This is a genomic window from Mesorhizobium sp. WSM4829, from assembly GCF_055811475.1.
The window spans coordinates 1-41090 of the sequence record NZ_JBVVQJ010000048.1 but is presented as its reverse complement, the minus strand read 5'-3'; the positions used below and the strand labels follow the sequence as shown (position 1 = coordinate 41090).

Here is a 41090-nt window from a genome sequence, read left to right as displayed (position 1 = left end):
CCGCGCCCCGCGCCCCTCCGCTCCCCCCGCGTTCCCCCCCCTCCGATTCTGCTAAGCCTGCCCCCCCCCCCCCCCCCGGGGGGGGCCCCCCCCCCCCCCCGGGGGGCGGTTGGCGACCTGACGCGGGCGGAACTCGACGGCTTCTTCATCCATCTCGACGCCGATTGTCTCGACGACGCGATCATGCCGGCGGTCGATTTCCGCGTACCGGGCGGGCTGTCTTGGGACGAACTGTCGGCGGCACTCCGCATCATCCTGGCGAGCGGCAAGGCGGTCGGGATCGAGGTCACCATCTACAATCCGCGCCTCGACGAGGACGGCAGCGCCGGCCGTGGCCTCGCTGATGTCCTGGCCGCAGCTCTCGGCACAGCCGCGCCCGCTTGAGCGGACGGGAGCAATCTAGACCGTTGTGCTTCGACTTCGCCGCCACACGCAACGACCTGTCCCCTCCCCAACGAGAATCCCGCGCCTTACCCGCCGCCCGGATGATGGCAAGCAACCAGGCGACCGTCGCCCGTGCTCTGCAGCAGCGGACGTTCGTTGCGGCACATGGAAGTGGCAGCCGGGCAGCGGGTGTGAAACCGGCAGCCGGAGGGTGGGTTCATCGGGCTCGGCAAGTCACCCTTCAGGACAAGCCGCTCGCGTCGTGCCTGATCGATACTGGGTATCGGCACCGCGGAACGGAGTGCCGTGGTGTAGTGGTGCCTGGGCGCCGCAAAGACCAGATCGGTCGGCCCGCTCTCCACGACCGATCCCAGATACATGACGGCCACGCGCGTCGAAATCTGGCGCACCACGGATAGATCATGGGCGATGAATACATAGGTCAGGTTGAACTCCTCGCGCAGATCGGCGAGCAGATTGACGATCTGGGCCTGGATCGAAACGTCGAGCGCCGAGACCGGCTCGTCGGCCACGATCAGCCTTGGCCGGAGCGCCAGCGCGCGAGCAATGCCGATCCGCTGGCGCTGGCCGCCCGAGAATTCGTGGGGATAGCGCGACGCGTGTTCGGGGGACAATTCGACCCGGCGCAGAAGCTCGGCGACGCGGTCCGTCATTTCCGATGCCGAGAGGCGCTCATGGATGCGGAACGGATCGGCCAAAAGATCGCCGACCCGCCGACGTGGATTGAGCGAGGCGCTCGGATCCTGAAAGACCATCTGCATCTGTCGCCGCAACGGACGGAGCTGACGCTGAGACGCGTCGGTAATGTCGCGGCCCTCGAACTCCAGAGAACCGGAGGTGATATCGGTCAGGCGCACCAGGCAGCGGCCAAGGGTGGATTTGCCGCAACCTGACTCCCCGACGATGCCTAGCGTTTCCCCGGGCCAGATGTCGAGCGATACCGTGTCGACCGCCTGGACCGTCCGGCGCTGCGCCGGGAAAATCGAGCGGCCGACGTGATAATGCTTCGAAAGATCTCCGGCGCGAAGTAGCGGGCGCTCGCGTGGCGCAGCACTCATCGTTGCATTTCCACGCCGACAGCCTTGTGGATGTTGAATTGCTTGCGTCTGGCTTCCGGTAATACGCAGGCGGCGCGATGGCCGTCGCCACGCATTGTCGGGAGCTGGACCAGGCAGGCATCGTGGCGAAAGGCACAGCGCGGACCGAAGGCGCAGCCTTTCGGCAGGTTGGAGAGGGAAGGCGGAGCTCCCGGAATCGCGGCGAGCCGTGCCGGACGCTCACCATCCATCGGCGGGATCGAGCCGAACAGGCCCCACGTGTAAGGATGCAGCGGCGTTCGGAACACGCTGCTCTTGCGGCCCTCCTCGACGAAGCGTCCGCCATACATGACCAAGACCCGATCCGCGACCTGGGCGACGACGCCAAGATCGTGTGTGACCAGGATCACCGCCGAGCCGAACTGATCGCGCAGCCGTGCGATCAGTTCGAGGATCTGCGCCTGCACGGTCACGTCCAGGGCCGTGGTCGGTTCATCCGCGACGAGCAGCGCCGGATTGCACGAGAGCGCCATCGCAATCACCGCACGCTGGCGCATGCCACCGGAGAGCTGGTGCGGATAGCCGTCGACGACCCGATCAGGATTGGCAATGCCGACCGCATCCAGCAACTGCACCGCCCTCGCCCGTGCCGCCCGCGCCGACACTTTCTCATGCGCACGCACCTGCTCGCCGATCTGGTTGCCGATCGTGTGCACCGGGGTGAGCGCCGACATCGGATCCTGGAAGATCATCGCGATCTGGCGGCCGCGAATGGCATCGAGCGCACGCCGGTTGAGCCCGACGAGCTCCTGCCCCAAAAAACGGATTGAACCGGAGACGACGGCATTGGGGCTGTCGATCAGCCCCATGATGGCCAGCAAGGTCTGGCTTTTGCCAGAACCGGACTCACCGACGACACCGACGATCTCCCGCTGCTCGACGGCAAACGAGACGCCTGCCACAGCCCGCACCAGCCCCGCGTCGCTGCGGAAGGATACGGTGAGACCCTCGACGACGAGAAGGGGAGCGTTAACGGACATCGCGAGCCCTCGGGTCGATAAAGACGAAGACGACGTCGACGACGAAGTTTGCCATCACCACGAAAAACGAGGCGTAGATCACCGTGGCAAGGATCATCGGCAGGTCGAGGGTCTGCAGTGCCTCATAGGTCAATTTCCCGACGCCCTGCAGCCCGAAGACCACTTCGGTCAACAGCGCGCCGCCGCCGACCAAGGCACCGAAATCGAGACCGAACATGGTGACGAATGCCACCAGTGACGTCCTGAGGCCGTGATGCAGCAAAACCCGCCGCTCGCCGATCCCCTTGGCCCGCGCGGTGCGGATAAAATCCTCCTGCATCATCTCGATCAGACTTGCCCTCAGCACCCGTCCGTAAAGGCCGACATAAAGCGTCGCCAGCGTGAACCACGGAATGACGAGCGCCTTGAACCAGCCCCAGGGGTCCTGTGTCAGGGGCATGTAGCCGAGCGGAGGAACCCAAGAAAACAGCCAGGTGTCATGCCAGCGGCTCTGTGTCAGCAGATTAGCGACCTCGCCGAGCCAGAAGACCGGAACGGACACTCCAATCAGGCTCAGGATCATCAGCGCCCGGTCGATGAATGTGCCGCGCGTCGCGCCGGCGATCACCCCGACGATCAGTCCGCCGAGCACCCACAGCACCGCCGCGCCGCCGACCAGCGACAGCGTAACCGGAATGGCGCCTGTCACCGCAGGAATCACGCGCTGCCCGCGATTGACGAAGGAGGTGAGGTCGCGGCTGACGAAAAGCCGATTCATCATCAGCCCGTATTGCACCGGCAATGGCCGATCGAGACCGAAATCGTGGCGGACCTGGACCAATGTCTCCTGGGACGCGTTGCGGCCGGCAATGCGCGCCGAGGGATCGGCACCGGGCGTGGCGAAGAAGATCAGGAAAGCGACGACGCTGATGCCGAACATGACCAGCATCATCTGGCCGAGCCGAAAACTCATGGCGGCAAGCACTAGATGCCCCTCGGCGAGGATTTCGGATCGAGCGCATCGCGCACGCCGTCGCCGAGAATGTTGAGAGCCAGCACAGTGATGACAATGGCAAGCCCGGGCGCCAGCGCCACGATCGGCCTGGAATAGAGCAGGCCCTGACCGTCCTGGATGATCGTGCCCCAGCTGGCGTCCGGCGGTTGCACGCCGATCGACAGAAACGACAGCGAGGATTCGGTCATCATGTTGAGTGCCAGGATCAACGGCACGAAAACGATGATGCGCGTCACCACATTTGGCATGATGTCGCGCAGCAGGATGCGCCAGGGCGACGCGCCAAGCCCGATCGCCGCGGTGACGAATTCGGCCTGCATCAAGGTCAGGACATGGCCACGGATCGGCCGTGCCACATAGGGCACATAGACGATGCCGATGATGAAGATCGGCAGCCACAGGCTGCCGGAGCGAATTTCGAACGGACCGATCTGGATGCTCTGCGCGATCAGCACGATCGACAGCGAAATCGCCAGCAGGAAAACCGGGAACGCCCAGAGCACGTCGAGAATACGCGACAGGCCGACGTCGACAATGCCGCCGAAGAACCCGGAAACAACCCCCAGAAAGGTCGCCAGGACGAGGCACAGCACAGCCGCAGCGCCCGAGATCAACAGCGAATCCCGCCCGCCGTAAAGCAGCCGCGCCGCGACGTCTCGGCCCTGATTGTCGGCGCCGAGCAGATACGGGCCGATCCGCCAGGTCGGCCCAATCGGCGTCATGCCGAGGCCAAGGCCTTCGGTGGAAGCCTGCAGTACCGGCTGGGTCACCCCATCGATGACGATCTCGCCGTTGAGATTGGTTACGAAAGGATCCGTGTGGGCGATGTATTGCGCATAAAGCGGCGCCGCCAGCGAAGCGATGACGATGACGACGAGCACACCGAACGCCGCTATTGCCGAACGATCGGCTTTAAGCTTGCGCCATGCCGTGCGCCATGGGCCAGCGGCGGCCTGGCGGACCGGGGCGTCAGGCTGGTCCGCAATGACATTGACCATGAACGGGGGACCATAAACAGGATTGCCTGGCAAAAATCTCGACCTGGAAGATGCGCTGATCCGGCGGAAAAGGAAATGCGATGGAGCGCCGGTGGCACTCCGTCGCATTGGCTCGAGGGGATCATTCGACCCAGGACTGGCTGACGATCCAGTAGAATTGCGGGCTGAAGGTGAAGTTCTTCAGCCTGGAAGAGACGACATCGACCCGCTTGGGTGTGAACAAAACAGCGACCGGGGCCTTGTCCGTCACCGCCTTGTCGATGGCCGTCCACAGCGTTGCGCCCTTGGCTGGGTCGGCGATGGTGGCTGTCTCTGCTTCGGCCATCGACGCGTCGATCGATTTGTCGCAGAACCCGGAAATGTTGACCGAGGCGTCCGAGCCCGGCGTGAATGAGGCACAGCTGAACAGCACTTCCAGAAAATTGGATGGCGCCGGGTAATCCTGGAACCATTGCGAGACCGAGATCTGCACCTTGTTGTTGGTGTTCTGGATGTAGGTAAACTGGATGTTCTGCGAGATCGGCTTGACCGATGTCTTGTAGCCGAGTTGGTTGAGCACGTCCTGCAGATAGACCCCGATCGACTTCGAGACGCTGCTGTCCTCGGTGATGATCGTCACCTCCTGACCAGCAGTTCCCGATTCAGCAACCAGTTGTTTGGCCTTGTCCATATCCGGCGCCGACCACTTTTCGCCCGGATTGGCGGTGAATGGGCAATAAGGCGCGAATGACGGGAACCCCGGCGGCAGCATCTGGCAAGCCGGCTGCGCCAGATTGCTGCCGCCAAAGAGCTTGATGATCGCGGCGCGGTCGATGGCGAAGTTCACCGCCTGGCGAACACGGATGTCGTTGAACGGCGCCAGATTGTTATTCATCGGCGCATACCACATCGCCATCAGCGGATGCACGGTGACCTGCTTGGCATATTTGGTGCCGAGTTCGCCGAGACGGTCCGCCGGCGGCGGATCGAACATCCAGTCCGCCTGCCCGTTCTCGACCGCCGTCACCGCCGCTTCGTCGGTGAGGCCGAATTCATAGTCGATCTCGTCGGGATACCCTGCCGGCTGGGCTTCCTTGCTCCATTCCTTGAAGTGAGGATTGCGCACCATTTTCATCAGCTTGTTCGGGTCATAGCTCGCGATCATGTAGGGCCCAGTGCCCGGGATCGGATCAGTGCCGGCATCCTTGAGCGGCGCGCCCGCCGGCAGGATCGCCGCGTGCGGAATGGCGATCTTCTGCAGGAACTCGGCATCCGGCTGGACCAGGTTGAAGGTGATCGTTCCGGCTGCGTCGTCAACCGACAGGCCGCCATCGAGGGTGCATGTCGCCGGGGTTTTCAAACACGCATCGGCGCCGACGATGCCGTTGTAGAAGGTCCCGGCCGTCGGCCCGCTGATCTTGAAGATGCGCTGGAACGAAGCCACCACATCCTTGCTGGTGACGTCCGAGCCGTCGGCGAACTTGATGCCTTTGCGCAGCTTGAAGACGTAGGTCTTGCCGCTGTTTTCGACCTTCGGCAGGGTTTCAGCGAGGTCCGCGACCACCTCGAAGCCGGTCTTGTCCCCGGCCTTTTTGTAGGTCACCAGACCATCGTAGAGAATATAGTTCATCTGGAAAAACTGCAGCGTGTAATTGATATGCGGATCGGCGGTGCCGGCAGCGGCGTTGGCCAGCAAGCGGAGCGTGCCGCCAAGCTTGCCTTCCGCGGCCAAGGCACTGCTCGGCGGCGACACGATCGTCATGCCGAGCAGAGCCAGGCCGGGTATCAATGCTGCAAGTGCCTTCTGGGGTCGCATGGCTGTGTTTCCTCGTGGAAAGCGTGTCGACTGGCCACGCTATACGCAATCGACGACCGCGGCGTGGCTGGAAATGATCTGGGTCGCGGGTGGTCTCCGCACCTTCGCCCAATTGGAAAAGACTACGACCAGCGAAGCCGAGCAGGATAGCTATTAAGATAGATAGGTCGGAGAGGCCAGCCTTAAGCCTATTTATTGGGCACGCGGGTGACATGGCTATTTGACAAGCAATGGCCAGCGGGTAAGCTTGTCGCATGCAGGGCTTTTCAGGCGATCTAGAGAGCCGGTTCCGAACGGGAATGAGCATCGACGCCGCCATGGCGGTGGCGACCGATGTGCTGGAGCCCGTCGGTTTCACCTCATTCATCTATGACTATACGCCCGTGCCGGTCAGCCATGAGGGCGACCTGATCACCCCGTCGCTGATGGCTCTGCACAACGTGCCGCGCGACATGCAGGATCTCTGGTGCAAAGGCGGCTATTATCAGCTTGACCCGGTGCAGGAAGCCGCGCTCGCCGTATCGAGGCCGTTCCTCTGGTCGCACAAGGGCGTTCAGAGCACCGTCATGCAGCATGTGCTTCGGTCCAGGCATGATCCGGTGATCAGCTATCTGCTCGATACCAGGATGACCTGCGGCGTCACCGTGCCCATCCGTCTTGCCGGTGGGGATCTGGCCACCTTCACCGCGATCCGCGCCGACCCAGAGCCAGGGTTCGAGGCCGAAGCAAGGCAGTTAATCGCCGAAATCGGCGATCTGGGCCATCTCTTGCACGACTCCGTCTACGCCGGTTTCGATGCCGGCATCCGCACCTGCCCATACGTCCACCTGACGTCGCGCGAGCGCCAGTGCCTGCGCCTCGCCGCCGCCGGACTGACGGCCAAGCAGGTCGCGCGCGAGATTGGCCGCGCGGTGCCGACAGCAACGCTGCATCTCAACGCGGCGACACGCAAGCTTGGCGCGCGCAACCGCTTCCACGCCATCGCGCTGGCTGCCCACTACCGGCTGCTCGAGCCGGAGCATTGAGGCGCTCCGCCTGAGGGCTCCTCCCGCCAGGGCAAACCTATAAATAGTGCTAGCTGTAAATGCGCCGGGCCGCTTAGTACCGTCGGCCGCAAACAAGGCTTGGGAGGGTCCGTCACTTTGGTTCCTGCCAGCCAGGACCCGGAGCTTGGAACTGTGACGGCACATGTGACCACCGAAGGATTCAGCGATTACAGGGGCTACCGCACCTGGTATCGCGTGATCGGAGATCTCAACTCGGGCAAGCTGCCATTGGTCATCGCTCACGGCGGGCCGGGCTGCACCCACGACTATGTCGATTCATTCAGGGAGCTTGCCGATACCGGGCGGGCCGTCATCCACTACGATCAGATCGGCAACGGCAAGTCGACCCATCTGCCCGACAAGGGCGGCGACTTCTGGACCGTCGATTTCTTTTTGGGCGAACTCGATGCGCTGCTCGCTCACATCGGCATTGCCGAGCGTTACGCCCTGCTCGGCCAGTCCTGGGGCGGCATACTTTCGGCCGAACATGCCGTGCGACGCCCTGCAGGGCTCAAGGCATTGATCCTGGCCAATTCGCTGGCCTCAATGGCGCTATGGGTGGAAGGCGCGCTGCAATTGCGGGCCGGGCTGCCGGCCGATGTGCAACTCGCGCTTGACCGGCACGAGGCAGCCGGGACCACCGATCACCCGGATTATGTTGCGGCAACCAAAGCCTTCTATGACCGCCACGTCTGCCGTGTCCTTCCAACGCCGCGGGAGGTCGCCCGGACATTCGCGGCAATCGACGCGGATCCGACGGTTTATCACACCATGAACGGACCCAATGAATTCCACGTCATCGGCACGATGCGGAACTGGACCATCGTCGAGCGCCTGCATCTGATCGAGGCGCCGACGCTGGCGTTCCGCGGATTTTACGACGAAGCGACCGAAGCCTGCGTCCAGCCCTTTCTCGATCATATTCCCGACGTCGAAGGCATGGTCTTCCCAAATTCCAGCCATATGCCGCATGTCGAGGAGAAGGACGACTGCCTCGCCGCCGTCGGACGCTTTGTCGCCAAATACGATTGAGGCCCATGCCCCACAGCGGCCTGTCTTTGCGCAAGCTGATTGTGCTGGGCTTAGAGCCCGCCCGATTTGCTCATAATCTCTCCACGATCAGCCGCGATGGCCTCGTTGCATCGAGGAAAACCGTGTTGCGCGCCACTTGCCGGCTACGGCCGAGCCCCGCCGGCGCACCGGTGTTCGGATTGACGTCGAACTTCGGAAAATTGCTCGAAGAGATGTCCAGCCGCAGCCGATGGCCGGCACGGAACAGATTGGCAGTCGCAAATAGCTCGATGCGAAGCCGCATGATCTCTCCAGGCTTCACGAGTTCGGCTCTTTCGAATGAACGCCGGAAGCGGCAGCGGAAAATCCCGTCGGTCAGGTTCAGGGCAAAGCCCGTCGGATAGTCGGCGCTCGGTGGATAGACGTCGATCAGTTTCGCCGTGAAGTCGGTGTCGGGTGCATCGGTCGCCGCCCAGAGCTCCACCTCTACCCGTCCGAGCACGGTCAAATCGTCGGCAAGCGGCTCGGTCTCAAAGGAGAGGACATCGAGACGGGCGGAAAGCGGCAAGCCGAAATTGCGGCAGCCGAAGAACCTCTTGTCCTCTCTCTGGTCGAAGCCGCCGCCGGCGAAGATCGGCTGACCGCTGGTCAGCGCGCCGCCGATGGTCGGGACCGGATCGGCGGGATCGAAATCATAGCTCAGCGCGACGGCGTCGGGCGCAGGAAAGGCCTCCGAGAGCCTGCCGTTGGGGTGCAGATAATAGCTTTGCTCCGTCACGTTCGGCAGCGGCCACCGCTTGCCTTTGATCCAGCGCCCGCCGTGATCGAGACGGCCCGTTTCATTTTTCGTGCCCTTTCCCCCGCCCATGACAAAAAGACGGATCGGCTCCTCGTCGAGATCGTCCTCCAACCCGCTCTTCAGCCAGCGATCGAACCAACGGCGACGAAACTCCAGCCAGCTTGCCGCCACATTGCCGCCGAGCGGAGCGTTCGGTCCGAAATCGACGTCGCCGGCAAAGGTCAGATTGCGGTCGCCGTGCAAGCCCGGACCCATGATCAAGGCGAGCGGCCGTTTCGCGTTTCGGGCAAGGCCAGCCAAATTCTCGAACGTCGTCGGGACATAGACGTCGAACCAGCTCGAGATCAGGGCGATCGGAATGTGGGGAATGGCGTCGTAGAAGCCCGCTGCATGAATGCCGACCTGCTTCCAGAAGCCGTCGAAAGTCTCGTGCCGCCACTGCTCCAGCAGGTAAGCCTCGTAGTCCGGAGCCCAGCGGAGCGGGGAACGGCCCTCAGACCAGGGCATTTTGCCGAACCAGCGATGCAGGTTTTCCGCTTCGAGCGCCTTTCGGGCCAACTCGTCGCCGGCGGCGACGGCGCTCTCGCGGGCTTCCCGGTAGGCCCAGGTCGCCTGTTTCAGCTCGAACGCGCCGCCTTGGCGGATGCCGCAGGTGAAGGCGTTAGAGAATCCGCCGGAATCGAGGATCATGGTTACAAGAGCCGGCGGCGCAAGGCACGCCGCCGCCATTTGGGTATGCGCAGCATAGGAAAGGCCCATGGTGCCGATCCGGCCATTGCACCAGGGCTGGGCTGCGATCCATGCAAGCGTGTCGTAGCCGTCCGGACCTTCGGAGCGATATTTGACGAACTCGCCTTCCGAGCCGTAGCGGCCGCGGCAGTCCTGGTAGACGACGATGTAGCCATGGCGCACGAAATGCTCGGCGACCGTCGCGCGATCCATCGGTTCGGTCATGCTGACCTCGAGTTCGGCGCGCGATGCCATCGCCTTGCCATAAGGCGTCCGCTCAACGATGACGGGAGCTGGCCGGTCCAGCGCGCGGCCTCCCCTTGCCGGTCGGTAGATGTCGGTCGCCAGTCTTACCCCATCGCGCATCGTCACCATGATATCGCGGCAGAGGGCCATGTCGTCGGTCACGGACTGGAACGCCTGGAGGTCGGTCATCTCAAAAAATTCCAAGGCGTTCAGGCGGCGGCGTCATTGAGGTGGCATGCGCTCTTGTGTCCGGCAGCAACCACCTTCAGTCGGGGCGCTTCGGTGCGGCAACGAGGCATCGCGTGCGGGCAGCGCGGGTGGAAATGACATCCGCTCGGCGGCGAGAGCGGGCTCGGCAATTCACCCTTGATCGCGGCAAAGCCGCGTTTGGTGGTTTCGATCCGCGGCACCTCGGCGAGAAGCGCCTGCGTGTAGGGATGGTTGGCCCGTGCAAAGATCTCCTCGGCCGGAGCCTCTTCGACAATGCGGCCGAGATACATGATCGCCACCCGATCGGAGATGTGCTCGACCACCCCGAGATCGTGGCTGATGAACAAGTAAGTGAGGTTCAGCCTCTCGCGCAGGTCCATGAAGAGATTGAGTATTTGCGCCTGGATCGAGACGTCCAAAGCGGCAACGGCCTCATCGCAGACGAGAAATTCCGGCTGCACGGCGAGCGCGCGCGCAATGCCGATCCGCTGGCGCTGGCCGCCGCTGAACTGATGCGGAAAGCGGTGTTTTAGCGCCGGATCGAGACCGGCACGCCGGAACTGTTGATCGACAAAGGTACCGAGATCGCCCTCAACCAGCCCGTGTACGCGCGGCGCCTCGCTGACGATATCGGCCGCTTTGCGGCGCGGATTGAGCGAGGCGTAGGGATTCTGGAATATCATCTGCACGCGCAGCTTGGCCTCACGCCGTTCGAGCGGCGGAAGCGCCTTCAAGTCCTTGCCGCGCCATGATACCGATCCCTTGCTGGGCGCCACGATGCCGGCGACGATCCGCCCCAGTGTGGACTTGCCGCATCCCGACTCCCCAACGAGGCCCAGAACCTCGCCCCTGCGAACGGCGAGGCTGACACCGTCGATCGCCTGCACGCTTGCCGTCGGTTTGGCGAGTTTGAACGAGATCGCCAAACGGGCCGCGAGATCCGGCCGCGTGCCGAAGCTGTGAGAAATCTCGTTCAGCTCGATCAGCGGCGCCATCCCGCTAGAACCCGCTGAGGAGCTTTGAATGTCTGCCGCAACCGGAGTGGAGGGGATCATACGCGGAACTCCGGCAAGGGATGAACACAGCGGTGCTCGCGCGGGCCAGCAGTGAGCAGAGGCACCGCCTGGGCACACGCCGCGTCGGCGCGCGCGCAGCGCGGGGCGAAAGCGCATCCGGCCGGCAGCCGCGCAACACTGGGCGCCATTCCAGGGATCTGCCGAAGCCGCTCGCCACGCCGGTTGCGGCTGGGAACGGAGTCGATCAGACCGGCGGTATAAGGGTGCAACGGACGGACGAGAACGTCCGACACCGGGCCGGATTCGACGATGCGGCCCGCATACATCACGGCGATCCGGTCGGCGAGCCGCGAGACGACGGCGAGATCATGCGTGATCCAGATCAGCGACGTGTTGTTCTGCGCCACGAGCTTTTGCATCTCGGCGAGAATCTGTGCCTGGATCGTCACATCGAGCGCGGTGGTCGGCTCGTCGGCGATGATGAAGTCCGGGCGGTGCAGCAGCGCAATAGCGATAACGACGCGCTGGCGCATGCCGCCGGAAAACTGATGCGGATAGGCCTGCAGCCGCTCATCCGGACTCGGGATCCCGACCATGCCGAGCGCGTCGCGCGCCCGCGCCCTGGCATCCATGCGCGAGACGTTTTCATGCGCCTGCACCGCCTCGATCATCTGCGTGTCGATGCGCAGGACCGGGTTCAGCGTCATCATGGGATCTTGGAAGATCATCGCCATGCGGCGCCCGCGCAGCGCTCGCATCTCCTCGCGGCTGGAGCGGGTGATGTCGCGGCCGTCGAAGACGATCTGGCCGCCGACGATCGTGCCTGGCGGATCGACAAGGCCGATGATGGAAAAGCCGGTGACCGATTTGCCGGACCCGCTTTCACCGACGAGACCCAGAACCTCGCCTCGCGCGACGCTGAACGAGACGCCGTCAACGGCTTTTGCTTGTCCGAAATGGGTCCTGAGATCGCGGACTTCGAGCACGGTCGCGTTCATTCGCGCCCCCGCGGGTTGAGCACGTCGCGGAGCCGATCACCGACGAGGTTGATCGCAACCACGGTAATCAGCAGCGCCACGCCGGGATAGAAACTGATCCACGTCATGCCGGAGAGCATGTACTGATAGCCGTTGGCGACCAGCAGGCCGAGACTGGGCTCGGTGATCGGCACACCGAGGCCAAGAAAGGACAAGGTCGCCTCCAGCGAAATGGCGCGCGCCACCTGCACCGTTGCGATCACGATCAGCGGCGGCAGGCAGTTGGGCAGAAGATGGACGAACAGAATGCGCCATCGCGGAATGGCGAGCGACTCTGCCGCCTCCATGTATTCCTTGCGCCGCTCCACCAGCGCCGTGCCGCGCGCGGCACGTGCATAAGTCGCCCATTCGACGATCACCAGCGCGAGTACGACGTTGAGGATTCCCTTGCCGAGAAAGGCAAGGATCATCAGTGCAACGAGAATGGAGGGGAAGGAGAGTTGCAGATCGACGATGCGCATGATCGCCGTCTCGGTCCGACCGCCGACATAGGCGGCGAGCAGGCCTAAAGAAGCGCCGAACAGCGCGGCGAAAAGTGCCGAGCTGACGCCGACGCCGAGCGATATGCGCAGACCGTAGATGATGCCGGAAAGCATGTCACGGCCCTGGTCGTCGGTGCCGAGCCAGAAAATCATGCCCGTCATCGATTGCGAGCCGGGCGGCAGGCGGCTGTCCATGATGTCGAGCTGGTTGAGGTCGTAGGGATTTTGCGGCGCTATAAGTGGCGCGAGCAGCGCCAGCCCGATGATCGCGCTCAGCAGCACGAAGCCGGCAATGGCGGCAGGCGAGCGGAAGAATGCCCGCACGAGCACTCGAAACGGCGCCTCTTCACCCTTCTCGGCCTCGGTAGGCATCGGTGGCGGCAAGGTGTCGACGCTCATGTCACGGTCCCTCGCCCTGGAGCCGCACCCGCGGGTCGAGTGCCGTATAGGTCAGGTCGACGACGAGATTGATGATGACGAAGAAGGCGACGATCGCCATCAGGTATGCGGTGATGATCGGACGGTCGAGCACGTTGATGCTGTCGATGATCAACTTGCCCATGCCAGGCCAGCTGAACACGCTTTCGGTGACGACCGAGAAGGCGACGATAGAGCCGAATTCCAGGCCGATGATGGTCACCACCGGGATCATGATGTTCTTCGAGACGTGGACGCCGATCACGCGCGTTTCCCTGAGGCCCTTGGCCCGCGCGAACTTGACGAAATCGAGCGGCAGGACTTCGGCGACGCCGGCGCGCGTCAGGCGCAGAATGAGGCAGGCGTCAAACAAGGCGAGGTTCACCGCCGGCAGGATCAGGTGGGCAAGGCCGTCTTTGGTCAGGAACGCCCATTGGACACCGAACAGTTCGGCGGTCTGGCCGCGCCCGCCGCTCGGCAACCAGCCGAGCTGCACGCCGAAAAACATGATCAGCACCAGCCCGACCCAGAAGGTCGGCAACGAGAAGCCGAGGATGCTGACGGTCATGATGACGCGGCTCAAGATGCCATCCGGCCGCAGTCCGGCATAAAGCCCGAGCGGCACGCCGACGACGATGGCAATGAGGATGGCAGAGACGGCCAGTTCGAGTGTTGCCGGCAGTCGCTGCAGGATCACCCTGATCGCCGGCTCGTTGTAGACGTAACTCTCGCCAAGGTCGCCATGCAGCGCTGCCCAGAGGAAGCGGAGGTACTGCTGCCAAAGCGGCAGGTCGAGCCCGAGTGCCTGGACGACGCGCGCGCGCTCGATCTGATCGGCGTCGGGCGAGATCAAAATGTCGACGGGGTCGCCGATGACGTTGATCGCGATGAAGACGATAACCGTCATGGCGAACATGACCATCACGGCCTGGAGCAGCCGGCGCGCGACGGCTGCGGTCATGGCATCGCTCCACAGCCTGATTGCCGGAAAGGGTCGCCGGTCGTCTGTGCGCGGCACATCACGCCGGCACCGCCATCGCCATGCCGTCGCGCTGCGGATCGGCGCCGCCGCGGCAAATTCCGTCTTCGATCTGGATGCCGTGGAGGGCGGCAAAAGCGTAACTTTGCCAGGAGCGCTTCACCTCGTAGCCCCGGCCCTCGATTTCTTCAGTGACATAGCGCGGAATGCGATTGGAGACGTCGATTGTGTTCGACACCGCCACGATCCTCGGGGCGGCCACCGCTTCCGACATGCTCATATCGAAATCAATGAGATTCATCAGCCCCTGCGCCATGGACGGCGCGATATAGCTGCCGCCGGGCGCTCCCATGACGATCACCGGCCGGTCGTCCTTGAATACGATTGTGGGCGCCGCAGAGCTGGCCCGCCGCTTGCCGGGAGCCAGCGATCCGGCCCGGCCCGGCCTTGGGTCGAAGCGGCTCATCGTTCCGTTGTACATGAATCCCAGGCCATCGGTGATCGCCCCCGAGGGACTGCCCAGCGTGTGGGTCAAGGCGACGGCATTGCCCTCACGGTCGACCACCGAAATATGGGTCGTGTCGCGCGGCGACCGGTCATCGACGCGCTCGATCCTGGCGCGCAGCCCGGCCTTGATCTCGGCGGCGAGCCCGCTGCAATAGTCGCGGGACAGCAGCCGCGCGACCGGCACGTCGACATAGGCAGGATCGCCGAGATGGCGGTCCTTGTCGATGGTCATGCGCTTCATCGCCTCCGCCAGCAGGACGATGTGCTCGGCACCGTCATGCTCCATGGCTCCGACATCAAAATGCTCGAGGATGTGGAGCAATTGCAGCATGGATATGCCGCTGGCGGGCGGCGGGCTGGTCGCGATATCATAGCCACGATACTCGCCCCAGAGCGGTTGCGCGGTGGATAGCTCATAGCGCGCCAGATCATCCTTCCCGATAAGGCCGCCGTTGGCGGCCATGTCGGCGGCGATTTCTTCGGCGATCTCGCCCTTGTAGAAAATGTCCGAACCGGCGGCCGCGATCCGCTCGAGCGTTTGGGCGAGGTCGGTGTTGACGACGACGTCGCCTGGCAGCTTGACCGCGCCGTCCGGGCGAAAATAGATGGCGCGCCCCGTGTTGCTGAAGCGCAGCTTGTCAAGGGTGCGCACTTCGCCGGTATCTACGCCGTCCTGGGCCCAGTACCAATGGACATGCGGGCGGACCATAAAGCCGCGCCTCGCCTGCTTGGCGGCGGGTGCGACGACGTCGGCCCATTCAAAAGTGCCGTATCTCGCCAGCGCCTCGGCATAGCCCTTGACACTGCCCGGCGTGCAGACGGCGAGATAGCCGATCTCGCTGATGCCGCCTTCCAGCAGAAAGGCGAAGCCGTCGCGCGACTGGCCGACCAGAAAGTCGCTCCACATTTCAGGCGACGCTTTGAGCGGCGCCCTGGCGTAGAATTCTAGCACCTCGTGCACGCCGCGTCGCGGCATATAGACCTGCATCGAGCCAAAGCCCCCGATGCCGGCCATTTGAGGGTCGACGACGCCTTGCATGAAAGCGCAGGCGATCGCCGCATCGACGGCGTTGCCGCCGCGTTTGAGCACCAGAGCGCCCGCCTCGACCGCCTCCGGCTGCGGCGCAACGATCATTGCATTCATCTTGATGCGTTCCGTCGTTGCTTGAGCGCCTGGGCCAGGAAATCCTTGACCGGATCGAGAACCGCGTCGCGTTCGTGGGCTACCCCGGGCAGCAAATCAAAGCGTACGCGCACACCCGCTTCCTCGAACGATCGACACAACGTCCTGAGGCGCTCCGGCCTCGTTTGTCCTGCATCGTTGGCGCCCGGCATCCAATGGGTGCTGCCCTGGGCGTGCGTGATTTCCCAGGTCTCCAGGTCGGCATCGCCGACGATCATCTGGACAGGCACTTTTGCCAGCGCGGCGGCGTCGAAGGTGATGCCGAACTTCTCCGGCAGGTCGCGAATCCCCACCCACCAGTCCCGCGTGGGATCGAGCAGGGTCACCGATCCCGGTGCGCCGATCGACGCCGCCCATAGCCTGTCGGGATGAAGGATGGCGAAGCGATGGGTGAAATGCCCGCCGCCGGAAAATCCGAACATAGCGAAGCGGGTCCAGTCCTGACGGTATTTCGCGACGACTTCCTCGACTATCGCGAGCAGCACCTGATCGTAGCGGATGTCGCCCTCGATCATGTATTTGTATCCGCTGCGGGCATCGTCGCCGAGAACGCCCATTGGAAACACCGGGCACAAAATGGCGCAGTCGTTCCAGCGTCCGAACTCGGCGAACGCATCACGGAAACCCAGGAACGAGGTGCGGCCGGTACCATGGACGGCCACCAGCAGGTCGACTTGGGCGCCTTCCCCAACCGCGGGCGGTACATACAGGCAATAGTGGAAGCGTGGGTCCGATTTGGAAGCAAAGATGGCGGTCGCGCCAAGATCGTATGTAGCGCGACCGCGATCCGCAACAGATCCCGTGGCGATGCTCGTCAAGTCTACACCTCCTCAGACAATCTTGGCGTTCATGGCCAGCGTATACTGGTCGGCCCGCGTCGTGAACTGAAGGTCCTTTCGGGCAGCCACGACGAGAACCTCATGGTGCAGCGGAATCAGGGCGACGTCGTTGAAGACGATGTCGCTGAGCTCCGAGAGCATCATTTCGCGTTTGGTGTCGTCCAGCGTCCGCTTCGCCACAGCCAGTTTGGCATCGAGATCGGGATTGGAGTAGCGGCCCGAATTGGCGATGCCCATACCGGCGTCTGGATTCTGCGTCGCGACCAGAGCTGTCATCGGGTTCGAGGTTTCGCCTGTGTTGACGCCCCAGGAGTCCAGATTGACGCTGAACTCATGGGCATCCGCCTTGTCGGCGTAAACCGACCAGGGCATGACCTCGACGCTGACTTCCAGGCCGATGCGAGAGAACATCTGGGCCACGGCCTGCACGATCTTCGAATCGTTGACGATACGATCATTGGGCCCGTGGATCGTCAGGCGGAAGCCATTGGGGTAGCCGGCCTCGGCAAGCAGGGCCGTGGCTTTTGCAGCGTCGAATGGAACGGGTTTGATAGCAGCCGAGGTGCCCGGGGCGCCGGCGGGCAGAAACTGTGAAGCGACAATAGCATTGCCCTGCATCAAGCGCTCGACAATGGCGCTGCGGTCGATCGCCATGGACAGCGCCTGCCGCACACGCAGATCCTTCAGCGGGTTGCGGTCGAGCGGCTTGCCATCCTTGCCGCTGATGAAGGGCGTCACGTCCCTGAACGTGTCCAGAGAGAAGAAGACCACCCGGCTCGATACGCCGCGGATGATGTGAAAGCGCTCGTCTTGTTCGACGCGGGCAACACCCTCGTAGGGCACCTGTTCGACGAGATCGAGATCGCCGGCGAGCAGGTTGGCAAGCCGCGCGCCGGCATCGGTGACGATGCGGAGCTCGACGTCCGGCAAAGCAGGCCTCGGTCCCCAGTAGTTGGGATTGGCGGAAAGCGCGACACGGTTGCCGGAAACATATTCCTTCAGCACATAGGGGCCAGTTCCGATCGCCGCGGTGCCGTTGTTGAACTGATCGCTCGGGGTATCCTTGAACTTGGCGCGGATGATGCGAATGCGACTGAGCGAATTGGGCAGAAGCGGCTCCGGCTGCTTGGTTTCGATGAGAAGCTTGCCGGTTTGGGGCGAGGTGATCGACTTGATGTTGCGCGTGTAGGTCCGGAACGACGCCGTGCTGTCGATGGTGTTGGCCCGGTCGAATGAGACGACGATGTCGTCTACGGTGAGCGGCTCACCGTCGCTGAAGCGCACGTCTGGGCGCAGGTCGAACTCCCAATGGGTGTCGTCGACCGCGCGCCAGGCCGTCGCCAGCCCCGGTCTGGAGATCGACTTTTCGTCGTTGATGACAAGCGTGTCGTAGATATGGGTGGCAAGCGCGTTGTTGGGCGCATTGCTCTTCAGATGCGGGTCTAGCGTCGTCGGCGGAGCAGCCATGCCGATCCGCAATTGGCCGGTTGCCGCTGCCTGGGCCAGCCCCGTCCAGCCAATGCCTTGCAAGACGGCGGCACCGCCGAGCGCCCATTGCATCAGCGCACGGCGCGATATTGTCCGGTTCATCATTGGTTTTCTCCGTGTCCACTCTGGATAGTTCCATCGGAGGAGTTCTTTTTCCGCTGCCGCTTGCCATGATCGAGCCCAGCTTGGGATCCGCTGATGGTGCCGGCCTCCTTCCTGACAGCGAGTGAAACGAAAGCTTCACTATTTGTCAACACAGATAAACCATTGTTTCACTAGACGATACAAATTTTCTCGTTTAACCTCCTGCACGAGACGCTTTGGCGAGGAAGTGAGAAATGACCGATCAAGCAGATACCCGGTACACGGTCGATTCCGTCGATCGCGCGATCAGGTTGTTGCAGACTGTGGCCGGCGAGGCAGATCTTGGCGTTTCCGAAATCGCGCGGCGTTCCGGCGACAGCAAGGCGCGCGCTTTCCGGCTTTTGCAGACGCTGGTGCGGCGCGGCTTGCTGGCGCGATCATCGGATGGAAAAGGCTATCGCCTCGGCCTCGCTGCATTGATGCTGGGCCACGCCGCCAGCGAACAGATGGACCTGATCCGCATAGCAAACCCTGTTCTGGAAGAACTCGGTCAGAAGATCGGCGAAACCACCCAGTTGCGGATCCGCGATGACCAGGAAAGCCTTTGCGTCGCCAAATGGGAGCCGAAGCGGGACCTTCGCGTCAATGCGATTGTCGGCCGGCGGCGTCCGCTACATGCCGGTTCGAGCAAGGCGTTCCTGGCCCATATGGGTGATGAGGAGCGCGAGGCCATTCTTTCCGGCTCGTTGAAGCGCTTCACCAAGAAAACGGTGACCGATCCTCGGCTTCTTAGGGGCGGGCTCGAGCAAATCCGCAAGGCGAAGTTTTTCGTCAGTCGCGGCGAGATCAACGACGATCTGATTTCGATCACCGCACCGGTGTTCGTGGCGCCGGGTAAGATAATCGCGGCGCTGAACATCGCTGCCCCGGAAAACCGGGTGCCGGAAGAGCGTATAAGCGAACTGGGCGACATGGTGGCCCGGGCCGCCCATCGTATTTCCGCCGCCCTTGGCTTCCGCTCGCCGGCTGCCAATGACATAGCGAGTTGAACTGGTGCCAAGCATCACACTGCCTCGGCAGATTGCGACGAGGGGTGTATCTCCGGAACGGTGAAAACCGGCACCTCACCCTTGAAGCCTTGGAGTTCGAAGGCACCCGCCTGGACAACCGGCATCGATGCTCCTTGGGCAAATCCGGGACCAAGCACCAGGGGGATGCTCAGCTTTTTGGTCGTTGACTCGAGCCGTGCCGTGCGGTTCACCGGCGAGCCGATCGCGGTGTAATCGAAGCGCCGTTCGGAGCCGAAATTCCCGACGGAGCAGATGCCAGTCTCGATGGCGACGCCGATTTCGATAGGGGGGTGCCCGCGCGCGGTGAGCGCGGCGTTTTCGCGCTTCACCCGTTCGATCAGGGCGAGCCCGGCTTCGAGCGCGCGCTCGCGATGATCTGGCTGATCAAGCGGCGCGTTCCAGAAAGCTAGCACGGCATCGCCCATGAACTTATCGATGGTCCCGTCGCGCTTGAGTATCTCATCGGTCGCAAGGCCGAGGAAGTGATTGACCACCTTTCCGATTTCCTGGGCATCGAGTTGTTCGCTCATCGCCGTGAAGCCGCGTATATCACTCAGCAGGATTGTGATCTCGCGCTTCTCTCCGGACAGGATCGCTTCGGTATCCGAATTTGCCAGGCGCTGCACCACAGAGGGCGACAGATATTGGGAAAACTGCCGCGCCAGGGTGGACCGGCGCTGCTCGCTGCGCCTGTAGAGGGCATAGCCTTCGAAGCCAGCTACGAGGATTGTCGCAAGCGCCGGCTGCAGTGGGTCATAGAGCGCACCCTGCAGGCTGTATTCGAGAGCGCCAAACACGAAGGGAGTGGCAGCCAGGAGCGCCAGAGCGAGGGCGCCAAGCATGACACGCTGGGCGAGAACTCCCGAAAGTCCGATGAAAACGATGCCACTGAGGGCCAACCACATCCGCTCCAGCGTACGCGCTTGCGTTGGCTCTACAAGATAACGCGCGGCAAGCATCTGGCCGATTGCATCTGCGTGGATGTCGACGCCTGGTCGCGCCGGACGCGCCGGGGTGGGCAGATACTGCGTCAATCCCACGGCTGACAGATCAACAATGGCGATTGCGTTCCGCAGCAGCGGATCGCCGCGACCCGAAAGGATATTAGTGGCAGATATGCGCGGCGTGTTGGTGTCGGTTTCCCAAAGGCGGATGCTGCCCTGCGGCTCAAGTGGCACAATGGTCCCGGCCATCCTGAGCGCGTCAAACCCGGCGACATTCATCCGAGCTACGTAGCCGTTCTCTCCGGCGTAGAGGCGCAGGAGTTCGAGCGCGAACGACGGCCAGAGCTGCACGCCTTGAGCCGTATTTCGGAGCCAGAGCAGCGGCACATGGCGTAGTACGCCGTCGGGATCGGGCAAAGTGCGAATTACGCCGAGGCCTGCAGCGGCGCTCGAGAAATCAGGAAGGGAGCCTGTCAGACCGGTGAAGCCAGGAAGCGTCTCGGGTACCTGCCCGACGATCGACCAGCCGGCTTTGGGCTCTGCTTCTGAAACCGTCACCTCGTTGCCCAGGCTGACGGCGAGCGCCGTTCGATTTTTCGCCAGTGCACTGGCGAGGCGCTTGTCTCCAGCGATGCCATCAGGAGAGGTATCAGCCTCGGGCAGCACCAGCGCAAGCCCGATCACCGCGGCACCGGACTCGGCGACACCATCGACCAGATCGGCCAAAAGGCCACGGTTCCAAGGCCATCGCCCATGTGCCTTAAGGCTCGCGTCGTCTATCGAGACAATGACAACAGGATTGCCCGTCGCCTGGCGCGGGGCGAGGGACTGGTAGAGGTCGTACGTGCGCTCGCGCAGGCGCGACAGCGGCCCGTCGAAAGCAAAATGGCAAGCGAGCAGCAAGAGTACGACCGCAAGACCTGGTATTTTCCGCCTGGCAGCCCGCCGCCAATCAAGCGAGGGGCTCATGCCGCTCGGCCAGCCTTACCGGCAGTCGGGAAAGCAGTCATCATCCTCATCATCCACCCCACTGCCTACAGGGGGCGTTGGGCTGTCAGGGAACTCCATGGCCACGCCGGGCAATGCGCCGTCGGTGGACTTGCAGGCTTTGAGCGAATTGCCGAGTGCTGACGCACAAATCGCGCTTACGTTCAGCCCCGGACCCGGTTCGCCTGGCAGGCCGGTGCCGGCTATTCGATCGATGCTGTCCAAAATCGGGAACGCGTCGATACCGCCGTAGCCGGTCAGCAGTTTGTCATTGTCCGACGTGCAGGCGTGGCCCGGGTTTGTGATCACGAGCTTGCGACCATTCATCATGCAGGTCATGCGGCCGGCGCGCAGTATGCCGACGGTCTGACCAGCAATCACAAGCACCTCAATGATGCCACCTCTGGCTCCGAGCACCATGTGTGGCGTCGCAACTTGCATGTCGCCGCCTTTCGAAACCTGGCCGCCGTAGAAACGGGCCAGGCCGCTGTTCATCCTGATGTCGATCTTTCCTGATCGGGACCCCGGATTGTAGACGAATTCATCGATCGTCAGGCTGGTGTTCGGACCAATCTTGGCGCTCGACTCGTCCCGGAACACGAGCATTCCGAGACCGGTGATATTGCTGCGCAGCTGGTCGCCGAGTTCGACGCCAGCGCCGACGTTCATCGCCTCGCCGTGATTGCGGATGATGTTGGTCTGGTAGGCCGTCATGGACCCAACCGTTTCAGCGCCAGATGGTGCCGCAAAGGCAAGGCAGGCGATACAAGTGGCTATCTGACGATACAGGGTCCTCATCGCGGCCTCTTTCAGTTGAGTGTCAACGTGTAGCTCACGAGCAATTCGAATGAATCTCGGTCGCCGCTGGCGATCTCGAAGTCGGTTTCACGATAGGCGAGATCGACACTGACCTTCTGCCATTCAGTGAGCTGAAAATCGCTTTCCGAGGCAATGCGCCAGAAGTCGCTCTGGATGTTCGTGCCGATGCCGACGGACAAGTCGGGAGTGTCGCTGTGGCCGGCCGAGACGGCGACCTGGTGAGACCATGCGAAAAGGTCCGGTACTTCCATCACCACGCCGCCGTAGCGGACCTCTCCCATGTAGCTGCGGCCGATTTCGCCAGCTCCGGAGGCGAAGTCAGTCGAGCCGACTAGGCGCAGTCCGAGCGCCTGGCCATTGCGGAAGCGGTAGCTGCCGCCTGCCTCATAGAAAACCCTGCTATCGGCGAAGATGCCTTTCGAGCTGCTTAGATCGATGTAGCCGGCACCTGCAAAAAGCGTCGTCTCGACGGTGGGGCGCACGAGGAAGCGCCCACTTAGACCGACGCCGGTCTCGTGAACGTCGCTGTCGAAGCGATCTGTGACGGCGAACGCGGAAAGTAGCAGCCGTAGCGAATCGATCCCGCTGTTGGGCAGTCCCTTGTCGAAGGTAATGGCAGCGTTCCCGTGGATAAAAGTCTCCTCGACACCGGGAACCGACAGGTCTTTGGTGAAAAAGCGCTCTGTCGCTGCCAGCGAGCCCGAGAGGACAAGTGCATCAGCACTTGGCGTCCCGAGATCCCATCGGATAAAGCCTTCCGCCCGCCCATAGGGCGAGACCAAGGTGCGGTCGTCTTCGGCCCCGCCCGGCTCAAAATCGGTGGATGCGCTGAACATGCCGCCAGTCAGAGCGATTTCCCAAGTGACGCCACGTAACGCGCGCTCGATGCGGGCGAGCAGGCGAACGGCTTCCTGCTGCTCATCCGCGGACAGGTCCCCGACCTCGAGGCCGTACTGCGCCTGCCGCCGGGCCAATTCATAGGAGCCGACATGATAATACAACCGGCTGGCCGAGAGCCGGGCGCGCGCATCGCGAGGATGTTTGATGAGATACTGCTCGATCGACGAGATCGCCTGATCGTACTGCCCTGCGTTGACGGCAACTGTGACGAATTGAGCTAGCGCTCCGTTGTCGGTCGGATTGGCAATGCGGGCCGAAAACGCATCGTCATAGGCCGGATAGAGACCTTGTGCGCCGGCCGGCAATATGCCGGTACAAAGCAGCGCCGCGGCGAAGCCGAGGATCATTGAAAACGAGGAATGCATGCCGAGAACCCACCCCAACCCGACTAGTGCAGCGGATCTAGCACGCCTGCACGAAAAAAAGCGACAGAACTGTCAGGAAACCTCCGAGTCTTCAGCAGCTGTTGCAGCTGCGCAACAAACTATCGCGTTCATTCGCATTTCGCCTACGCTGGTTGGTCAAACATCTTCTCAGCGTTGCTTGGCTTCCAGCAAGTATTCGCTACAAACGGCAACTAATCAAAATCATAATCAGCGGTGGATTGCGCAGCCGACAAGATCAATATTGTTTGCGCGATTCTCCACGTATCTGGTCGCCGCACGACGCATCAGGGTCACATGGAGCTCATCCGAAGGTCTTCCGCCGCGGTGCGCAAGCGCTCGGAGAGCTGGCGGGCGATGCTTCTCAGGACGGCCTGCGCGATGTGCGGCTTAGCCTTTGTTATCTTGTTGAACGCCGACGAGGTCACTTCATAGGCAACAACGTCCTCGTCCGCGATCACGTCCGTCGAGCGTGCCTACAGCACAAGCATGGTGGCCAGTCCCAGCATCAAGCCCATGCCTACAATATCGGTCACCGTCGTGAGGAAGATCGCGGAAGCCACGGCCGGATCGGCGCCGACCCGCCGCAGGCCCAACGGGATCAGCACGCCGGAGATCCCGGACATGAGGCACGATCCGGACATGGCGAGCAGGATCACAAGCGCCAGCATGGGCGCCTGGGATGCCGACTCCGGCTGCCGTGAAGCGTAGAACCACATGGCCGCAGCCGCCACCAGACCGACGAGCAAGCCGTTGGCGATCCCGAGCGCTCCCTCCCTCAGCACCAAGTGCAGCTTCGGTCGTTTGTCCACATCCCCTAAGGCGAGGCCACGCAGCGTGATAGCCAGCGCCTGACAGCCGGTGTTTCCGCTCTGTCCGGCCAACACCGGGAGGAACGCCGCCAACGCGACGATCTTCTCGATCGTGCCTGTGAACGAGCCGACCACGAAAGCGGCTATGAAGGCCGTCAGCAGGTTGAGCTGCAGCCACGGATGACGTTTCAAGAAGGCTGAAAACAGCGGAGTGAAAGAACGCTCCTCCTTCTGGACACCCACCATCTGGCCAGGCTGGGCAGAAATCTCGATGATTTGCTGCTCGAACAGCCGCCAGCCGCGAACCTGCCCGAGCAGCCGGTTCTCCGCGTCCACCACGGGATAGACTGGGTAGTGACGGCGTACCGCCGCCTTGCAGGCTTCGCTCAAAGGCATATCGACGTGAAGGGCGAACGGACTTGCCAGCATAATCTGATCCACCGTCGCGTCGGCCCCGCTCAGCATCAGATCGCGCAAGACCACTAGGCCAACCAGTCTATCGCCCTCGTCCGTGATGTAGAGGTAAGTCAACTCGGTCGGCACCTGCGCGCGCCTGACGGCCTCGACAGCGGCGGCTACCGTCGTCCCGACAGCAACGCTGGCGGGGATCGGATCCATCAGCTCAACGATGGCCTCGGGGATCGCGAGATCCTTGCCGTCGGTATGATATTTGATGGGCCTCCTTTGCGATGGCAAATACTCCGCCACCTTATGGGCGTGCCTATCCGGTAACAACTTTAGTGCGTCGCGGATTAACTCGGGAGACTCTCGGGCTAGCAATTCAGCCGCGTCGTCAGGTGCTCGAGCACGCAGCGTGCGCACCAACTTCTGAATGTCGTTCTCTTCCCTCATCTGTTCCCCCAACTTCTAATGTAGCGCCTCTGAGCTTATAGACCGGACCGTTTCGCTCTGCCCAGGCGCACGGTGGCCCAAGCGCCTCGATCCGGAATCTTCGCCTTCTCAGGGCGCCGAGTAGACCGACCCAGACAAATCTGAGCCATTGCGTGGGTGCATACAGGCGGGCTGTAACGTCAGCGTGTCGCCAAGAGAATCGACGTGTTGCCGAACTTCACCGTCGATTCCTGAGCTCTGCGAGCACGTCGCAACTCATCAACGAAGTAAGGTCGGCAAATGGGCCGTCGCGGCCCTGCTCATTGGGGTGTGCTCAGCCCAACAATTCGCCATGTGAACGTGTCGCGATTCAACCTGGGAAGATGGTGAAGCCGCCATCGACGCGAATGACCTGCCCGTTGATGAAACGCGCGCGCGGACCGGCGAGGAAGGCCACCGCCTCGGCGATCTCTTCAGGCTCGGCATAGCGGTTCAGCGATTTCTTGGTCGAATCCATGCGCTCCGGATCGACGACGCGGCTCGCCTGGAACCGTGCCGTCTTGGTGGCGCCGGGGCTCACCGCATTGATGCGCACGCCATCGTCGATCAGTTCCTTGGCGAGGCAACGCGTATAATGCACGACGGCCGCCTTGAGCGTGGAGTAGACCACCTCCGGCGAGCATCCGATATGCGCTGCCGCTGAGGCAATGTTGATCACCGAGCCTGAGCCGCGTTTGACCATGGGCGGAATGAACGCCTGGCAGACCAGCATCGTGCCGATGAGATTGTTCTCGGTCAGCACCTTGATGTCTTCATAGTCGATGTCGAGCGCGTTGTTGGGACTGGGCTTTACCCCCTTGGCGCCGATATCGCCGCCGGCGCAGTTGACCAGAACGTGCACATCGCCGAGCTCCGCTTCGATCTTCCTCTTCATTTCGGCAACGGCTTGCCTGTCACCGATGTTGCCCGTAACCGCGGTTACCCGTGTCCCATGCTTTTCCAAACCCCTGGCGGATTCGCCGAGGTCCGCGAATTCGCCATACTGCGATGGCCGGGTCCAATCGAGATCGTGGATCGCGACGTTTGCGCCAAGTTCGGCCAGGCGTTCGGCCATGACGCGACCAAGGCCGCGTCCCGAGCCGGTCACGAAGGCGGTCAGGCCGCTGAGTTCTCGGGCAGTCATGCTGATTTCTCCATTGCAATGAAATCGAACTTCTTCATGTTGGCGGCGCTTCGCCGGATCATGTCGAGCTCATACGAAACCAGCGCGCCGTCATCGTCGCGCTCCCACGGCGTCCGGTAGTCGGCGTCGTCAGCAAGGCGGTTTACGCGCGCAGCACTCAGGCAGGCGGCGAACTCGCGCGCAGTCTTCGGCGCATACCCGTTCCACCAGTCGTCGCTGAGACAGCGAACGTGGCGGGCTTCCAGCGCGCCCGGCTCGAGCACGGCGGTCAGCGTGTCGTGATGCTCGGCGAGGATGGCTGCCAGTCCGGCGAAGGGCACGGCGCCGTCGCCGATCGCGCAGCGGACCAGACGATAGCCCTCATCGGTGAACTGCACGCGATAGTCCTTGAGGTGGACATGGCGGACGTGCGGTGCGATGCGCCGCGTGAAGGCAAGCGGCGCCTCGCCGACAGGGAAGGTGTTGCCGGTGTCGTAGGTGATGCCGACGCCCGGCCCACCGAGTTCGCAGAACGCGACCAGTTCGTCGCTGCCGAAGTCCTGATGGTTTTCGATGCCGAGCACCCGGCCCTCAGCCGCCGCACGCGGCCCCCATTCCGTCAAGGCAGCGCGGATCGTCGCGTCGAACTCGCTCCATTTCGGGCCCCATAGGTTGCGGTCGCCGCACAGGACGGGGGTCAGTGCGATACGGATCGTTGTCGCCTCGAGCAGGCGCGCCGCCCGAAACGCGCTGTCCAACGGACCGGCCACCAGAAGTCCGCCACTGACCACCGGGACGATGTCGAGCGCGGCCAGACGCCTGCGCAGCTCGACGATTTCGGCGTCCGGCAAGTCGGTCAGCCATGGTTCGTAGATCTCGAGCGTGCGTGCGCCCAGTTCCTGCGCAAGCGCTATGAAGCCTCCCAGCCCCGTCCCGTCCGGATTATGCCGCGGCGTGCCGCGTCCCTGTAGGCCGAGAGTGTAGGTCAGTCCGTATGGGTTGAGGCCGAGACGAAACATCAGCTTGGCAGTTCCGTTGAAGGATTTGGAAGCGATCGCATCAGCGCAGACCGGCATCGACGGCGATGGACTGCTTCGTGATCATGCGGCTGTCATCGGCGGCAAGGAAGAGCACGGTCCGCGCAATCTCTTCGCCCAGCAGGACGCGGCGGATCAATTGCCGTTGCACCGTCTGGTCGATTGCGTCCTGGGTCCTGAACCACAGCTGGCGCTGCCGCTCGGTGATGACGGCGCCGGGTTCGACTGCATTGACGCGGATGTTGTCGGATCCGAACGACCGCGCCAATGCGCGCGTCAGCGCCACCACAGCCCCCTTGGCGGTGGCATAGGCCACCATTTGGTCCGCGCCGAAACGCCAGGCGATGGAAGAGAAGTTTATGATCGAGCCGAAGCCGAGTTCCTTCATATGCGGATGCACCGCCTGCGCAGCGAAGAAGTGATGCCGGAGATTGACGTCGAAGCTGCGGTCCCAATATTCGGCTGTCACCGCGTCAACGGGTTGGCGCTGATCATCGGCAGCGTTGTTCACCAGAACGGCGACCGGACCGAGCTTAGCGCGCACGTCTTCTACCGAAGCCTGCAGCGCATCAACGTCCGTCACATCGCAATGGAGGTACAGGGGGGCCTGTTTGGCGACGCCACCGAGCTTGCGCACCAGCGCCTCCGCGGGTCCATCCTGCACATCGAGAAAGCATACGCGGGCGCCATTCGCCACGAAAGCGCGAACCATATCGGCGCCGATCCCGGAGGCGCCGCCGGAGATCAGCACGACGCGATCGGTCAAGCTCGGGTAACTCGCGAATTGCACGGACATCAGATCACAGAAGCGCCCTGGTTGCTGGATCGAACAGACAGGCGCGCGACATGTCGATGCCGAGCGTTATCGTCTCGCCCATGACGGGAGCGTCATCCGGCTCGAAACGGCCGGTGATCTCCAGGTCGCCTAGCCTGAGGACGGCAAGCGTCTCGGCGCCGGTCGGTTCGACCAGTTCTACCGGTGCCTGCAAGGGCTGCACAGCAGGTTTGCGCGACTTCAGGTCCGTCGTGAAGCGGTAGATGTGTTCGGGCCGAACACCGAGCACCACGTCCTTTGGCGCACCGGCGGACAGCGGCATGGCAAGGGCAAGAGTGGCGTCGCTGCCGTCAGCGGCGCGTACCGAGATGCTAGTCGATCCCGCAAGCCGGGCGGGGATGAAATTCATCGCCGGCGATCCCATGAAACCGGCCACGAACATGTTGGTCGGCCGGTCATAGATCCGCTTCGGCGTGTCGAACTGCTGCACCGAGCCCTGGTTCATCACCGCAATGCGGGACGCAAGCGTCATCGCCTCGACCTGATCGTGGGTGACGTACACCGTCGTCTTGCCGACGCGATGGTGCAGCTTCTTGATTTCCGTGCGCATGTCGACGCGCAGCTTGGCGTCGAGATTGGACAGCGGCTCGTCGAACAAAAACAATTTTGGGTCGCGTACCAGGGCGCGCCCCATAGCAACGCGCTGCCGCTGGCCACCCGACAATTGCCCGGGCTTGCGGTTGAGCAGCTGCTCGATCTGCAGCAGTGCGGCAACCCGCTTTACGGCTTCCGCCTGCTCCGCCTTGGGCACGCCCCGGCTCTCCATGCCGAAGGTGATGTTCTGGCGCACCGTCATGGTCGGATAGAGGGCATAGGACTGGAACACCATCGCTATGTCGCGGTCCTTGGGCGGCACGGAGTTCACCAGCCGGTCGCCGATCCAGATCTCGCCCGAGGTGACGGTTTCCAGGCCGGCGATCATGGCGAGCAAGGTTGACTTGCCGCATCCCGACGGGCCGACGAGGGCGACAAACTCCCCGGTTCGCGCCTCGAGATTGATGCCGGCCAGAATCTCGAGCCCGCCATAGCTCTTGTGAAGGTCGCGGATCATCAGCGCGGACATGGGCGATGCCTCATTTGATGGCGCCCTGTGTCAGGCCGCGCACGAAGTATTTTCCACCGAACAGGTAGATCAGCAGCGGCGGCAGCGCGCCGATCAGCACGGCTGCGCTCATCACATCGTAAGCGCGGGCGGTCGTGCCGCCAGCAGTGAGCGCGACCAATGCCGCCGTAATCGGCTGCTGCTGGCCGGAAGTGAAGACGACGCCGAACAGATACTCGTTCCAGATACCGGTGAATTGCCAGATGACGGTGACGATCAAAATCGGCGGCGACAGCGGCAGGATGATCTTGCGAAAAATCCGCCAGAAGCCGGCGCCGTCGATGCGTGCCGCCTTGATAAGGTCGTCCGGTATGCTGACGTAGAAGTTGCGGCAGAACAGGGTGGTGAACGAGATGCCCTGGACGACGTGTATTAGTACCAGCCCGTATGTCGAATTGGTCAGGCCGAGCTTGCCGAGCAGGAACGCCCACGGCATCAGCGAGATCTGGCCTGGCATGAAGACGCCGAGCAGCATCAGATTGAACAGAATTTCCGAGCCCTTGAAACGCCATTTCGACAGCACATAGCCGTTCATGGCGCCGAGGAGCGTGGAGATGAGCGTTGCTGGGATCGTCATCCAGAGCGAATTGAAGAAATTGCGCTTCATGCCTTCGCAGGTGCCGCTGACGCAATAAGTGCCCCAAGCCTGCGCCCACGCGTCGAGGCGGAAGCTGCGCGGCAGCGAGATGAGGCCGTTGCGGGCAATGTCGGACTGCTCCCGCAACGAGTTGAAGACGACGACCAGCAGCGGTGCAAGGTAGATGACGGCGAAAAGCGTCAGCACCGCATAGACAAGGAAGCGACCCCAGAAATATCGCCGCGTAGCCGCGGCCGCTTCGGGATCATGCCGGGCGTCGGCGGCGATTTCAGCCATTACGGCCCTCCGCCCGCCTGCGCCAAACGATCCACAAGGAATAGGGCACCAGCACAACCGCGAGGGCCGCGAGCATCATCATCGCCGCGGCGGCACCCTCGCCGATCTGCCCGCGCTGGAACATCAGGTCGTAGACATAGATCGCCGGGAAGGTGGTCGACACACCTGGCCCACCCCGCGTCAACGCCGCCACCAGGTCGAAGGTCTTGATGGCGAACTGGATCTGGATGACGGCCACCGCCAGAAAAATCGGGGCGATCGTCGGCAGGATGACCTTCCGATAGGTTCGGGAAACCGACGCACCGTCGATCTGCGCTGCTTTGATGAGATCCGGATCGACCGATCGCAGGCCAGCCAGGAAAAGCGCCATTGCGAAGCCGGACGACTGCCAGATACCGGTTATGACCACCGCATAGATTGCGGTGTTGCGGTTGGCCGTCAGGGCGAAGCTGAAGTCGGTCCAGCCGAGCCCCCGCACGAAGGCCTGGATGCCGTCGACGGGATTATAGAGCCAACTCCACACCGTGCCGGTGACGATGAAGGAGACTGCCAGCGGATAGAGGAAGATGGTGCGCCAGACCGCCTCGCCGCGAACGCGCTGGTCGATCAGGATCGCCAGAAGCAGTCCGATGGCCATCGAGCCGACGATATAGAAGCCGCTGAACAGAAAAAGGTTTGTGTAGGCGATGTTCCAGCGCCGGTTCGCCCAGAGCGAAGCGTAATTGTCCAGACCGACGAACCCATAGGTCGGCATCAGCGACGAACTGGAGAGCGAGAGATAGAGCGTCCAGAGCGTGAAGACGAAGACGTAGATGAAACTCGCCGCAAGCGACGGCGCCAGCACCAGAATGGGCACCATCGTGCCCAGGCGCTGTCGCCACGGGGTTGCGGTAGCCGCAACCGGTACGGTCAGGTCACGCGTTGACATCTTCTGCTCCGGCGAAGTCGGGGCCGGGCGACGCGCGACATCATCGGCAGCGTCTTCACATCTGCGCTTCGGCCGCATCGGCCATCGCGCTGGCTGCGTCCTGAGCGGTCATGTCCGGCGTCGCCACGAATTCGGTGACGGTATCCATGATCGCGCCGCGCACCTTCTGCGGGATCGTCATGTTATGCGCCATCGACCGGACAAGGGTGCCGCCATCGATCGACGCCTGCAGATCCTTCTGGGAGAGCTGCTGGCAGGGATTGAAGCCGTTCGAAAGATCGACGTCGAGACGGGCCGGGATCGAGCCCTTGGTCTGATTGAAAACCGTCTGGAACTCGGGCGACAGGATGGTGCTGGCGAGCAGTTTCTGCCCCTCGACGTATTCCGGATCCTTCTGCTGGAAGAACACGACCGAGTCGGAATTCAGGATGAAGCCCGGCTTGCCCCAATCAGTCGGCGCCTGGGCGCAGACATAGTCGGTGCCCTCCTTGAAGCCGCCGGCCGTGAGCAGGCCGAGCGTCCAGTCGCCCATGATGTGGAAGGCGGCCTCGCCGCGGCCGACCAGATGCGACATGCTATCCCAGTCGCGCCCGTTCATGCCGGGGTCCATATATTTCGTCGTCATGGTGCGGAACTGTTCGAAGGCCTTGACCATGCCGTCGCTGCGCATCGCCTCGACGTCACCCTCGACGAAGGCCTTCTTGAAGAGATCGAGATCCATTCCGTAGACGACGACCTCGAACACCGTCGAATCGGTCCAGTCGGCGGTCGAGTGCGAGATGCAGATCTTGCCCGATGCCACGACCTTGTCGCAGGCGGCGTTGAAGTCTGCCCATGTCTTCGGCACCTCGGCGACGCCTGCTTCCTGCATGACCTTCGGCGATGCCCACAGCCAGTTGATGCGATGGATATTCATCGGCGCCGCCACCCAGCTGCCGGTCGGCTTCATCACCGGCAGCAATTCGGGAGCGACGACCTTTTCCCAGTTTTCCGCCGTCGCCAGTTCGTCGAGATTGGCGGTCATGCCGGTCTCGTTCCATTCGGCGATCTCGGGTCCCTTGAGCTGCACCGCGGGGGGCGCATTGCCGGCGATCACGTCGGCGCGCAGTTTCGCCAGCGTGTTGGCCGTGTGGCCGGCGATGGAGGTCTGCTGCCAGGCGCCACCCTTGGCGGTAAACATCTCACCGAGCTTGGCAATAGCCTGGGCGTCCGATCCGGACGCCCATTGATGCAACAGGTTGGTCTTGGGCTCAGCGAACGCGGCTCCCGCAACAAGGGTGTACGCCGTAGCGGCCGCAACGGCCGTCCTCAGATATTCCATCGTTTCACTCCCATAGGTGATGCACGGTTCGTATCGACCGCTTGTGGACGCAGTTTTGAGCTCGTCGCAGACAATTTGAGGTCGTCGCAGACGGGGATGCAGTATCTCCGTTCTTTCCAAGATGACATATTTGAGCTATCAGTCAACGTCCTTTGTGCTCATCATGAACAAACCTTCGCTTAGAAACTGGCTGATCGACAGGCCCTCCGCATCACCGGAGAGCCTGATCGTGCGCTGCCTGCGTGAGCGCGGCGTGCTTTCTGCCTCGCAAATCGCGCATATCACCGGCTTGGCGCGATCGACGGTCTCAACGGCGCTCAACGGCTTGAAAAAATCCGGAATGGTGATCGAATCCTCGGCCCACCACGACGGGACCAGGGGCATTGGCAGGCCTGCCGCGACCTTGACGCTCAATCCCGCTGCGGGCACCTGCGTCGGGATCCACCTAGGCCTCGATGAGATGCGGTGCCTCATCGCCGACGTCTCGCATTCTGTCATTGCCGAACAAATTCTTCCCATGGGCCTGGACTACCAGCCACAACAGGCGGCCGAGCTCGCCAAGTCAGCAATTGCCCAATGCTACGTAGAGAACGGTCTGCCGATGGCGGGGCTCCTGGGGGTTGGGGTTTCCGTCTCGGGCCCTGTCAGCCGCGAAGGCGTGGTGCAGCGTGCGAGTATTGTTCCGACCTGGGCCGGGGTCAACATCCGCGATGTGTTCGGGCCGGTTCTCGAACAGCCGATTTTCGCCGACAACGAGAGCAACTGCTCGGCCATTGCCGAGCTGATGTGGGGCGCGGCCGTCGGCCAAGACGATTTCGTCCTGTTCAAGATCGATCTCGGCGTCGGCGGGGCCATAGTCCAGCATGGCCGGCTGGTGACGGGCATCGCCGGCGGCGCCGGCGAATTCGGGCATATCAGCATCGATCCCGGCGGCGATCTTTGCCGGTGCGGTAATCGCGGATGCCTGGAGCTCTATGCGAGTTTTGCCCAGCCGCTGGAGCAGATTTCGCGCATCGTGCGGCGGCCGGTGACGATGGACGAGGTGATAATGATGGCTGAACAGGGCGACGTCGGGGCGCTACGGATGATCGAGGACACCGCGGACTTCGCCGGCCGCGGTCTTGGTCTGATCGGCTCGGTGATCAATCCGCCGCTCATCATCATCGGTGGCCGCATGGCGTTGGCAGGCGACATTCTCCTGGCACCGCTGATCACGTCATATGAACGCCACACGCTCATCAAGTCCCGCGATATCGCGCCCGCCCTGCGGACGCGGATAATCATTGGCAAGCACACGCAGAACGATGCACTGCTCGGTGCAGTCGGCCTGGTGCTGCGCCACAACAGCCGACTGCAATGATTTGGCTTTTCGCCGAGTGGGCCGTTTCCCCAGGGCGATCGCTCGCGAAGGTCGCTGAACGCATGGTCGCAGCTGGGCGCCCATTGCGGCTCAGCGCCCCGGGTGTCAGTCTCGCGATATGGATAGCCCTGCGAGAAGCGGAGCGTACGCGGCGAGCCTGCGGGATACGAACTCGGTGAAGAGCCGCACGCGCTTCGTCTTGCGTGTCTCCCCCTGTGTGAGAAGCCAGAGCGTTCCGTATATGTGCGGGTCGGTGCCCGGCACCCTCGCCAGCAGGGGGTCGGCATCTCCGACGAAACACGGCAGTCTCGTGATCCCGATCCCTTGCCGTGCTGCAACGATCTGCGCCTCGGCGTCCGGGGCCCTGAACGGAACCCCTGTGGTACGAACCTCACCCTCGTGGGCCCAAGTCGGGATGCCATGAATGTTTACGACGATCCACCGGATGGGATCAGGCGCGCCCGCACGCCACTCGGCTAGTCGTTCGCAGGACATGTAGACGCCGCCGAACAGCTCCGGTCCCATCAGGCCGTGAAGATTGAGCGGCAGGGTCTTGCGGTCGGAGACGATGCGGATCGCGACGTCCGCCTCTCGGTTGGTCAGATTTGCCACCTCGCCGGACGACAAGATTTCCATCTCGATGTCAGGATGCAGACGCGCGAAATCGGCGAAGTCCGGCATGAGCAGGTGTGTTGCGAGGAACGGTGGCAGGGTCACCCGCAGAAGCCCGCGCGCGCTCTGGTCGCGCCCGAAGACGCGCGTCTCCAGCAGGTGCGACGACGCTTCCATCTGGTCCGCGAACTCGAGGACCTCCTCGCCTGCTGCCGTCAGGCGGTAGCCCGAAGGCAGCTTTTCGAACATGTGCACCCCGAGGCGTTCCTCGAGTTGGGCTATGCGTCGCAGCACGGTCGAGTGGTTCACACCGAGGCGCTCGGCGGCAGCCCGCACCGAGCCTCCGCGCGCCACAGCAAGAAAGTAGCGAACGTCATCCCAGTCGATCATGGTGCAATCCCGCACCGCGGGGTGCGCCTTCCAAAGCCCGTATCTAACACATCGAACAGCATCTCGTTGTTGGTAACACAGCCGGTTATCATAGCCTATGCCAACAAGCGCGGCCCAACTCCGAACAGCAGACACCGATCGTCGCGGGTGGCGTCAGTCGTCCAGCCGGATCGATTTCGCACCACCGATGTGCGCGCTTCCGCACTCAACAACTGACGCCGGCGGACCCATTTCGAGGTTCTCGGCGGCAGATGCTGTCCGACACCACGAAAGGAGAAGTCATGGGAAAGCTCGAGGGTAAGGTTGCAGTCATCACGGGTGGATCGAGCGGCATGGCGCTGGCGAGCGCCAAGCGGTTCGTTGAAGAAGGCGCCTATGTTTTCATCACGGGCCGTCGGCAGGAGCCGCTAGACGAGGCCGTCAAGCTGATCGGCCGGAACGTAACCGGCGTGCGCGGCGACGCGTCCAATCTCGACGACCTCGACCGCCTGTTCGATACAGTCAAGCGGGAAAAGGGCAAGATCGACGTCCTGTACGCGAGCGCCGGCATCGGCGAAGCCGTCCCACTGGGCGAGATTACCGAGCAGCATTTCGATGCGACCTTCGGCCTGAATACGCGCGGCACGCTGTTCACGGTGCAAAAGGCGTTGCCGCTGTTCAACGATGGCGGGTCGATCTTCATGACCGGATCAGTTGCTTCGCTGAAAGGTTTTCCTGGTTACAGCGTGTATGCGGCGAGCAAGGCGGCGCTGCACGCGTTCGCACGCGGGTGGCTCAACGAGCTGAAGGGCAGGAATATCCGGGTGAACGTGCTGCACCCGGGGCCGATCGCCACACCGATGCAGGACCAAGTTCTCACCGAGGAGGCGAAGCAGATGTTCGAATCCCTGATCCCGCGGGGCAAGATGGGGCGTCCTGAGGAAATTGCCACGGCCGCGCTGTTTCTTGCTTCAGACGATTCGAGCTTCGTGAATGGGCTGGAGTTGTCTGTCGACGGAGGCTTCTCGGCCATCTGAAATCGCGCCGGATCGCGGCAAGTGGCTGATCGGCGGGAATTAGCAGAGTCCATGGTGGAACGACTTCCGCGCTGAACGTTCGGCTCGGCCGCGCGGAAGTCGTTCACGACGGGACGCCTACGCGAAGGGTCGCCACGCAGCCAAAGGATAACCCAGCGCCGTTGAAGGCCGGGCAATCAATCAACACGGATCGGAGAAGTATTATGAGCTATGCTATTGTAGGATTCGGTAAGATAGGCCAGGCCCTCGCCCACGCCTTCGCCCGTAAAAACATCAACGTGACCGTCGCGAGCCGCCGGCCGCCCGAGGCGTTGGCGCCGCAGGCTCGGGCGATCGGACCCACGGTCGTCGCCAAGTCGCTGCGGGATGCGCTCGAGGCCGACACAATCATCTTGGCGGTCCCGTTCGGGGAGCACCGCGAAGTTGCGAAAGCTCTGCCGAGCTGGAAAGGCAAGACGGTCATCGACGCGATGAACGCGTTTCCAGTCCCTGAAGAGTTGGACGGTGTCCCGTCCTCCGCCTTGGTCGCGAAGGCGTTCACCGGCGCCAAATTCGTGAAAGGGTTCAATCACCTGGTTGCGGCCACCCTGGCTGCCGATCCGATCGTCGAGGGTGGCCACCGGGTCGTCTTTCTGTCGAGCGACGACGAGGACGCGACCGTTCCCGTGGCGGCCTTGGCCAAACAACTCGGGTTCGCACCCGTCAAGCTGGGAAAGCTCAACGAGGGTGGCGCGCTGGTGCACGCACGCGGCCGCACCTGGGGCCAGCTGATCTTCCAGGATTTGTTCAAGAAGGAGCAGTAATCGATCTACGACCGTGTGATCGACGCCGAGAACTGGTCGCGCGCGCTAACTTCTTTCCCGGCGCTCAGTTCGTGAAGGGCTTCAACTACCTGCCCGCAGGCATCTTGGCTGAAGATCCGGCCATCACGGGCGGACGACCGGTAGTATTCCTGTCGAGCGATGACGAGAGCACGACTGCCACGGTCGCCGCCCTGGTCGATCGGCTCGGCTACGCGCCGGTTAACCTCGGCAAGATCGCGGAAGGCGGTCAGCTCGTGCAGGCGCGGGACAAGAGCTGGGCACCATTGATCTTCCAGGACCTGTTCAAAAAGGACAAATGAACCATGTACGATCATGTAATCTGGCCTGAGCGGTATGACCCCAGAACGTCGGCCATCTATGCGCTGAACGACATCGACATTAAGGCGCCGCCTGAAAAGGTCTGGAAGCTGCTCGTCAATGCCGAAAATTGGCTGAGCTACTTTCCTGCCGAAGATCAGGTCAAGATCTTGACAGGTGAGGCGGAACTGGCGCTGGGAACCAGGTACAGTCGAGTCACCGTCGGATTCCCGATGAGCCTTATCGTGACCGAGTTCGAGCCCTTGCGCCGGCTCGCTTGGGCGACGACAGTCGACGGCGATGAGACCGGCTCGAGCGCATATCACGGCTGGGTTGTCACGCCGACCAACGATGGCTGCCATGTCCTGACCGAGGAGACGCAACAGGGAGCCTGGTTTCTGGACTTGCTCGGGCACAAGCATCCCGGCGCGCTCTACCGCTATCACCAGGAGTGGGTCGAAAGCCTCGCCCGCGCAGCGGAGGCTGAAGCAGCAAAGAAAGCGAGCTGACGCCCCCGTCCTGGCGCTGTCCACGCTTCAACGCTGCCCAACGCTGCCTTCGTCCGGGTGCTGCCGGTACTCGACGGGCGACAATCTGCGCTTCCAGCCTGGATCAGTGGATCGATCGCCTTGTTCACCTATAATTTGGAGATGAAATAACATGAATATCGAACTCAAGGGCCGCAAGGCGATCGTTACGGGGTCAACGGCAGGCATCGGCCGTGCTACCGCGGAGGGACTGGCCCGTGCCGGCGCATCGGTCGTCATCAACGGCCGTGGAGAAGCCCGGATTGACGAGGCGGTGCGGCAGATGCGACACGCCTTTCCCGGAAGCGAGATCTCGGGCATCGCCGCCGATCTCGCGACAGCGGAGGGTGCCGAGTCCTTGATCGCGCAGGCGCCGGACGCCGATATCCTTGTGAACAACGTTGGCACGGCTCACATCAGGGGCTACAGCGGCGTCGAGGACATCGCGAAGATCTCCGACGAGGACTGGCTTGGCCTTTTCCAGTTGAACGTAATGAGTGGCGTGCGCGTGACCCGTCATTACCTGCCGCGGATGGTGGCGAAAGGCTGGGGCCGCGTCGTGTTTGTAAGTAGCGAGTCCGCAGTCAACATCCCCAAGGAAATGCTTGACTACGGCATGACCAAGACAGCTCAACTCGCGGTGTCGCGCGGACTTGCCGAGGCGGTCGCGGGCACAGGCGTCACCGTCAACGCCGTCCTGCCGGGACCTACCCGCTCTGAGATCCTGGGCGACTTCATGGCGAAGCAGGCGGACGCAAACGGGATCACGCAGGAGGAAGCCGAGCAGGGCTTCCTGAAGGCGATGCGTCCGACCACCCTCATCCAACGCTTCGCGACCACCGATGAGGTGGCAAACATGATCATCTACGCATGCTCGGAGCAGGCTTCGGCGACAACCGGCGCAGCTCTGCGGGTGGATGGCGGCGTGGTCCGTTTCGTCGCCTGATTAAGGGGCAGAATGGACCGCGAGTGGATTGCCGAGACAAGGAAGACGGTATCAGCCGACGCGCTCGACTCGATCTTTTTCGTCTGCCCGGAGCTATCTGGGGTGGAATTTATCCAATGTCGTTTGCGGGACTCGTTCTCTTGCAGCGAGGTTCGCTGACTAAGCTAACCAGCAGACGGGCGGACATCGGCAACTATCGACGGGAGCAGTTCGCCGAGAGTCTTCCGTGCCACGCTCAGGTATCGACAGTACTCCCCTTCACTCCCATTCAATGATCAATTATGTCTATAACTTCTTGTTTTTATTGATAAAATCTTATCATCTTTCCAAGGAATACCGTCAAGAATACCGTCAGATTGTTAGGCTGTTGAAAAGACTAAAACAATGTGGTCGCCGTCGCGGTATGCACACTTTTGACTGCATTAGCCATTCGGCGAGGTCAAAGCCGGAGTTCACAGACCATAAGGCAAGGACGGTCTTGCTCATGCTCGACAGCCCTAGGTCGAGTAGACGGGAATGGGCTGGCAGGAGATGGGTGTCGTGTCGAATCCTGTCGATCCTCGATCGGCCAAAGCTTCGCATTCTCATCTGCTGTGACATTGTGTGGCACACCTTTTTGAGGTTGTTCATTGGCAAGTCTTTGATGCTTGAAATTCTTCGGTGCTAGCAACATCACGTAATACGCTGGCAGGTTGACGACAAATCTCCTGTTCGATGGGGCTTGTCGTGCATTTTTTTGGATGAATCACCGTGCTAGCGTGGACACATAGGCCCAATGATCCTCTGTCCTTCAACGTTTCCGCTTCGGAAGACGACCCAAGAAAGGCTTTCTCGGCAGTACTTTCGCGTACTGAAGTACTGAAAAATTAGAATGCCTCTCCATCTGGTCGGGGAAACGATCGAGAAGACACGCAGAGACGGGCAAACTGGTGAAGCTGATGCGCGGCATCTACGTCGATGCCGATGATGACATCGACACGGTGCTCCTCCGACACGCTGTTCGCATGTCCCAATATCCAGGCGGCGGCGGCAGGCCCAGGGTATCCAGAAGGCCAAGCAGGAAGGGCGCTACCGGGAGCGGCCTGAGGACCAGGAGCGCAATGCGGCCATAGTGAAGATGCTCAAGGCGGGCCAGTCCTGGAACAACATCGTGGCCGCAACCGGGGCCTCCAAGAGCACCTTGGCTCGGCAGGCGAAGCGGAGCCATTTAGCGCTCCCCCCGCCACGTCATACATAAGCAGGTGGTCCGTACCGTCTGCCCTACGCACTCCAACCGCTGGACAAGGATAGCCCCGCCAGCGCGTGCTCATGTCGGTCTGAGGTACCGCCACCGGGCAGCCTCTCGGCGTCTGGCGGTCGTCTCGCCCGGGCCTGTGTCGTGAAACCGAAGGGGCACGGCGGGATGGGTCGTAAGAAAATTTGGCCCTGATATTCCGACCCCTCCTTTTGACCCCGTTGAACCCGCTCACCCGAATTGTCTATCCGAGCTAGCCCAAGCGGCCGATTTGGGGGCGATCTTTATCGGCTACTAATGACCTGTCGCTTGACGCTGGGGTCAATTGGGTGGGCACTCGTCATTGGGTGGGCACGCGCGTCAGGCCGGAGTGTAGGCTAGGGTACGGAAGTCGCAATCTTTGAAGGCCCGTCCCCGGCCGCACTCTTGAGACACGCGCCCGGGTGGCCTTGGGGGCGGCACTAGCCGGTGTAAGACTGACAGGGTGCCCAAGGCTCCGCTGTCTGGGTCCTGTCATCGCTCAGTCACTATTTAGTTGTGCTGCCACTGCACCCTGCGAAGGCAGCTCAAAGCAGCGGGGACTAACCCCAAGCCCCCCACCCGGTCCCCGCTGCTCATTTAACGTCGCAATGACGTCAAGGCCCGCGTGACCACCTACAACATCGCAGCACACGCCAGTACCCGGCATGATCGTCAAGGCTTTCCGGTGCCGTTGCGGCTCAACGCGCTGCGTTCACGGCGGAATTCGTGAAGGGAGAGATTCGCGCGGTGGGCGCACTGGACGGGCGCGCCATCTTGTCTATCTAATCGCCGACGCAAACCTCACCACGGAAACAATCCACCTCGATCACGAAATCCCAAACACCGTCCTCAAAACGAGCATTCCTCTCGACCTGCTGATCGGAACCTACCGAACAAGCAAATTGCGAGCACCTTGCTTTAGGATTGCCAGGCGCTTCGGCAGGCATTTGCAGACCATCGATTGCGATAAGCGCTCCTTTTGGCGATGCCACTTAGGTTATGATGAATTGCAAAGAGCTCAAGACTGTGTGGCTGGCCATCGATTCCGGCCGACTGCTCGGCCATTAATTTCACATAATTTCACATTCCAAACAGAGACGAAAGTTGGCCCAGAGCTTACGGCCGAAACGCTCGCTTACGCAGTGGGATGCACCGTAACGGGGGCGAGGCTTCCGCGCCTATTCCAAATCCTTTGCTCTTCGGCCGTCCCCTCGTCCGTCTTGACTAGTACGAGCCCACAGCCTATTCCAGCGCCACGTTAGCACTCTCCACTGGCGAGTGCTAACCACGCTCCGGCAACGGAGAACCTTTCAACCTCCGCACCAGGGATATCCAAAATGGCAAAGTCGAATTTCCGGCCGCTGCATGACCGCGTGGTCGTTCGTCGGGTCGAATCCGAATCCAAGACCTCAGGCGGCATCATCATCCCCGATACGGCTAAGGAAAAGCCGCAGGAAGGCGAGATCATCGCCGTTGGTTCCGGCGCCCGTGACGAAGCCGGCAAGCTCGTCCCGCT

At 62.3% G+C, this 41090-nt stretch carries 37 protein-coding genes and 1 pseudogene; 11 read left to right on the top strand and 27 right to left on the bottom strand.

The window, feature by feature from the left end:
* On the top strand, positions 1 to 384 hold a 384-nt coding region (locus tag AC0L17_RS30460; RefSeq protein ID WP_473518485.1), incomplete at its 5' end, for an arginase family protein.
* Positions 385 to 470: 86 nt separating this feature from the next.
* Here the strand turns inward: AC0L17_RS30460 and AC0L17_RS30455 are convergent.
* The 5 genes from AC0L17_RS30455 to AC0L17_RS30435 form a co-directional block, all read right to left on the bottom strand.
* Complete coding sequence (locus AC0L17_RS30455; protein WP_473518484.1) at positions 471 to 1463, bottom strand: ABC transporter ATP-binding protein; 993 nt, start codon at positions 1461 to 1463, stop codon at positions 471 to 473.
* Positions 1460 to 2482 (bottom strand): ABC transporter ATP-binding protein, encoded by a 1023-nt coding sequence (locus AC0L17_RS30450; RefSeq protein ID WP_473518483.1) that lies wholly within the window; start codon positions 2480 to 2482, stop codon positions 1460 to 1462. The genes AC0L17_RS30455 and AC0L17_RS30450 overlap by 4 nt, the downstream gene beginning before the upstream one ends.
* Entirely contained in the window at positions 2472 to 3434 is a 963-nt protein-coding gene (locus AC0L17_RS30445) for an ABC transporter permease (RefSeq protein WP_473518482.1), read from the bottom strand. The genes AC0L17_RS30450 and AC0L17_RS30445 overlap by 11 nt, the downstream gene beginning before the upstream one ends.
* A gap of 11 nt (positions 3435 to 3445) precedes the next feature.
* A complete protein-coding gene (locus AC0L17_RS30440; RefSeq protein ID WP_473518481.1) occupies positions 3446 to 4474 on the bottom strand; it encodes an ABC transporter permease in 1029 nt (342 codons plus the stop codon).
* A gap of 121 nt (positions 4475 to 4595) precedes the next feature.
* Positions 4596 to 6269: an ABC transporter substrate-binding protein gene (locus AC0L17_RS30435; RefSeq protein ID WP_473518480.1), complete on the bottom strand. Its 1674-nt coding sequence runs from the start codon at positions 6267 to 6269 to the stop codon at positions 4596 to 4598.
* A gap of 299 nt (positions 6270 to 6568) precedes the next feature.
* Here AC0L17_RS30435 and AC0L17_RS30430 point away from each other — a divergent pair, with 299 nt between their 5' ends.
* Positions 6569 to 7294 (top strand): LuxR family transcriptional regulator, encoded by a 726-nt coding sequence (locus tag AC0L17_RS30430; RefSeq protein WP_287171679.1) that lies wholly within the window; start codon positions 6569 to 6571, stop codon positions 7292 to 7294.
* A 153-nt stretch (positions 7295 to 7447) separates the two neighbouring features.
* Complete coding sequence (locus tag AC0L17_RS30425; protein ID WP_473518479.1) at positions 7448 to 8347, top strand: proline iminopeptidase-family hydrolase; 900 nt, start codon at positions 7448 to 7450, stop codon at positions 8345 to 8347.
* A gap of 70 nt (positions 8348 to 8417) precedes the next feature.
* Here AC0L17_RS30425 and AC0L17_RS30420 read toward each other — a convergent pair whose 3' ends face one another.
* Genes AC0L17_RS30420 through AC0L17_RS30385 form a run of 8 tightly spaced genes read right to left on the bottom strand, consistent with a single transcriptional unit; the run spans position 8418 to position 18363 of the window.
* The gene (locus tag AC0L17_RS30420; protein ID WP_473518478.1) at positions 8418 to 10289 is read right to left on the bottom strand and encodes a CocE/NonD family hydrolase; all 1872 of its coding nucleotides are present in this window, start codon (positions 10287 to 10289) and stop codon (positions 8418 to 8420) included.
* 20 nt (positions 10290 to 10309) lie between these two features.
* The gene (locus AC0L17_RS30415) at positions 10310 to 11305 is read right to left on the bottom strand and encodes an ABC transporter ATP-binding protein (protein ID WP_091597380.1); all 996 of its coding nucleotides are present in this window, start codon (positions 11303 to 11305) and stop codon (positions 10310 to 10312) included.
* Between the two features lie 56 nt (positions 11306 to 11361).
* Positions 11362 to 12324, bottom strand: coding sequence for an ABC transporter ATP-binding protein (locus tag AC0L17_RS30410; protein ID WP_473518477.1), 963 nt, complete (start codon positions 12322 to 12324; stop codon positions 11362 to 11364).
* The gene (locus AC0L17_RS30405; RefSeq protein ID WP_473518476.1) at positions 12321 to 13244 is read right to left on the bottom strand and encodes an ABC transporter permease; all 924 of its coding nucleotides are present in this window, start codon (positions 13242 to 13244) and stop codon (positions 12321 to 12323) included. The genes AC0L17_RS30410 and AC0L17_RS30405 overlap by 4 nt, the downstream gene beginning before the upstream one ends.
* A gap of 1 nt (position 13245) precedes the next feature.
* Positions 13246 to 14223, bottom strand: a complete 978-nt coding sequence (locus AC0L17_RS30400; protein WP_091597385.1) for an ABC transporter permease — start codon at positions 14221 to 14223, stop codon at positions 13246 to 13248.
* 58 nt (positions 14224 to 14281) lie between these two features.
* Positions 14282 to 15892: a gamma-glutamyltransferase gene (ggt, locus tag AC0L17_RS30395; protein ID WP_473518475.1), complete on the bottom strand. Its 1611-nt coding sequence runs from the start codon at positions 15890 to 15892 to the stop codon at positions 14282 to 14284.
* Positions 15889 to 16749, bottom strand: a complete 861-nt coding sequence (locus tag AC0L17_RS30390; protein ID WP_473518474.1) for an alpha/beta hydrolase — start codon at positions 16747 to 16749, stop codon at positions 15889 to 15891. The genes ggt and AC0L17_RS30390 overlap by 4 nt, the downstream gene beginning before the upstream one ends.
* 12 nt (positions 16750 to 16761) lie before the next feature.
* Positions 16762 to 18363: an ABC transporter substrate-binding protein gene (locus AC0L17_RS30385; protein WP_473518473.1), complete on the bottom strand. Its 1602-nt coding sequence runs from the start codon at positions 18361 to 18363 to the stop codon at positions 16762 to 16764.
* Between the two features lie 233 nt (positions 18364 to 18596).
* Here AC0L17_RS30385 and AC0L17_RS30380 point away from each other — a divergent pair, with 233 nt between their 5' ends.
* Positions 18597 to 19391: an IclR family transcriptional regulator gene (locus AC0L17_RS30380; protein ID WP_473518472.1), complete on the top strand. Its 795-nt coding sequence runs from the start codon at positions 18597 to 18599 to the stop codon at positions 19389 to 19391.
* Between the two features lie 14 nt (positions 19392 to 19405).
* On the opposite strand, the gene AC0L17_RS30375 is transcribed toward AC0L17_RS30380, so the two are convergent.
* The 13 genes from AC0L17_RS30375 to AC0L17_RS30315 all read right to left on the bottom strand — a co-directional run bounded on the left by AC0L17_RS30375 (position 19406) and on the right by AC0L17_RS30315 (position 32731).
* Positions 19406 to 21325, bottom strand: a complete 1920-nt coding sequence (locus AC0L17_RS30375; RefSeq protein WP_473518471.1) for a CHASE2 domain-containing protein — start codon at positions 21323 to 21325, stop codon at positions 19406 to 19408.
* Positions 21326 to 21340: 15 nt separating this feature from the next.
* A complete protein-coding gene (locus AC0L17_RS30370) occupies positions 21341 to 22057 on the bottom strand; it encodes a FecR domain-containing protein (RefSeq protein ID WP_027152473.1) in 717 nt (238 codons plus the stop codon).
* Positions 22058 to 22152: 95 nt separating this feature from the next.
* Entirely contained in the window at positions 22153 to 23409 is a 1257-nt protein-coding gene (locus AC0L17_RS30365) for a tetratricopeptide repeat protein (protein WP_473518470.1), read from the bottom strand.
* Between the two features lie 329 nt (positions 23410 to 23738).
* Positions 23739 to 23906 carry a hypothetical protein gene (locus AC0L17_RS30360; RefSeq protein WP_473512461.1) on the bottom strand — a complete coding sequence of 56 codons (168 nt, stop codon included), beginning with the start codon at positions 23904 to 23906 and terminating at the stop codon, positions 23739 to 23741.
* A 15-nt stretch (positions 23907 to 23921) separates the two neighbouring features.
* Positions 23922 to 25109: a magnesium transporter gene (locus AC0L17_RS30355; RefSeq protein ID WP_473518469.1), complete on the bottom strand. Its 1188-nt coding sequence runs from the start codon at positions 25107 to 25109 to the stop codon at positions 23922 to 23924.
* Positions 25110 to 25458: 349 nt separating this feature from the next.
* Entirely contained in the window at positions 25459 to 26271 is an 813-nt protein-coding gene (locus AC0L17_RS30350; protein WP_473518468.1) for an SDR family NAD(P)-dependent oxidoreductase, read from the bottom strand.
* Positions 26268 to 27269: a sugar phosphate isomerase/epimerase family protein gene (locus AC0L17_RS30345; RefSeq protein WP_473518467.1), complete on the bottom strand. Its 1002-nt coding sequence runs from the start codon at positions 27267 to 27269 to the stop codon at positions 26268 to 26270. The genes AC0L17_RS30350 and AC0L17_RS30345 overlap by 4 nt, the downstream gene beginning before the upstream one ends.
* Before the next feature lie 40 nt (positions 27270 to 27309).
* Complete coding sequence (locus tag AC0L17_RS30340; protein WP_473518466.1) at positions 27310 to 28053, bottom strand: SDR family NAD(P)-dependent oxidoreductase; 744 nt, start codon at positions 28051 to 28053, stop codon at positions 27310 to 27312.
* A 34-nt stretch (positions 28054 to 28087) separates the two neighbouring features.
* A complete protein-coding gene (locus tag AC0L17_RS30335) occupies positions 28088 to 29185 on the bottom strand; it encodes an ABC transporter ATP-binding protein (protein WP_473518465.1) in 1098 nt (365 codons plus the stop codon).
* A gap of 10 nt (positions 29186 to 29195) precedes the next feature.
* On the bottom strand, positions 29196 to 30098 hold the full coding sequence (locus AC0L17_RS30330) for a carbohydrate ABC transporter permease (RefSeq protein ID WP_091597411.1): 903 nt from the start codon (positions 30096 to 30098) through the stop codon (positions 29196 to 29198).
* Positions 30091 to 31026 (bottom strand): carbohydrate ABC transporter permease, encoded by a 936-nt coding sequence (locus AC0L17_RS30325; protein ID WP_473512454.1) that lies wholly within the window; start codon positions 31024 to 31026, stop codon positions 30091 to 30093. Before AC0L17_RS30325 ends, AC0L17_RS30330 begins: the two co-directional genes overlap by 8 nt.
* A 55-nt stretch (positions 31027 to 31081) precedes the next feature.
* Positions 31082 to 32347, bottom strand: coding sequence for an ABC transporter substrate-binding protein (locus tag AC0L17_RS30320; protein ID WP_473518464.1), 1266 nt, complete (start codon positions 32345 to 32347; stop codon positions 31082 to 31084).
* 138 nt (positions 32348 to 32485) lie between these two features.
* Positions 32486 to 32731, bottom strand: coding sequence for a hypothetical protein (locus AC0L17_RS30315; protein WP_473518488.1), 246 nt, complete (start codon positions 32729 to 32731; stop codon positions 32486 to 32488).
* Between AC0L17_RS30315 and AC0L17_RS30310 the strand changes: the two genes are divergently transcribed.
* Entirely contained in the window at positions 32619 to 33707 is a 1089-nt protein-coding gene (locus tag AC0L17_RS30310) for an ROK family protein (protein ID WP_473518487.1), read from the top strand. The genes AC0L17_RS30315 and AC0L17_RS30310 overlap by 113 nt on opposite strands.
* Before the next feature lie 105 nt (positions 33708 to 33812).
* Here the strand turns inward: AC0L17_RS30310 and AC0L17_RS30305 are convergent, their stop codons facing one another.
* Complete coding sequence (locus AC0L17_RS30305) at positions 33813 to 34709, bottom strand: LysR family transcriptional regulator (RefSeq protein ID WP_473518463.1); 897 nt, start codon at positions 34707 to 34709, stop codon at positions 33813 to 33815.
* 281 nt (positions 34710 to 34990) lie between these two features.
* Between AC0L17_RS30305 and AC0L17_RS30300 the strand changes: the two genes are divergently transcribed.
* The 6 genes and pseudogenes from AC0L17_RS30300 to AC0L17_RS30275 all read left to right on the top strand — a co-directional run.
* Positions 34991 to 35725, top strand: a complete 735-nt coding sequence (locus AC0L17_RS30300) for an SDR family NAD(P)-dependent oxidoreductase (protein ID WP_473518462.1) — start codon at positions 34991 to 34993, stop codon at positions 35723 to 35725.
* Positions 35726 to 35928: 203 nt separating this feature from the next.
* A complete protein-coding gene (locus AC0L17_RS30295) occupies positions 35929 to 36528 on the top strand; it encodes an NADPH-dependent F420 reductase (RefSeq protein ID WP_473518461.1) in 600 nt (199 codons plus the stop codon).
* A 44-nt stretch (positions 36529 to 36572) separates the two neighbouring features.
* Positions 36573 to 36848, top strand: a pseudogene (locus AC0L17_RS30290) (NAD(P)-binding domain-containing protein); the annotation flags it as partial.
* 3 nt (positions 36849 to 36851) lie between these two features.
* Positions 36852 to 37355, top strand: coding sequence for an SRPBCC domain-containing protein (locus AC0L17_RS30285; protein ID WP_473518460.1), 504 nt, complete (start codon positions 36852 to 36854; stop codon positions 37353 to 37355).
* Between the two features lie 151 nt (positions 37356 to 37506).
* Positions 37507 to 38319 carry an SDR family NAD(P)-dependent oxidoreductase gene (locus AC0L17_RS30280; RefSeq protein WP_473518459.1) on the top strand — a complete coding sequence of 271 codons (813 nt, stop codon included), beginning with the start codon at positions 37507 to 37509 and terminating at the stop codon, positions 38317 to 38319.
* 2592 nt (positions 38320 to 40911) lie between these two features.
* The coding region (locus AC0L17_RS30275; protein ID WP_473518486.1) for a co-chaperone GroES at positions 40912 to 41090 on the top strand (179 nt) is incomplete at its 3' end.

Coding starts and splice junctions, on each gene's coding strand:
- AC0L17_RS30450 (WP_473518483.1), bottom strand. CDS start 2,482: ATGTCCGTTAACGCTCCCCTTCTCGTCGTCGAGGGTCTCACCGTATCC.
- AC0L17_RS30350 (WP_473518468.1), bottom strand. CDS start 26,271: ATGACTGCCCGAGAACTCAGCGGCCTGACCGCCTTCGTGACCGGCTCG.
- AC0L17_RS30325 (WP_473512454.1), bottom strand. CDS start 31,026: ATGTCAACGCGTGACCTGACCGTACCGGTTGCGGCTACCGCAACCCCG.
- AC0L17_RS30280 (WP_473518459.1), top strand. CDS start 37,507: ATGAATATCGAACTCAAGGGCCGCAAGGCGATCGTTACGGGGTCAACG.
- AC0L17_RS30440 (WP_473518481.1), bottom strand. CDS start 4,474: ATGGTCAATGTCATTGCGGACCAGCCTGACGCCCCGGTCCGCCAGGCC.
- AC0L17_RS30430 (WP_287171679.1), top strand. CDS start 6,569: ATGAGCATCGACGCCGCCATGGCGGTGGCGACCGATGTGCTGGAGCCC.
- AC0L17_RS30295 (WP_473518461.1), top strand. CDS start 35,929: ATGAGCTATGCTATTGTAGGATTCGGTAAGATAGGCCAGGCCCTCGCC.
- AC0L17_RS30400 (WP_091597385.1), bottom strand. CDS start 14,223: ATGACCGCAGCCGTCGCGCGCCGGCTGCTCCAGGCCGTGATGGTCATG.
- AC0L17_RS30435 (WP_473518480.1), bottom strand. CDS start 6,269: ATGCGACCCCAGAAGGCACTTGCAGCATTGATACCCGGCCTGGCTCTG.
- AC0L17_RS30420 (WP_473518478.1), bottom strand. CDS start 10,289: ATGACCGACCTCCAGGCGTTCCAGTCCGTGACCGACGACATGGCCCTC.
- AC0L17_RS30365 (WP_473518470.1), bottom strand. CDS start 23,409: ATGATCCTCGGCTTCGCCGCGGCGCTGCTTTGTACCGGCATATTGCCG.
- AC0L17_RS30385 (WP_473518473.1), bottom strand. CDS start 18,363: ATGATGAACCGGACAATATCGCGCCGTGCGCTGATGCAATGGGCGCTC.
- AC0L17_RS30405 (WP_473518476.1), bottom strand. CDS start 13,244: ATGAGCGTCGACACCTTGCCGCCACCGATGCCTACCGAGGCCGAGAAG.
- AC0L17_RS30410 (WP_473518477.1), bottom strand. CDS start 12,324: ATGAACGCGACCGTGCTCGAAGTCCGCGATCTCAGGACCCATTTCGGA.
- AC0L17_RS30345 (WP_473518467.1), bottom strand. CDS start 27,269: ATGTTTCGTCTCGGCCTCAACCCATACGGACTGACCTACACTCTCGGC.
- AC0L17_RS30285 (WP_473518460.1), top strand. CDS start 36,852: ATGTACGATCATGTAATCTGGCCTGAGCGGTATGACCCCAGAACGTCG.
- AC0L17_RS30415 (WP_091597380.1), bottom strand. CDS start 11,305: ATGGCGCCGCTGATCGAGCTGAACGAGATTTCTCACAGCTTCGGCACG.
- AC0L17_RS30335 (WP_473518465.1), bottom strand. CDS start 29,185: ATGTCCGCGCTGATGATCCGCGACCTTCACAAGAGCTATGGCGGGCTC.
- AC0L17_RS30370 (WP_027152473.1), bottom strand. CDS start 22,057: ATGACGGCCTACCAGACCAACATCATCCGCAATCACGGCGAGGCGATG.
- AC0L17_RS30305 (WP_473518463.1), bottom strand. CDS start 34,709: ATGATCGACTGGGATGACGTTCGCTACTTTCTTGCTGTGGCGCGCGGA.
- AC0L17_RS30355 (WP_473518469.1), bottom strand. CDS start 25,109: ATGAGGGAAGAGAACGACATTCAGAAGTTGGTGCGCACGCTGCGTGCT.
- ggt (WP_473518475.1), bottom strand. CDS start 15,892: ATGAATGCAATGATCGTTGCGCCGCAGCCGGAGGCGGTCGAGGCGGGC.
- AC0L17_RS30380 (WP_473518472.1), top strand. CDS start 18,597: ATGACCGATCAAGCAGATACCCGGTACACGGTCGATTCCGTCGATCGC.
- AC0L17_RS30375 (WP_473518471.1), bottom strand. CDS start 21,325: ATGAGCCCCTCGCTTGATTGGCGGCGGGCTGCCAGGCGGAAAATACCA.
- AC0L17_RS30445 (WP_473518482.1), bottom strand. CDS start 3,434: ATGAGTTTTCGGCTCGGCCAGATGATGCTGGTCATGTTCGGCATCAGC.
- AC0L17_RS30315 (WP_473518488.1), bottom strand. CDS start 32,731: ATGCCCCTGGTCCCGTCGTGGTGGGCCGAGGATTCGATCACCATTCCG.
- AC0L17_RS30330 (WP_091597411.1), bottom strand. CDS start 30,098: ATGGCTGAAATCGCCGCCGACGCCCGGCATGATCCCGAAGCGGCCGCG.
- AC0L17_RS30455 (WP_473518484.1), bottom strand. CDS start 1,463: ATGAGTGCTGCGCCACGCGAGCGCCCGCTACTTCGCGCCGGAGATCTT.
- AC0L17_RS30320 (WP_473518464.1), bottom strand. CDS start 32,347: ATGGAATATCTGAGGACGGCCGTTGCGGCCGCTACGGCGTACACCCTT.
- AC0L17_RS30300 (WP_473518462.1), top strand. CDS start 34,991: ATGGGAAAGCTCGAGGGTAAGGTTGCAGTCATCACGGGTGGATCGAGC.